Raw genomic sequence first — 56,342 nt, forward strand, 5'->3', positions numbered from 1 at the left:
GGGGTCGTCCACGTACGCCCAGTACGTGGACGACCCTCCGCCTTGCGATGCACCGCACCGGACGCCGCGGGCCCCGCCCTTCGGGCGGACGACGCTCCTTTCGGAACACGCCCTAGAACGCGGCCTCGTCCAGCTCCATCAGCGAGTTGTCGACGGACTCGGCGAGCGCCCGCTCGGTGGAGACGCCCGGCAGGACGTTCGCGGCGAAGAACTTCGCGGCGGCGATCTTGCCCTGGTAGAAGGCGACGTCCTTCGCGGAGGCGGTCGCCAGCTTCTGGGACGCGACGCGCGCGCCCTTGAGCAGCAGGTAGCCGACGACGACGTCGCCGGAGGCCATCAGCAGGCGGGTGGTGTTCAGGCCCACCTTGTAGATGTTCTTGACGTCCTCGCCGGTCGCGGTGAGGTCCTTGACCATCGTGCTGACGATCGCCTGCAGGTCCACGGTCGCCTTGGCGAGCGCGTCCAGCGCGCCGGACAGCTCCTCGTCGCCCTGGGCGTCGGTGAGGAACTGCTTGATCTCCTCGGACAGCGCGTTCAGCGAGGCGCCCTGGTCACGGACGATCTTCCGGAAGAAGAAGTCCTGGCCCTGGATCGCCGTCGTGCCCTCGTACAGCGTGTCGATCTTGGAGTCACGGATGTACTGCTCGATCGGGTACTCCTGGAGGTACCCGGAGCCGCCGAACGTCTGGAGCGACTGCGCCAGCTGCTCGTAGGACTTCTCGGAGCCGTAGCCCTTCACGATCGGGAGCAGCAGGTCGTTCAGGCCGTTCAGCGCCTTGGTGTCCTCGCCCGAGGCCTCCTTCTCCTGGATCGCGTCCTGGACGGACGCGGTGTACAGGACGAGGGAGCGCATGCCCTCCGCGTACGCCTTCTGCGTCATGAGGGAGCGGCGCACGTCGGGGTGGTGCGTGATGGTGACCTTGGGTGCGGCCTTGTCCATGAACTGCGACAGGTCGCTGCCCTGGACGCGCTCCTTGGCGTACTCCAGCGCGTTCAGGTAACCGGTCGACAGGGTCGCGATGGCCTTCGTGCCGACCATCATGCGGGCGAACTCGATGATGCGGAACATCTGGCGGATGCCGTCGTGCTTGTCGCCGATCAGCCAGCCCTTGGCGGGGTGCTTGTCGCCGAACGTCATCTCGCAGGTGTTGGACGCCTTGAGGCCCATCTTGTGCTCGACGTTCGTCGCGTACGCGCCGTTGCGCTCGCCCAGCTCGCCGGTCTCCCAGTCGAAGTGGAACTTGGGGACGAGGAAGAGCGAGAGACCCTTGGTGCCGGGGCCGGCGCCCTCGGGGCGGGCCAGCACGTAGTGGAGGATGTTCTCGGACATGTCGTGCTCGCCCGAGGTGATGAACCGCTTCACGCCCTCGATGTGCCAGGAGCCGTCCTCCTGCTCGACCGCCTTCGTGCGGCCCGCGCCGACGTCCGAACCGGCGTCCGGCTCGGTCAGCACCATCGTCGAGCCCCACTGCTTCTCGACGGCGATCTGCGCGACCTTCTTCTGCGCCTCGTTGCCCTCGTCGAAGAGGATGCCGGCGAACGCCGGGCCGGAGCAGTACATCCAGATGGCCGGGTTCGCGCCCAGCAGCAGCTCCGCGTACGCCCAGACCAGGGAGCGCGGCGAGGTGGTGCCGCCGATCTCCTCGGGCAGGCCCAGGCGCCAGTACTCGGAGTCCATGAAGGCCTGGTACGACTTCTTGAACGTGTCCGGGACCGGCGCGGTGTTGGTCTCCGGGTCGAAGACCGGCGGGTTGCGGTCGGCGTCGGCGAAGGAGTCGGCCAGCTCGTTCTCCGCGAGGCGGGTGATCTCGTCGAGGATGCTCTTCGCCGTCTCGACGTCCATCTCGGCGAACGGTCCGGTGCCGTACGTCCTGTCGCGACCGAGCACCTCGAAGAGGTTGAACTCGATGTCGCGGAGATTCGACTTGTAGTGCCCCATGGAAGGCTCTCCGTAATCAATAGCAGTGGCACGCGACGCCCCGGGCGCGGCGTGCGGGCCGGGTGGGCGACGAGCTGGCGGTACGCATATCAGCTGACCCCTCCGATGATGCTACCCGTCAGTAATAAGACGCAACCCCTCAAGGGGCGATGTGTCCGATTACTCTTTGCCGCATGTACGGCTACGACCAGAACCCGGGCGCGCAGCAGCAGATGGGCGGCGGCTACGGCGAGCAGCCGCTGTATCCCGAGCCCTCGCCGCCGTCCCTCCGGGACGCGGTACGCGCCTTCACGACCGGCTCGCTGTCCGCGGAGGACTTCCAGCAGATCTTCGCCACGTCGAAGGTCTACTGCCCGCGCGGCGACAACCCGGGATTCCTCGCGCTGCACAACACGCAGCATCCGGTGATCCCGATGTTCACCACGCTCAAGGAGCTGCGGCGGTATGCGGGCAAGGAGTCCAAGTACTTCGTGATCACCGGCGCCGAGGTGATCGACCTGCTGCCGACCGGCTACGGCTTCGTCCTCGACATGGAGGGCGAGCACCGCATGGTCTTCGATGCCAAGGCCGTGGAGCAGATGGTCGACTTCGCGATGCGCCGCATGTACGGCTGACGTCCTCGCTCCTCCCCGTCCTCCTCAGGGGCCCGTACCGCGTTCGGACACCGCCGGTGATCAACCGGCGGCATCCGGGCGCGGTGCGGGCCTCTCGTCGTTCCGGTGCGGGGGGCGCCGCCGCCGGGGCTTCCCGTGCGGGGATTCCGGCACGGGAATGCCGGGCGCCTTGCGAGATGTTCACCATTCAACTAAATTGGAGGCACGACAAACCGGAGGTGGCTCCCATGCCCGCAGTGACCGTCGAAAACCCGCTGACCCTGCCCAAGGTCGCCGCTTCCGGCGACGCCGTCGCCCGTCCCGTGCTCGCCGTCACGACGGCACCGAGTGGATACGAGGGCGAGGGCTTCCCGGTTCGCCGCGCGTTCGCCGGGATCAACTACAAGCACCTCGATCCGTTCATCATGATGGACCAGATGGGCGAGGTGGAGTATCAGCCTGGGGAGCCGAAGGGAACCCCGTGGCATCCGCACCGCGGCTTCGAGACCGTCACCTACATCATCGACGGCACCTTCATCCACCAGGACTCCAACGGTGGCGGCGGCACCATCCGGAACGGTGACACCCAGTGGATGACCGCCGGTTCGGGCCTCCTGCACATCGAGGCGCCGCCGGAGTCCCTCGTGATGTCGGGCGGCCTCTTCCACGGCCTCCAGCTCTGGGTGAACCTGCCCAGGTCCCACAAGATGATGGACCCCCGCTACCAGGACATCCGCGGCGGCCAGGTCCAGCTCCTCGCCTCCCCGGACGGCGGCGCGCTGCTCCGCGTCATCGCCGGTGAGCTCGACGGGCACGAGGGCCCCGGCGTCACCCACACCCCGATCACGATGGTCCACGCCACCATCCGGCCCGGTGCCGAGGTGACCCTGCCGTGGCGCGAGGACTTCAACGCGATCGCGTACGTGATGGCCGGGCGCGGCAGCGTCGGCGCGGACCGCCGTCCGATCCATCTGGGGCAGACCGCGGTCTTCGGCGCCGGTTCCTCGCTGACCGTCCGCGCGGACGAGAAGCAGGACGGCAACACCCCGGACCTGGAGGTCGTGCTGCTCGGCGGCCGTCCGATCCGTGAGCCGATGGCGCACTACGGACCGTTCGTGATGAACAGCCAGGCCGAACTCAAGCAGGCGTTCGAGGACTTCCAGGCCGGCCGGCTCGGCCGGATCCCGGCCGTCCACGGCATGTGAGCCGTCCTGCTCCGGGTCACCCTCCGGGCCTCCCGCCCTCCGGGGGGTGACCCTTCATCCCGATATCGTGCATGATTCCCTGGACATCGCACATGACCGCCGAGAGGTGGCACGTGGCCGCCAGAACGTGACGGCCCGTCGCCCGTACGGCGGCACGGGCGAGACATTGCATTCACGACATGATCGGGTGGGAGCGTGCAGACCCAGAAGCCCCTTCTGCCCGACGGCGCTCGGCGCACCGCCGCCTGGTGCGGTGTCGTCCTCCTCGTCACCGGGGTCGTGGCGGTCGCCGTGTGGTTGTGCGTCACCTTCAAGCCGGCCGTCACGCCCGTACTGCTCGCCCTGCTCGGCACGGCTCTGCTCGGCCCGGTCCACAGCAGGCTGACGGCGGGCGGCGTCAACCGTTCGGTGGCCGCGGGGCTCACCTGCGCCCTGCTCGTCGCGGTGGTCGGCGGCGCCGGATACATCGTCGTCACCGCGCTCGTGGACACCGGCCCGCAGATCCTCGGTTCGCTCAAACGCACCGGGCAGTGGTTCGTCGACCACCTCGGGATCAGAGGGACGACCGATGTGGACGCCCTCGCCGCCAACGCCCAGAAGATCCTGGAGAAATTCGGTGCGAGCGCCGCGGGCGGGCTCCTGTCCGGGATCAGCCTGATCGGTTCGCTGCTCGCGACGAGCGTCCTGGCCCTGCTGCTGACCTTCTTCTTCCTGCGCGACTCCGACCGGGCCGCGGGCCTCGCCCACGCGGTCGCCCCGCGCGGTACGGGCGACCTGGTCGAGGCCATGGGGCGGCGGGCCTTCGAGGCGGTCCAGGGCTTCATGCGCGGCACCACGTTCATCGCCCTGATCGACGCGGTCTGCATCACCATCGGTCTGCTGATCCTGCGCGTACCCGGTGCGGTGGGGCTGGGGGCGCTGGTCTTCGTCGGCGCGTACATCCCGTATCTCGGGGCGTTCATCTCCGGCGCGGTCGCGATCCTGGTGGCGCTCGCCGACCGGGGGGTGGTGATCGCGCTGTGGGCGCTGGGCGTCGTGCTCGCCGTACAGGTGCTGGAGGGCCACGTCCTGCAACCGATGATCCAGAGCCGTACGGTTCAGATGCACCCGGCCACGATCATGATCGCGATCACCGCGGGTGCCGGGGTCGCGGGACTGCTGGGCATGCTGCTCGCGGTGCCGGCGTGCGCGGCGGCCTTCGGGATCATCGGCGAGCTGCGCGGGGGCCGTCCCGGTCCCGCCGATGCCTCCCCGTCCGGTGCCTCGCCCTCCGGTTCCTCGGGCCCTTCCGAGGCCTGAGAAGGGAAGGGGAGGGGCAGGACGGAACCGCTCAGTGGAGAGGCCGGTTCAGCCGTCCGTCCTGGGGTCCGGGCCGGCATCCGCTCCCGTTCCCGTGTCCGTTCCCACTTCCGTGCCCGTCTCGGCTCCGGTCGCCGTTCACGCGTCCGTTCACGCGTCCCTTGCCGTTTCCGTTCCCGTTGTCGGCCCCGGCCCCGGTCTCGGCTCCGTCTCCGTTTCTGCCGGGGGCCGTGCTTCCGCGCTCGCGCCCGGTTCGTACAGCTCGAACCAGATCAGCTTTCCTACGCCCCGGGGGTCCACGCCCCACGCGTGGGCGAGCATCTCCAGCAGCACGAGCCCGCGTCCGCTGGAGGCCATTTCCCCGGGGTATCGCCTGTGCGGCAGTTCGTCGCTGCCGTCGGCCACCTCGACCCGGAGCCGACGCTCCCCCGGCTCCCCGGTCGCCCGGACGATCAGCAGCGCGTCCCCGTCCGTGTGGACGAGGACGTTGGTGGTCATCTCGGAGACCATCAGCACCGCCGCGTCGACCTGCTCCGGATCGGCCCAGTCGTGCAGCAGCTCCCGCAACTGCTGCCGGGCCGCCGAGATCCGCTCCGGTGCGGCCTGTGCGATGGTCAGCGTGGCCCGGCGCGTCGTCGTCTCCTGCGACGGTTGGCCATCGCGCCGCAGCAGCAGTACGGCGAGGTCGTCCTCGCGGCGGTCCGCCAGCGGGCCCGTCGTGTAGTGGGCGGCCGGCCCGTGCACGGCCTGCACGAGGGCGTCGGCGAGCTTCTCCAGGTCGGCCGTCTGCTGTTCCAGGATCGGCCGCAGCCGGATCCAGCCCGTCGCCATGTCGTGGCCGCCGGTCTCGATCAGCCCGTCCGTACAGAGCATGATCGTCTCGCCGGGCTCCAGCGTGAGCCTGCTCGTCGGGTAGTCCGCGTCCGACTCGATGCCGAGCGGCAGCCCGCCGTCGGTGAAGCGGATCGTCGCGGTCCCGTCGGCCGTCACCACCACGGGGTGGGGGTGGCCGGCCCGCGCGATGTCGAGGGTTCCGGTCTCCGGGTCGGCCTCCGCGTACAGGCAGGTCGCGAAGCGGGGGCCGGGCCCCTCCCCGTCCTCGTAGGCGTCGGTGAGCCCGGAGAGGAAGCGGGACGCACGCGAGAGCACCGCGTCCGGCCGGTGCCCCTCGGCGGCGTACGCGCGCAGCGCGATGCGCAACTGCCCCATCAGCCCGGCGGCGCGCACGTCGTGGCCCTGGACGTCACCGATGACGAGGGCGATGCGGCCGTTGGGGAGCGGGATCATGTCGTACCAGTCGCCACCGACCTGGAGCCCGCCGCCGGTCGGGACGTAGCGGGCGGCGACCGTCATCCCGGGGACCCCGGGGCCGAGGGACGGCATCATCGAGCGTTGCAGTCCCAGCGACAGTTCGCGCTCGGTCTCGGCGACCCCGGCGCGGGCCAGCGCCTGGGCCAGCATCCGGGCCACCGTCGTCAGCACCGACCGTTCGTCCGTCGTGAACGCGACCGGCTGGCGGAACGCCGCCAGCCAGGCGCCCATGGTCCGCCCCGCCACCGTCAGCGGCAGAAAGGCCCAGGACCGGCGGCCGAAGGCGCTGGCGAGCGGCCAGGTGCCCGGGTAGCGGCGCCGGTACTCCTCGGCCGAGGGCAGATAGATCGCCCGCCCCGTCCGTATGACCTCGGCGGCCGGGTAGTCGGCGTCCAGCGGCATGCCGTTGAAGGGATGCTCGTCGCCCGTCTTGTGCCCGTAATGCCCGGTGATCGTCAGCCGGTCGCCCGCGACGCCGAAGACGGCCAGGCCGTCCGGCGAGAACCCGGGCATGGAGAGCGAGGCGGCGACCCGCAACACCTCCTCGGTGGACCGGGCCTCGGCCAGCGCGCGGCCCGCGTCCAGCAGGAACGCCTCGCGGGAACGGTGCCAGTCCCCGGTGCCGGTCCCGGTCCCGGTGGTGCCGGGCTGCCGCTCGGCGACCTCCTGGAGGGTGCCCACCAGGACAAAGGAGGCGCCGCCCGGCTTCTTGGGCGGCACCGACTCTTTCGTGGGATTTCCGACGTTCGCGGGGCTCTCGGCGTCCGTGGTGATCGCGGGGCCTGTGAGGCCCGTGAGGTCTGTGAGGCCCGTGAGGTCTGTGAGGCCTGAGTGGTCCGTGAGGCCTGAGTGGTCCATGGGGCCTGAGTGGTCCATGGGGCCTGAGGGGCTCATGCGGCCCACGGGATTCGTGCGGTCCACGGGATCCGTGCGGTCCACGGGATCCGTGAGGTTCGCGGGTGGCTCTCCAGGCGGCACCGACTCGTTCACGGGCGGCAGCGGCTCGTTCCCGAGCGTCAGCGGCTTGGACCGGCTGCGCACCGTGCGCAGCACCCGTCCCTGCGGATCCACGATCCGCAGCCGGGCCTCGGCGAGGGTCCCCTCGGCGAGCGCGAGGCCCACCACTCCGTGTATCTCGTTCCAGTCGACCGGATGGAAATGGGAACGCACTGCCGACTCGCGGAAGACACCGGCCGTCGCGGGCAGCCCGAGCAGCCGGGCCGCCTCCGCGTCGAGCGTCACGGTCCGGGCTGCGCTGTCCCAGCGCCACAGACCGGTCGCGGTCGCGGCCAGGACATCCTCGGTGTGCATTGCCCCACTTTAAGAAGATCTGCTCAATAAACGCCACTGTGGGCGGCCATAGCGGCCACGCGGACCGCTGCTCGGGGCGGGCGCACCCGGAGAAGCCGTGTACGAGGGCCGGGGCGTGGCCCCGCCGGGGCGGTCCGAGGTGCGCCCTCGCCGAATGGTCCGGGGGCGGCTCGCCCGGGGCCCACGCCACTGCCGGGCGATCTTGAAATGTCAATGTCAATGAATCGGTGCGGGCGCGGGCGGTAGCCTGGGGTGGTTGAATCCACCCCGAATCGCGAAGACTGGATGAACGACGATGCATCGGTACAGGTCCCACACCTGCGGCGAGCTCCGCGCCTCTGACGTCGGCACCGACGTCCGGCTCAGCGGCTGGCTGCACAATCGCCGAGACCTGGGCGGCATCCTCTTCATCGATCTGCGCGACCACTACGGTCTGGTGCAGCTCGTCGCCCGCCCCGGCACCCCCGCCAACGAGGCGCTGGCGAAGCTCACCAAGGAAACCGTCGTACGCATCGACGGCAAGGTCTCCGCGCGCGGCGCCGAGAACGTCAACCCGGAGCTCCCGACCGGCGAGATCGAGGTCGAGGTCACCGAGGTCGAGGTGCTGGGCGAGGCCGCCCCGCTGCCGTTCACGATCAACACCGAGGACGGGGTCAACGAGGAGCGGCGCCTGGAGTACCGCTTCCTCGACCTGCGCCGCGAGCGCATGCACCGCAACATCATGCTGCGCTCGGCCGTCATCGCCTCCATCCGCTCCAAGATGGTGGCCCTCGGCTTCAACGAGATGGCGACCCCGATCCTCACCGCGACGTCCCCCGAGGGCGCCCGCGACTTCGTCGTCCCGTCCCGCCTGAACCCGGGCAAGTTCTACGCCCTGCCGCAGGCCCCGCAGCAGTTCAAGCAGCTGCTGATGATCTCGGGCTTCGACCGCTACTTCCAGATCGCGCCGTGCTTCCGTGACGAGGACGCCCGCGCCGACCGTTCGCCCGGCGAGTTCTACCAGCTCGACGTCGAGATGTCGTTCGTCGAGCAGGAGGACGTCTTCCAGCCGATCGAGAAGCTGATGACCGAGCTCTTCGAGGAGTTCGGCAACGGCCGCCACGTCACCTCGCCGTTCCCGCGCATCCCGTTCCGCGAGTCGATGCTGAAGTACGGCAACGACAAGCCGGACCTGCGCGCCAAGCTGGAACTGGTCGACATCTCCGACATCTTCGCCGACTCGGAGTTCAAGGCGTTCGCGGGCAAGCACGTCCGCGCCCTCCCGGTCCCGGACACCGCGGGCCAGTCCCGGAAGTTCTTCGACGGCCTCGGCGACTACGCCGTCCAGCACGGCGCCAAGGGCCTGGCCTGGGTCCGCGTCGGCGAGGACGGCGCCCTCGCCGGCCCGATCGCCAAGTTCCTCACCGAGAACGACGTCAAAACGCTCACCGAGCGTCTGTCCCTCGTTCCCGGCCACGCCGTCTTCTTCGGCGCGGGCGAGTTCGACGAGGTATCCAAGATCATGTCCGTCGTCCGCGTCGAGGCCGCCAAGCGCGCCGGCCACTTCGAGGAGGACGTCTTCCGGTTCTGCTGGATCGTCGACTTCCCGATGTACGAGAAGGACGAGGACACCGGCAAGATCGACTTCTCGCACAACCCCTTCTCGATGCCCCAGGGCGGCATGAAGGACCTGGAGGAGAAGGACCCGCTCGACATCCTGGCCTGGCAGTACGACATCGTCTGCAACGGCATCGAGCTGTCCTCCGGCGCCATCCGCAACCACGAGCCCGACGTCATGCTCAAGGCGTTCGAGATCGCCGGTTACGACCGCGAGACCGTCGAGCACGAGTTCGCGGGCATGCTCCGCGCCTTCCGCCTCGGCGCCCCGCCGCACGGCGGCATCGCCCCGGGCGTCGACCGCATCGTGATGCTCCTCGCGGACGAGCCCAACATCCGCGAGACCATCGCCTTCCCGCTCAACGGCAATGCCCAGGACTTGATGATGGGCGCCCCGACGGAGCTGGACGAGTCCCGCCTGCGCGAGCTGAACATCCAGCTCCGCAAGCCGGTCGCGTCGGCGAAGGACAAGGACTGACGTTTTGAGGGGGAGGGGAGGGAAGCGGCCACCAGGTCGTTTCTCTCCCCTCCCCCTTTTTTGAAACCCGGTTCCTCCTGGATGCTTCTCCGGCCTTTCGGGCCCTTCCCCGGAAGCACCGCCCTCGACCGGCCCCGCGTGCGGCGCTTCGTTTCCGGTCGGCTGCTGGCGTACGTGATGATCGTCCTCCTGCACCGGGGCCCGGGGCCTTCCCTGTCAACGCGCCGGCCGACCGCGCGGCCCGGGCGGCACATGCGCCTGCTCGATCAGCTCGTCGCTTCCTCACTCGGCTCGACTGCGACGTGCCGAATCACACGAGCAGACGCAGATCACCCGAGGGCGGCTGCGGTTTCGGCATGTTCGTTTGCGCGTAATCGCTCCCGGCTTCACGGAAGGCGCAATCCGCCGCAATCTCGGCCCGCACGAGCGCCGTCTCGCTCACTCTTGATCCATAAACCTCGGACATGGAGGGCGATATGACGCTCAGGTTCATCGGCACGACCAGCGACGACGGTGACTGCCCCACCCTGTACTCCATCCCGGAGACGGATGAGGTCCTGGTCCAGGGCGAACGCGAGACCGATCCCGAGCACCTCGTGCAACTGCGGGACGTCAAGCCGTCCGAGACCTTCGTCCGTGTCCCGCGCAGCCTGCTGACCCGCTACGCCCCCAGGGACGACGCACCCACGCTTCAGCCGTTCGCGTCGATCTCCCATCTGTTCCGCGAGTTCCGGCACACCGCCTGGCGGCTGGAGACCCGTCGCGGCTACGCCTCGGACCGGCGCAGCCCGAAGTGGGCGCGCTGGCAGGCCGGCGAGGACATCGCGAACGATCCGGCGAACGCATGGCGGGAGAACGTCGCCGAACAGACGGCCGCCGGCAAGCGGTTCGAGCGGGTGCGCCTGGTCGACGACCCGTCCACGGCTGGCCAGCGGTTCCTCCTCGCGAGCGCCCCCAGCAACATCGCCGCAGGTGAGGACATTCGCATGCTGACCCGGTCGCAGGCCGCTCCCCTGCGCCTGCCGGACTGCGACTTCTGGCTGTTCGACTCGAAGATCCTCGCCCGCTTCGCCTTCGACGACGAGGACACCACCCTCGGTGTGTACGTCACCGAGGACCCTGCCGAGGTCCTCACCGCGTGCCAGGCCCGGGACGCCGCCTGGCACCACGCGGTCCCCGCCGCCGAGTTCGCCGAGCGGGTAGCGTCCACCGTGTGACGACCGACTTCCAGACTGCCCGCAAAGCCCTCGGCGCGCGCCTGCGTGAACTGCGCGTCGAGGTCGGTCTGGAAGGCAAGGACATCGCCGCCCGGACCGGCTGGCAACCCTCCAAGGTCTCCCGACTCTAGACTGGCAAGCAGACCCCGACCCGCGCGGATCTCACCGGATGGGCGACCGCCATCGGCCGCCCTGATGTCGAGACCGAGTTGCACGGGCTGCTTCCCGCCCTGGAGATGAAGCAGCGGCACCGGTCCTGGAGACGCCAGCTGGCCGCCGGGCACCGTGGCCGCCAAGAGATCGCAGTGCGGCAGACCGAGGCCACGAAGGAGATCCGGGGACTTGAGGTGTCGCGCATCCCCGGGCTGTTCCAGACACCGGAGTACGCTCGGGGCATCTTCGACACCAACGCCGACTTCCGTGGCATCCCGCCCACCACCGAGGCCGCCGTAGCCACACGCATGCGCCGCCAAGAGGCCCTGTACGACCCGGAGAAGAGTTTTCACTTCCTCATCTGCGAGGCCGCTCTCTACCACCGCGCATGCCCCGCAGACATCATGGCCGAGCAACTCGACCGCTTGTTCAACCTCGTTGGGCAACGCAGCATCGAGCTGGGCATCCTGTTCCTTCGGTGCGCAGCTGCGCCGCACCGCTCCGCATGCGTTCTGGATCTATGACTGCCGGTTGGTCATCGTCGAGACGATCAGCGAAGAGCTGTGGCTCACCGGCGACGAGGACATACAGCTGTATGAGCGGGCGTGGGAGTGGCTGGCCGAGTCCGCCGTATACGGGGCACCGGCACGGCGTCTGATCGGCCGTGCACGCATGTCCCTGGGCCTCGGGTAAGCAATCTTCGCACTCGGCCGGGCCGCCATCGCAATCTGGCGCAATCGGCCGACAAGTCGGCGATCGCCATCTCTACTGTCCTGGTCAGGGCTTCACGGACACGCAACCCGGGCTCGGAATGGCCAACTTCCCGCGCTCCGGTCCTTGCACAGGTGGAACGTAGCTGGGCTGCCGGGAAACCCGCCCAGCGCTGACGCCTGGCGACTTCACCAAGGGCTGCTGGCTGGGCTCGATGCCGACCAGGACGCGTTCTTCGTGCGGGTGCGGCTGCGTACCGCGCGCCTTCGAGCGCTGGAACCTGCGTGGCACTGATCACCAGGCCGTTCCGCGCGCTCCCAGCGGCCGGGGCCGGGAACGGCTGGACGACAACGGTGAAACAACGAGAGGGAGTGCGGCCACCATGACCGAGCCGGACAGCCGGACAGCCGGACAGCCGGACAGCCGGACAGGCGGACAGGCTGAAGGTCGACGAGTGGCCGCGCATCCCGCCGTATCTGGAGATCGAGGTTGACGACGAGGCACAGGTATGGAAGGTGGCCGATGCGCTGGGGATCAGCTGGGAGTGGCTGATTGCGCTCAACACCACGAAGATCTACGGGCTCTACGGCATCGACCTGGACTCCATCACCTACCTGCGTTTCGAGTAGGCCTGCGCCCATCGTTCCCGTCCGGGGCAGCCCACCCGGGACGGCCCGGCCAGCTCCACCGAAGACGAGCTGGTCCCCGCATGCGCAGGGACCACCCGATCCCGGACTTGGCGGTGGCCTTGATCGCGGGATCACCCCCGCACGCGCGGGGACCATCTCGGCGTCACCCGGGACCTTTCCGACGCGGAGGGACCACCCCCGCACGCGCGGGGACCACTCGGCCACGACGCGCGCCACCTGGCCGCCGGTGGGACCACCCCCGCACGCGCGGGGACCACCGCGTGAGGTCTGGAAGGCGATCCCCTCGGCCGGGACCACCCCCGCACGCGCGGGGACCACCGGCGGGGGAGGCGGACGTCGCCGGACATGCTGGGACCACCCCCGCACGCGCGGGGACCACTACCAGGACCCCCGCCACCGCACGAAATCACCCGGACCACCCCCGCACGCGCGGGGACCACCGCCTCCACCGCCGCAAGGTGGCTGGGGAGAGCGGACCACCCCCGCACGCGCGGGGACCACATGCCGTCCGCGCGGGCCGCGGCGGCGACCAGCGGACCACCCCCGCACGCGCGGGGACCACCACAGCGCTGTAAGTCGACCGTTGGGTGGCTTCGGACCACCCCCGCACGCGCGGGGACCACGGCGACCTGGTCCTGTTCCGCGACGTCGAACGGGGACCACCCCCGCACGCGCGGGGACCACCAGAGGCTGATCGCGAGGAGTCGGTCGGCCGCCGGACCACCCCCGCACGCGCGGGGACCACTCGGTGGGGTCAGCGGCGACGGCGTCGGCCCACGGACCACCCCCGCACGCGCGGGGACCACGGTGAAGTCGACCTCGTGATCGAGAAGAACCGGGGACCACCCCCGCACGCGCGGGGACCACAACCCGGGCGGGGGTGGCCCGGTGAGCAAGGAGGGACCACCCCCGCACGCGCGGGGACCACCTGAGCGGCGAGGAGATCGTTCGGGAAGGGGCTGGGACCACCCCCGCACGCGCGGGGACCACACCCTCGCGGAGCTCCTCGGGGTCCAGGCCGAGGGACCACCCCCGCACGCGCGGGGACCACCAGGCTCGCCGGTCGAATTCGGGGAGCATCGCGGGACCACCCCCGCACGCGCGGGGACCACGGCCTACTGGCCTACCACCCCTAGAAACACCCAGGACCACCCCCGCACGCGCGGGGACCACTTGGTGCATGCTGCGGTTCTCCAACAGGTCGCGGGACCACCCCCGCACGCGCGGGGACCACGGGCGGGGAGTGGTCACGGCCGCCGCCGGGACCGGACCACCCCCGCACGCGCGGGGACCACGCACCGCATCATCCCCAGGACGACCGACGCCCCGGACCACCCCCGCACGCGCGGGGACCACACTTCCTGACCTGCGGGTTTATTCGGCGAGGGAGCTGTTTTTACTTACTTCTTTGGATTGCGACATTGGGGATAAAAGGTGCTTTCTTGTTCGCTGGGGATGCGCCTGTTTCCAGGTTGCCGAATCACGTGAGTGTTTGACCTCGAAGGTGAGGGAGTGTGTAAGAGAGGCTACCGGCAGCTGCAGAAAGCAAGCTCTCCCTGCCCAAGTCGGTTGGAAAATGCGAGTGCATTGGATGGCGGGCAGGCGTACAGCGGCCGTGCAGTGCGCATGCGGCGGAGGGGGCGAGGATGGCGAGCGCCCTGTGTATCGCGCGCGGCTGCTCCTCTCGCAGGCAAGTGGCCTGGTGGGGAGGTCGAGCGACGACGCCACGGCATACGGCGGTCGGAGCGGAAGGTTCTGGGGTCTGTGGTGCACGGTTTGATGAGCGTGTGTCGAAACATGCGATCAGCGTCGGGCTCTGGCTCTCTATGCGGCCAGAAGCTCGCACCAGACGTATTTTCCGAAACGTCCGCCCGAGTCGAGCGGGTGCCAGCCCCAGCCGTCGGTGCAGTTGCGGACGATGTCGAGTCCGCGCCCCGTTTCGAACATGTGGGTATCGCTGGGGGGTTGGAGCGGCGGTGCGGGAGGGGTCGGGTCGGCGTCCCATACGCCGATGCGCAGTGCGTGGTCGGCCCAGTGCAGGCGAAGGGCGGCCGGGCCCTTGGTGTGGCGTACGGCGTTGCCGACGAGTTCGGTCGCGACGAGTTCGGCGGTCTCGGAGAGCGGGGTCAACTCGTGCATGGCGAGGATCAGGCGCAGGGTCCGGCGCGAGACCGTGACCGCGCGCGGATCGTGCGGGATGTGAAGCGTGTATTCCCATGGGGTTTCGGCGCTCGTAGGCGAGTTCGACATACAGGAACTCCGAGGGGTGCGTGAGTGGCTGTGGGGTGCGGCGGTCATCGGACGGTGGCCTGTCGCACCCGCCGTGGCATGGCGGGGCGGTGCACTTCCGAAGCGTCAGTGCCGCTTGGTAGGTGGCGCATCACAGAACGTAAGGCATTAATTTATGCCCATGCAAGGTGGTCGCGTAACCTGACACCCGATCGGATGGGTTCAATACGGCGTGCTGATAAGCATGTTGAGACGAGGAGTGGTCCATGCCGCCGAGGAGTCGGCCAACCGCACGGCAGGTGCGGGTAGGCGCTGAACTGCGCAGAATGCGCGAAGCGGCAGGGTTGACAGCCAAGGAAGCAGCGTGTGCTTTGGGTTCGACCTCGGCGCAGATGAGCCAGATGGAAGCTGGGATCGCTGGTGTCAGCGAAGCGCGACTGCGACGGCTGGCGACGGAGTACGGATGCGCGGATGCCGGGCTGATCGATGCTCTGGTTGGGATGGTGACCGAGCGCGTGCGTGGTTGGTGGGAGAAGTACCGCGACGTACTGCCAGCGTCATTCCTCGACTTGTCGGAACTGGAGCACTACGCGGTATACCGGCGTGACATCGCGGTCATCCATGTGCCGGGGTTGCTTCAGACGGAGGCGTATGCGAGGGCCGTCTTCGCCTACATGATTCCCGAGCTGTCAGAAGACGAGCTTGCTGCCAGGGTGGATCACCGGATGGCTCGACGGATCATTTTCGAACGGGATGCGCCTGCGCCCTACTCGGCGGTGATCCACGAAACAGCGTTGCGGATCAGGGTCGGTGATCGGTCTGCGGCCCGCGAGCAGCTTCAGTGGATCACGGAGTTGTCCGAGTCCGGGTCGGTGTCTGTGCGGGTTGTTCCGTTCGACGTGGACGGTTTCGCAGGCGCAGGAAGCGCAATGGTTTACGCGGGTGGGCCGGTACCTCGGCTGGATACGGTGGTACGGGATGCCCCGCATGGGACCGCTTTTGTTGATGAGGAATCGCAACTCGACAGATTTCGAACGATTTTGCGTAAGGTGGAGAGGTCCGCGCTGAACCCAGAGCAATCGCGGGACTTCATTCACCGACTTTCGAAGGAAGTGTGAGGCGCGGCATGGCTAAGCGGATGCGCTGGCAGAAGTCCTCTTTCTCCGGCGGCGGTGACGGCAATGACTGTGTCGAACTTGCCATCGACGGGGACCAGATGCGTCTACGGGAAAGCGACGACCCCCGCACGGAGCTGGTGGTCACGTCTCTGGAGCTCGCCCAACTGCTTCGGGGGGTGAAGGGCGGGCGACTCGGCGCAGTCTGAGGCCACACTCACACGGCAGCGCGGAGTAGCTCATGCCCTGAATTTTGATTGGCGCGCAGTGGCTCAGCCCCGCACGCGCGGGAAGCATGACGACTACGTCCTCTACCGCGACCCCGAGCGCGGACCACCCCCGCACGCGCGGGGAGCACGAGGACCCGGCGAGGTTCGCGGAGCCGATCGGGGGACCATCCCCGCACGCGCGGGGAGCACTGGCGGCCACCAGGGCCCATGCCATGCGCCGAGGGACCACCCCCGCACGCGCGGGGAGCACTCGTCCAGTCGGGACTGGAAACTGCTCGCGCCGGGACCACCCCCGCACGCGCGGGGGAGCACTCCTGCGGCGACGCCTGCCCACCGATCAGCACGGGACCACCCCCGCACGCGCGGGGAGCACGTCTGCACGTCTCGGACAAGCCGGTCGAGCGCGGGACCACCCCCGCACGCGCGGGGAGCACGGGATGCAGACCCGGTGGCCGACGCAGAGACCGGGACCACCCCCGCACGCGCGGGGAGCACACCACAGGCACACCACGCATACCCACAGCCTCGGGACCACCCCCGCACGCGCGGGGAGCACAGAACGAGGAACTGCGCGCGGCCGGCCGGCCTGGGACCACCCCCGCACGCGCGGGGAGCACGATGGGATCATCAGCTACGTACAGAGGTTCAGGGGACCACCCCCGCACGCGCGGGGAGCACGGGACATCGGTGACGATGAAGCTCAGCCCCGAGGGACCACCCCCGCACGCGCGGGGAGCACAGTTCCTGACCCGCGGGTTTATTCGGCGGGAGGGCTGTTTTTACTCACTTCTTCAGATTGCGACATTGGGGGCATACTGCTCGCTCTCGTGTGGGCCGGAGCTTGCGCCTCGGGCTGGTGATCGCTGTGCATTGGTGACGAAGTTACGGGAAAACAAGGTCACTTGGCGGGTGTTTGTCCGCATGGCGCGGTGGATGGGTGGAGGGGCACGGTGGACTGGTGTGGCGGACTGGAGTGGCGGGCGAGGGAGGGGGCGGCCGGACATCGGGCATGCCTGGCATCGGGCGGAACCTCGTAGGCTCGCCCGGGTGAAGACGATCGTGTTCGACATCGGTGAAACCCTCGTACGCGACGACCGCTACTGGGCGTCCTGGGCCGACTGGCTTTCCGTGCCCAGGCACACCCTGTCCGCCCTCGTCGGCGCCGTCACCGCCCAGGGCCTCGACAACGCGGAAGCCCTCCGTCTCCTGCGCCCCGGCGTCGATATCCCCGCCGAGTACGCGGCCCGCGAGGCCGCAGGGCGCGGCGAACACCTTGACGAGACCGACTTGTACGAGGATGTGCGTCCCGCGCTCGCCGCACTGAGGGAGCTCGGCATCCGGGTTGTTATCGCGGGCAACCAGACGATCCGCGCCGGGGAACTGCTCCGCGATCTGGATCTGCCGACCGACTTCATCGCCACCTCCGGGGAATGGGGCTGTGCCAAGCCATCGGGGAACTTTTTCGCACGCGTTCTCGATGTCTCCCAGGCCGAGGCCCGGGACACCGTATACGTCGGCGACCACCCCATGAACGATGTCTTCCCTGCCCACGCGGCCGGACTTCGCACGGCACATCTTCGCCGTGGCCCCTGGGGGCACCTGTGGGCGGACGATGAGCAGGTACGGGCGACTGCGGACTGGGTGATCGATTCGCTCATGGACCTGACCGCGATCACCGACGAGTAGTCGGCGCAGCTGAAACCGCACTCACACAGTGACGGTACGGGTACGGTCAGATCATGTCCGCCGACTCCCCGTGCGAGGTCGGTGAGCGGATCGCCGCACGTCGCCGCGCACGTCGCCTCACCCAGACCGGACTCGCCGAAGTTTCTCACGTCTCCTACGCCACCATCCGGTCCGTCGAGCGGGGCGCACGACGACCGAGCGACGGGGTGCTCGAAGCGATCGCGGCTGCCCTTGAAGTGGACGCCACGCAACTGCGCACGGGGTACGTCGGTACCGAGCGGCGCGTTCACCGAGCCTTGCCGGAACTGTCGTCGGTGATCGCCGGGTACGACATTCCGCAGGGGCCTCCCGTCCGCACCCCGGACGAGCTGACGGACGCGATCAGTACAGCGGTGAGCTGGAGGCTGGGCGCTCAGTACGGGCGGATCGCGACAGGCATCCCCGACCTGCTGCGTGACGCCATTCGGTATGCCCACACCGCACGTGGCCCCGAGCATCGGAAAGCCGCCCGGATGCTGGCCGCCGCTGCCCGGACGGCGGACGCGATCGCCTTCAAGTACGGTGAGCGCGACCTGTCCGCCCGGCTGATCGATGTGATGCGCTGGGCTGCTGACCGGGTCGGAGACCCTCTGGTCCAGGCTGCCACGGCCTATGTACGGACCGAGGTCTTCTTCGCGGCTCGGGCCCACACGGTCGGCCTCGCTGCACTGGAGCAGGCGATCGAGGCCGCCCCCGCGCCGTCGTCCCGTTCGGAAGCCGCGGCCCGCGGCACCCTCCACATGCGAGCTGCCGTGATCGCCGGCCGCGACGGGAATGCCGACCGCGCCGACACCCACCTGAAGCACGCCCGGCAACTCGGCGACCGAGTAGCGGTCGAGGGAATTTACATGGGCACGGCGTTCGGCCCGGACTCGGTCCGGATCCATGAGGTGTCCGTCGCCGTCAGCCTCGGCCGTGACCACGTCGACCGCGCCCTGCGGGTAGCCACGGAATGGAAGCCGCCCGTCGGGCTGCCGGCCGAACGTCGTAGCGGCTTCTACATCGAGTTGGCCCGCGCCCAGGAATGGGCCGGGCTTCAGGCAGATGCGTTCGAGAGCCTCAAGGCGGCCCGCGCGGCGGCTCCGCAGCATACTCGCGAGCACCCGTGGGCACGTCAAGTCATTGGCAACCTGCGACGGTTCCACCGCTCCGATGCAGAATCCCTTTCATACTTCGCTCACTGGATCGGCGTCGCCTGACGGGCTGCTACACGCTGTAGCAGTTGTGCAGCGCCCCGGACCCCAGGCTTTACCTGTCCGTATCACACAGGTATGAGGAGAGGTCCATGAGTACGCCTGTGCTCGTGCCAGGGCGCGCGAGCATCACTCGCCTTCATGACGAAGCCTGCCAGCACCGCGGTGCCGTGACTCGGCGTCTGGCGCCCGCCGGGGAGGTCGTCCTGTCGGGTCCCGGGCGGATCCGGCTGATCGTCTCGTGCGGATGCACGGACCGGCGGTCGGCATGTCGATGACGATCAAGGTGTACGAGGTGGACCGGTACGGGCGGACGCGTGTCGTCCGGCCGAAGGCCGAGGTGGTTCCGGCCGGGACGGTGGAGCTGTCGGCCGAGTTCCCGGTCTGTCGGTGCGACCGGTGCGACCGGTGCGAGGGGGCGGAGTGACGGCGCAATCGCGTCCACAACCGATCCCGGTGGCCGCGAACCCCGGATCCGGCTGGTGTCACTGGCATAAGGGCCCGTCCGGGACCGCCGTCCTGATCGAGATCGTCGACCAGGGCTCGGGCCCCGGGGCCGCCCTCTACGCGTGTGCTCCGTGCCGGGAGCAGCGCCGGCTTTGCCCCTACGGCGAGCAGTCGTGACCAGGCGCGATCCGGTCCGGGCGGGGCTCGCGCCCGCGTGTCGGATCGGTGAGCACGAGGAGTGTCCGGGACCGGGTATCACGCGGCGGCCGGGGGCTCCGGAGTGGGAGGTGCCGATCGAGGTCCGGCGGTGTGCCTGCCCCTGCCACCGGCCCGCATGACACCGCCGCCGAGAGAACGGGAGGTCGTATGCAGTGTCCTCGATGCGGCAAGCAGATGAGCCGGAACGTCGGTGGCTGGTGGACGTGTTGGAGCTGCGGAAACGCCATGCCGGGACACATGTACGGGGAGCCTGGTGAACTGCCCCTCATGCGGTGGACGACTGTGCCCGTCCCGAGGGGACGTGTACCGGTGCACGGGGTGCTCGTACGAGATCAGCGCTGACGCCTGGCGACTTCACCAAGGGCTGCTGGCCGGGCTCGACGCCGACCAGGACGCGTTCTTCGTGCGGGTGCAGCTGCGTACCGCGCGCCTTCGAGCGCTGGAACCTGCGTGGCACTGATCGCCAGACCCCTCCGCGCGCTCCCAGCAGCCGGGGCCGGGAACGGCTGGACGACAACGGTGAAACAACGAGAGGGAGTGCGGCCACCATGACCGAGCCGGACAGCCGGACAGCCAGACAGCCGGCCAGGCTGGAGGTCGACGAGTGGCCGCGCATCCCGCCGTATCTGGAGATCGAGGCTGACGACGAGGCACAGGTATGGAAGGTGGCCGATGCGCTGGGGATCAGCCGGGAGCGGCTGATTGTGCTCAACACCACGAAGATCTACGGGCTCTATGGCATCGACCTGGACTCCATCACCTACCTGCGTTTCGAGTAGGCCGACGCCCATCGTTTCCGTTCGGGGCAGCCCACCGAGGACGGCCCGGACGGCACCACCGAAGACGAGCTGGTCCCCGCACGCGCGGGGACCACCAGCCGAGGATCTCGGCGTAGACCGCAGCGACGGGACCACCCCCGCACGCGCGGGGACCACATGACGCTCCCGGAGGAGGTCGCGGCGGCCGTCGGACCACCCCCGCACGCGCGGGGACCACCCCAGGCCCTGGTGGGAATCACGGGCGGGCATGGGACCACCCCCGCACGCGCGGGGACCACCAGGGCGCCGACCGCCCCGAGTACCGCACGGAAGGACCACCCCCGCACGCGCGGGGACCACGCGACCACCCCCGACACCGTCCCCTCGGGATGCGGACCACCCCCGCACGCGCGGGGACCACTGCATGGTGGTGCCGATCCTGGCGGCCAGGGGCGGACCACCCCCGCACGCGCGGGGACCACATCCTGGGCCGCGAGGGCTGGGCGCGCTACAACGGACCACCCCCGCACGCGCGGGGACCACTGGTGCGTGACCCCGCCCGTCCAGGCGCACGCGGGACCACCCCCGCACGCGCGGGGACCACCTGGCCGCCGGGGAGATGAGCCCGCCCGTCACCGGACCACCCCCGCACGCGCGGGGACCACCACCTGATGTAGGAGGCCATGAGCAGCGCGCAGGGACCACCCCCGCACGCGCGGGGACCACACTTCCTGACCTGCGGGTTTATTCGGCGAGGGAGCTGTTTTTACTTACTTCTTTGGATCGCGACATTGGGGATAAAAGGCGCCTTCTTGTTCGCTGGGGATGCGCCTGTTTCCAGGTTGCCGAATCACGTGAGTGTTTGACCTCGAAGGTGAGGGAGTGTGTAAGAGAGGCTACCGGCAGCTGCAGAAAGCAAGTTTTCCCTGCCCAAGTCGGTTGGAAAATGCGAGTGCATTGGATGGCGGGGAGGCGTACAGCGGCCGTGAAGGTGGAGTCAGCCCACCATGTTTTCGGGCCGTGGTTGGCCAGGGTGCGCTCGTTGGTCATGTGTGAAGCCGCCGTGCAGTGCGCATGCGGCGGAGGGGGCGAGGATGGCGAGCGCCCTGTGTATCGCGCGCGGCTGCTCCTCTCGCAGGCAAGTGGCCTGGTGGGGAGGTCGAGCGACGACGCCACGGCATACGGCGGTCGGAGCGGAAGGTTCTGGGGTCTGTGGTGCACGGTTTGATGAGCGTGTGTCGAAACATGCGATCAGCGTCGGGCTCTGGCTCTCTACGCGGCCAGAAGCTCGCACCAGACGTACTTTCCCGCGCTGATCGATGCGCTGGCGGGCATGGCTGTCGAGCGGGTACGCGGATGGTGGGAGGAATACCGGGAACAGGTGCCCTCCGGGTATCTGGACCTGGCTGAGCTTGAGCACCACGCCGCCTGGGTGAAGAACTTCGAGACCGTGCATGTGCCGGGGCTGTTGCAGACGGAACAGCAGGTCCGGGCCATTTTCTCCGCGACGGTACCGGCGCTGTCCGAGGAGGAACTGGCGGTGCGGGTGCGGTTCCGGCTGAGGCGGCAGGAGGCTCTTGCCGAGGGGCGGATGGGTCATTACGAAGCGGTGATCCACGAGGCAGCTCTGCGGATCAGGGTCGCTGGCATCGAGGTTGCGCGAGGCCAGCTTCTGCACGTCCTGGACCGGTCCGAGTTGCCGCATGTGACGGTGCGGGTCATTCCTTTCGACCTGGACGGGTTCGCGGGAATGGGGGATCCCTTGGTGTATGCGGGTGGGCCGGTGCCGTCGCTCGATACCGTTCTCATGGACACCCCACACGGTGGTGCATTTCTGGACGCGCAGGCACAGCTCTGCCGGTATCGCGAGGTCGTGCGCAAGCTGGAGGCGGTCTCGTTGGGCGTCATAGAGTCGAGAGACTTCATTCATCGCCTCGTGCGGAGCATGTGAAAGGTCCCGGCATGACAAAGGGCATCGTGTGGCAGAAGTCCTCGTTCTCGGGCGGGGGTGATTCCTCCAACTGCGTCGAACTGGCCGCCGCCGACGGCCTGATACGGCTCCGTGAGAGTGACGACCCCGGTACGGAGCTGGCGATCAGCCCGGCTCAGCTGGACCGGCTCCTGGGCGGCGTGAAGGGCGACCAGTTCGGCGAGAAGCGACTTCCGTCCGAACGGTAGAGGCTCCGCGTTCCGGTCGCCGAGCCTGCGGATGGCTGATGCTTGGTGTGATGGCCCACCTCGGACGTGCTGAGGTGAGCCATCAGTTGGAGAACCGCCGTCCACGCCCCTCGTGGGTGCTGGGGTCAGCCGGATACCGACTTCGACGGGCCGGTGCCGTCGGACGTCTTACCCGTCTCGGCCGGCGTCTTGCCGCTCTGGTCCTGCTTCGGCGCCGGCAGAATGGTGAGGTGCCACTTTCCGCCGTCGCGGGTGATGGTGAGATTCTCGCTGTAGTCGGCGCCCTTGCTGTCCTTGGCGGTGATTCTCGCGGACCCGACATAGGGGCCGAGATCGTAGTTGATCTGGATGTCGTCGACCTTGAGGCCGCGGCCGCCCTTTTCCTCGATGACCTTCTCGGCGTCCCGCTCAGCGGCCGCACCGGTTGCCCCGTCCAGCTTCAACAGGGCCCTCGTGTCACGCTCGTTGAGCGCGGTGATGTACGCCTCGACCGTCTCGCGGTCACCGCTCGCCTTCGACTCGGAGTCGCCGCTGTCGCACCCGGCCAGGGCGAGCAGCGCGGCGAGGGTGACGCCGACGAAGTAGCGCCTGTTCATGTGTCCCTCACAGGTGGTTCAGCCTGGATGCCAGTGAACCGTCCCGGGGCAGGATGTCTGGGCATGAGGAAACGTTCACTGGGCAAAACGGTCCTGTCCCAAATCGATGCTGACGTTGACCGATAAGGGTTGCTGGAGATCCGGTGGTATCACGGCGGCCTGCCGCCACGGGACCCCGCCGTCCGGGCGGGCGCCCAGTGCTCCGCCGTGCCGCGGCTCCACCGGCCGAGCAGGTACGGAAGGGAAGCTCCGCCATGCCCACCACGGCTGCCGTCGCGGGGTATCCGGTCACGGCCTACGCGCTGATCAACGATCCTGGCGAGCGGCTGCTGACAGTGCGCCGCGGACGAGCCGGAGGATCCGGACGCGGTGTGCGTACCGCCGTATGGCCCTCGTGCGGATTCGCGTTCCCGTGACTCGGCGTTGACTGGGGTCGGCGGGGCCGAGCGTGACGGCGAGTCCCGTCGAGCCGCATGCCCGTGACCGACCCGACCCGCCCTACCCGGCCCGCGTCGCACCGCGCCGCCGCACGTCCGCTGAGGAGAGAGAGCCCGTGTCCGTGTCCCGTACGTCGGCCGCCCGGCGCCGTCGTTCCCCGTACGCTGTCCGGGCCGGTGCCTGCGTTGTCGCGATTCTGGCGCTCGCCGCCTGCGGCGATACGGCCGTCAACGACACCGCCTCCCGCGCCACTCCTGCGCCGTCCGCCTCCTCCACCGGGACCGCCGGGGTGCAGGCCGGGGACGGGCGGGGTGGTGGGAAGCCGTCCGAGGGCTCGCAGGCGGACGGGCCGCCGGGACGGGCCGCCGCGCCTGTGCCCCGGGCCCCGGGTGTCCGCCCCGCCCTGATCCCCGGGCTGGGGCTGCGGACCAGGGGCAGGGTGCCGGTCGACGCCCGGCAGGCCCTCGTCGTCACCGGTGACTCGTACGACTCCAGCCTGTCCACCGCCGTTCTGTACGCCCGTGACGACCCCGCCCAGGGCTGGCGGGCGGTCACCTCCCGGTGGCCGGCTCACAACGGCTTCAACGGATGGGCCGACCAGCACAGGGAGGGCGACTTCCGGACCCCGGTCGGGGTCTACGGGCTGACGGCGGCGGGCGGTCGGTTCGCGGCGCCGAACACCGTGTTCCCGTACGAACAGGACCCCGCCTACACCGCGAGCGGTGAAGGGTTCGACGGTGAACCTCTCGAAGGTTCTTTCGATTATGTCGTCGCGATCGACTACAACCGGACCCCCGGTGTCTCTCCCCTGGACCGCGAACGCCCGCTCGGCCAGGAGCGGGGCGGTGGCATCTGGCTCCACGTGGATCACGGCGGCCCGACGCAGGGCTGTGTCTCGCTGCCCGTGGAGCGCATGAAGGAACTGCTGAGGCTGCTGGACCCGCGGAAGAAACCGGTGGTGGTGATGGGGGACGCCGAGTGGCTGGAGCGGTGAAGCTAGCCTCAGCCGGGGCGTGTGTCCGTACGCTGGACGCAGTCCGGTTTCCAGCAGGAGGCAGTGATGACCGTGGTTGAGGAGAGCGTGCTGACCCAGGAGGTCTTCGAGGACCTCGCCCGTCACGCCATACGCGCCGAAGAAGCGCTGCGTCTGGAGTTCGTGAACGGGAAACTGGGGGTCAAGGCTGTGCCGGACGGGGATCACGGGCGGATCATCGCCTGGCTGACGCGGATCTGTATGCAGTCGGACCCGGGCAACTGGCTCTTCGCTGAGCAGGGGCTGCGGATCGGGACGTATCGCAAGGGCAATGCACGTCCGGACGGTTCACTCGCCTCGCTCGACACTTTTGTCGGTCAGGGGGAGTGGGCCAGTCCCGACGGCGTGCTCATGGTCGTCGAGGTGACCTCATACGACGAGGACACCGACCGCCGGGACCGGGTCGAGAAGCCGCGTGCCTACGCCGAGACCGGGATTCCCGTCTACCTGCTGATCGACCGCGACACTTGTGAGGTCAAGGTGCACTCGGAGCCCGACGGCGTGCGGTACGAGCGCGTGGTGACGGTGCCGTACGGGAAGACCGTCGAGTTGCCCGATCCGGTCGGCATCGAGCTGGACACCGAACCGCTGAAGGACTGGGTTCGCTGAATCGAGCGCACGAGAGTGCACCGGTGGTGTGCGTACACGGTTGAGGGCCGGGACCGCCGTGAAGCGGGTCCCGGCCCTCGGCTGTACGGAGTGGGGCGGAAGCGCGGTTACGCCGGCTTCTCCTCCAGGCGGGGGAACAGCACCGCGCCCTTCGTGACCGTGGTGCCCGCCGGGAGCCGGCCCCAGTCGCCCGCTTCCTGGACGCGCTGGTCGGACAGCGCACCCAGGGATGCCTCGGCGCCCAGTGAGTCCCACAGCTTCTGCGAGGTCTCCGGCATCACGGCGTTCAGCAGCACCGCGACGCCGCGCAGCGACTCGGCGGCCGTGTACAGGATCGTCGCGAGGCGGGCCCGGGCCTCGGGAGAGCCCGCCGCGTCAGCAGCATCGGAGAACGCAGCCTTGGCGACCTTCCAGGGCTCCTGCTCCGTGATGTAGCCGTTGACCTGCTTCACGAAGTCGAAGATCGCCAGGATGCCGGCCTGGAAGTCCAGCTCCTCGCCGATCTTCTGGTCGGCCGTGGCGACGGCCTTCGCCAGCCCCTCCTGGACGGCCTTCTCGGCGTCACCCGCGGCGGTGGCCTCCGGGAGCACCCCGTCGAAGTACTTGCCGACCATCGCGGCGACGCGCGAGGCGAGGTTGCCGTAGTCGTTGGCCAGCTCGGAGGTGTACCGGGCGGAGAAGTCCTCCCACGAGAACGAGCCGTCGCTGCCGAACGCGATGGCACGCAGGAAGTACCAGCGGTACGCGTCCACGCCGAAGTGAGAGGTCAGGTCCTGCGGCTTGATGCCGGTCAGGTTCGACTTCGACATCTTCTCGCCGCCGACCATCAGCCAGCCGTTGGCCGCGACCCTGCCCGGCAGCGGCAGGCCCTGCGCCATCAGCATCGCGGGCCAGATCACCGCGTGGAAACGGAGGATGTCCTTGCCCACCAGGTGCACGTCGGCCGGGAACGTCCCGTCGAACTTCTCCTGGTTGGCGCCGTAGCCGACCGCCGTGGCGTAGTTCAGCAGCGCGTCGACCCACACGTAGATGACGTGCTTCTCGTCCCACGGCACCGGGACGCCCCAGTCGAAGGTGGAGCGCGAGATGGACAGGTCCTGGAGACCCTGCCGGACGAAGTTCACGACCTCGTTGCGGGCGGACTCGGGCTGCACGAAGCCGGGGTTGTTCGCGTAGAACTCCAGCAGCTTCGGGCCGTACGCGCTCAGCTTGAAGAAGTAGTTCTCCTCCTTGAGGATCTCCACCGGCTTCTTGTGGATCGGGCACAGCTTGACGCCGTCCTCGTCCTCGATCAGGTCGCCGGGGAGCTTGTACTCCTCGCAGCCCACGCAGTACGGGCCCTCGTAGCCGCCCTTGTAGATCTCACCCTTGTCGTACAGGTCCTGCACGAACTCCTGCACCCGGTCGGTGTGCCGCTTCTCCGTCGTACGGATGAAGTCGTCGTTCGCGATGTTCAGGTGCTCCCAGAGGGGCTTCCACGCCTCCTCCACGAGCTTGTCGCACCACTCCTGCGGGGTGACATTGTTCGCCTCGGCAGTGCGCATGATCTTCTGACCGTGCTCGTCCGTGCCGGTGAGGTACCACACCTTCTCGCCGCGCTGGCGATGCCAGCGCGTGAGCACGTCGCCTGCGACGGTCGTGTAGGCGTGGCCCAGGTGAGGAGCGTCGTTGACGTAGTAGATGGGGGTCGAGACGTAGTACGCCGTCGCCCCCTGCTTCTCGGATCCAGTGGCCGCCATGGGCAAAATCCTAACGGCCTGCCGAAGACCGACTCACACCGATTACGGCCGGTGGCGGTCGGGGCCGGGAGCGTTCCGGGCCGTGCCGGGCCGTGCGGAGACCTCTGCGAAACATGCCTTCCCTTAACAAAGACGCATCCTGGGAGGGAGTGGACATGCATGCACGGGGCACACGAAGCAGAGGACAGCACGATGCGGGTACTGGTCGCCGAGGACGAGGAGATGCTGGCGGAGCTGGTCGCCACCGGGCTGCGACGGGCCGGATTCGCCGTCGACACCGTGTACAGCGGTGACGCCGCCCTCGCCTACCTGGGGCTCCACGACTACGACGTCGTCGTCCTCGACCGCGATCTGCCACGGGTGCACGGCGACGACGTGGCGCGCAAACTGGTCGCCACCGGCTCCCGGACCAGGATCCTGATGCTCACCGCCGCCAGTTCCACGGAGGACCGGGTCGCCGGGCTCGATCTCGGTGCCGACGACTACCTGGGCAAGCCCTTCGAGTTCCCGGAGCTGGTGTCGCGGGTACGCGCGCTGCGGCGGCGCAGCGCCCGCCCCGTACCGCCGCAGCTGGAGCGGCACGGCATCCGGCTCGACACCGTGCGGCGCACCGCCTCCCGGGAGGGCCGGGAACTCGACCTCTCGCCGAAGGAGTTCTCGGTGCTCCAGCTGCTGCTGGAGGCCGACGGTGCGACCGTCAGCGCGGAGGAGTTGCTGGAGCGGGCCTGGGACGCCAACGCCGACCCCTTCACCGGTGCCGTCCGGGTCTGCATGAGCAAGCTGCGGGGAAAGCTCGGGGAACCCGCGCTGATCCGTACGGTGCAGGGTGTGGGATACGCCCTGTGAACAGCGATTCCTCTCCGCCGTCGGATGCTTCGGGCTCGTCGCCCTCGTCGCCCTCGTCGCCCTCGTCACGCCCGTCCGGCTCGTCGGACGGGACGCGCAGGGTGCGTGGGGTGCGTGGGGTGCGTGTGGACCGTGATGCCGCGCGCGTGCCGCGCCAGGGCGGGCGCGTGCCGCGAGCGCCTCGTGTTCCCGGTGCCGCCTTTCGTGCACCGCGCGTCCTCCGCGTCCCGCGCCTGCGCTGTCCGCCGTTCATCCGGCATTCCACGATCCGGACCCGGATCGCGCTCGTGTACGGCGGGGCCTTCCTGGTGCTGGGTGCGGCACTGCTCGCCACCGTCAACCTCGCCTCGCGCGCGGGCACGGACTCCCAGGCGCGGGACATCGCACGCACGGCCGCGGTCGTCCAGCCCGGTTACGCCGTCAACGGTCCCCTCGTCACCCGGCGCACGCTCGGGCCGCCGACCGTCTACGACCTCACCGACCACGTCAGCGACGCGGCCGGTCATCAGCTGCTCATCTGGTCCGTCGCCTCGCTGCTCGTCATGACGGCGTGCGCGGTCGGGGTGGGCTGGTGGACCGCGGGGCGGGTCCTGCGTCCCGTCCACACCATGACCGCCAAGGCGCGCCGGCTCTCCGAGCACACCCTCCACGAGCGCATCGCGGCCCGTGGCCCCGACGACGAGCTGAAGGAACTCGGAGACACCCTCGACGCCCTGCTGGCCCGGCTGGAGAAGGCGTTCGACAGCCAGCGGCGGTTCATCGCCAACGCCTCGCACGAACTGCGGACCCCGCTCGCCACCCAGCGGGCCGCGATCCAGATCGGCCTGGACGACCCGTCCCAGGAGGATCTCCTACGGACCCGGCAGATGCTGCTGGACAACAACCGGCGCAGCGAACGGCTCATCGAGGGGTTGCTGGTCCTGGCCCGCAGCGAACGCGGGCTCGCGGCGGGCGAGCGGGAGGAGGTGGACTTCACGCGGGTCGTGTCGGAGGAGGCGGCCCGGCACCCGGGCGTGCGGGTCGACACCGGGCCCTGCGTGGTACGGGGGAACCGGATGCTGCTGGCCCAGCTGGTGGCGAACCTGCTGGCCAACGCCGTCACGTACAACGTGCCCGACGGGACCGTGGAGGTGTCGGCGGTGACGGCCGGCGAGAGCGTGCTGCTGGAGGTGCGCAATACCGGGCCGGTGGTGGACGCGAGGGACATCCCCGGGCTGTTCGAGCCGTTCCGGCGCGGTGAGGGCAGGGACCGGATGGGGCGCGGGTCGGGGCTGGGCCTGTCGATCGTGCGCTCCATCGCGGTCGCGCACGACGGTACGGTCACGGCGGTGCCGGGCCCCGGGGGCGGGCTCGCCGTGACCGTACGCCTGCCGGCGGATCAGGCCTCGGTGGCCGCCGCTCGGGCCGCGATCCAGGCGGGGAGGGCGGCGAGGATTTCGCGGTAGAAGGTGGCGTCCGGGACCTCGCGGGGGGCGGGGCCCGCGTGGAAGAACCCGGCGTTCGGGGCGTCCAGCTTCCGCAGGAAGTCGAAGCCCTTCGCGTCCTCTTCGCCGAACGCGACGAACTGGAAGAACAGCGGCAGCCGCGCCGCGTCGGCGAGCGCCTGCTTCGCGGCCTGCTTGGCGTCCGGCGGGCCGTCCGTCTGGAAGACCACCAGGGCGGGACCGGTCGCCTCCGACTTCTCGTAGTGCGTGACGATCTCCTCGACGGCGCGGTGGTAGTTCGTACGGCCGAGGCGGCCCAGACCCGCGTTCATCTCGTCGATGCGGCCCTCGTGACCGGCGAGGTCGACCGTGCCGGTGCCGTCGATGTCGGTCGAGAAGAACACGACCTGAACGGTGGCGGTCTCGTCCAGGTGCGCGGCGAGGGCCGCGGTGCGGTCGCCGAGGTGCTGGGCGCTGCCGTCCTTGTAGAACGGGCGCATGGAGCCGGAGCGGTCGAGGACGAGGTAGACGGTGGCGCGCAGGCCGGTCAGCCCGTGCGCCTTGAGCCCGGCCTGGGCGGCCTTGTACGCGCCGACGAGGCCGGGCGCGCGGGTCTTGACGCGGGCGAGCGAGAGGGCCGGCTTGGGGGCCGGTGCCGCGGCGATGGGGGGCGAGGCGGCGGGGGCCGGTGCCGCAGCGATGGGGGCCGTGGCGGCGGGGGCCGGGTCCTGTGCGGGTTCGGTCGCGGCTTCGGGCTCGGTCGCGGCTTCGGGTTCGGTCGCCGGTTCGGGGTGGGTCGCCGGTTCGGCGGCGTGGGCGGGTTCTGGGGCCTCGGTTGCGTCGGCCTGGGTGGTGGACGCGGCCTGAGCGGGTTCCGGTTCCGGTTCCGGTTCCGGGGTGGTGACCGCGAGGGCCGGCTCCGAGGCGGGTTCCGGGGCGGGCTCGGAGGTCGTGGGGGCTGTGTCGGTGGCGGCGGTGGTAACCGGACGTTCTTCGGAGGTGGCAGCCGGCGTGGGTTCGGGGGCTGTCTCGGGGGCCGCTTCCGGAGTGGGGGTCGGGTCCTGCGCGGGCTCGGTCGCAGCTTCGGGCTCGGTCGCCGGTTCGGGGGTCTCGGTGGTGGGCTCGGCCTCGGTGGAGGCCACGGGCTCGGGCTCGACGCCGGACTCGGGCTTGGGCTCGGGCTCGACGCCGGACTCGGGCTTGGGCTCGGAGGGAATCTCGGCCTCGACAGCCTTCGGTCCGGAAAGCTCCGGCTCCGTGGCCTTCATCTCCAAGGTCTCCGGCTCCGTGGCCTTCGGCTCGGAAAGCTCCGTCCCCGTGGCCTTCGGCTCGGAAAGCTCCGTCCCCGTGGCCTTCGTCTCCGAGGTCTGCGGCTCCTCCGCCTCCGAATCGGCCTTCGGCGCGTCCGACTTCGGTTCCACGATCTCCGGTTCGTCCGGCTTGGACGCCGCCTTCGTCTCCGACTCCGCCTTCGGCTCGACCGATTCCGGATCCGATACCGATTCCGTGCCCGACGCGGACTCCGCCTTCGGGTCGGGCTCCGGTTCCGGCTCCGCCGTCGGCTTCGGGGCCGCCCCCTGCGACGGGACCGTGGGGAAGGACGCCTTGTCGAAGGCGGCAGCCACCAGATCCGCGGCCAGGCCGCTGCTGCTCTCGACGGACCGGGGAGAGGCGGGGGCCGGGATCGAAGCCTTGGGGGCCGAGTCCGTTTCGAGCTCCGGGGCCTTCTCCGTGGTCAGCTCGTCCGCCGGTGCCGCGACCGGCTCCGACTCCGCGGGCGTGGTGCGTTCGGTCTGGGGCGGGACCGTGGCCGTCGGTGCGTCCTGCTCCGCGCGGTCACGGCCGAACACCTTGCGCAGCAAGCTCCGAATGCCCATGGGCGAGGCCTTTCGCGTGAGTTGGGGGAGATAAATGTCCGACCTGCGGGAATTGATCCCTGGCCAGGGCGGATACGTAAGGTTAGCGGCCGGATCGGGCCCTTCGGCGGCACGGCCCGCCCGTGCGAAAAGCCATCCCGCGAATGATCCGCAACCGGTCTCTCGCCGAATCCTCGCAGCATCCTCGGGCCGTGCCGCATGTATGCCGCGCGGGTCTGATGTGTGTCGTTCAAGCGTGCTCATGCGTATCGGAATTGTCCCGGGGCGTGAGCGACGGATCGTCTGACGCAGTATCAGGTGAGTACTTGTCCGTTATTCGGTGGCATTATCCGAGAAGGGCCGCCCGCCGACCGCACGGGAAAACCGTCACGTGGAACACGCATCGCGGCTCGGCTCGTGCCGGCCATGGCGAATCCGGCCGAAGGCTGAGGGCGAAGACAGCAGGCGAAGACAGAGGACCGAGGGCGAAGACAGAGGGCCGAGGGCCAAGGGCCGAGCCGTGGTCGGCGGCTTCGTGGCCTGACCCGACGCCCGCGCCGCACTACAGTCGGACACATGGTTTCCGGTGAGGCGCCGCAGGCGGAGGGCAGTGCCCGGGTCGACGTCTGGATCTGGTCGGTCCGGTTGACGAAGACCCGTTCGCAGGCCGCTGCCGCCTGCCGTGCGGGGCATGTGAAGGTCGCCGGCGAGCGTGCCAAGCCCGCTCAGACGGTGCGCGTCGGCGACGAGGTACGGCTTCGGCACGCGGGCCGGGACCGGATCGTGGTCGTGTCGAAGATCGTGAAGAAACGGGTCGGCCCACCTGCGGCGGCCGAGTGCTTCATCGACAACAGTCCGCCCCCGCCGCCGCGCGAGGCGGCGATCCAGGTTCCGGTACGCGACCGGGGCGCGGGGCGGCCGACGAAGCGGGACCGGCGGGAGATGGAGCGGCTGCGGGGCGGCGGTTCCACGAGGTGAGCGGCGGCCCCGGCTCCTGACCGCGCTGTCCTGACCGTGCTGTCCCGACCGCGCTGTCCCGACCGCGCTGTCCTGACCGCGCTGTCCTGACCGTGCCGTCCCGACCGTGCTGTCCTGACCGTGCGGCCACGGTCCTGACCGTTCGTACGACCGCGGCTGTGTCCGCGGCAGGGGCCACGACCGCGGCTACGGCTGGGGGGACGCGATGGCCCGTGCCGCCGCCACCTCCCGGCGCAGGGGGGCCAGCACCCCCTTCTCGTCGCCCGGCAGTTCGGCACGCACCTCCACCAGGATCTCGCTCGACCGTATCCCGTCGGCGAGTTCCGTCAACTGCCGCCGGATCTCCGCCACTTCCTCCGCCGGTGGTTCCGGTGCTCCGTGATTGACCCGGACCCGGGCCGCCGTCGTCGCGTCCACGATGCGCTCGACGGCGACGACCAGCGGCCACCAGGCGGCGGCCCGGGCGCCGACCGGGGGCGGTTCGGTCAGCGCGCGCTGGAACTCGGACCGTACGACCGACAGATCGCGGTAGATGCGGCGCCGGGCCCGCAGGCGCTCCGCCCGGTCGCCCGCACCGCCGCTCCCGGGGCCCTGGGCGCTCCCGCCTCCCCCGCCGTACGCGCCCGGCTCGAACGCGCAGGCCACGTAGTCGGCGACGTCCGTCACCACGTCCGCGAGCCGGTGCCCGACGCGGGCGTGCCAGCTCTCCGGCCACAGGAGGTAGCCCGCCACGAGCACGATGGCGCAGCCGATCAGGCTGTCCAGGAAGCGCGGCCAGACCAGGTCGAAGCCCTCGTGGTTCAGCAGGTCGGACAGGAGCAGGATGACCGGGGTGATGGCCGCGGTCTGGAAGGCGTAACCCTTCGCCGTGAACGCCGGGATCAGCGCCGCGAGCAGCACCATCACCGGCACGTCCCACCAGCCGATCGGCACCGCGGCGAGCACCGGCGCAGCGACCACGAGCCCGGCCGCCGTGCCCACCGAGCGCAGCACGGCCCGCGAGAACACCGAACCGAAGTCCGGCTTGAGGACGAACGTGACGGTCAGCGCGACCCAGTAGGAGCGCGGCACCGGGATCAGCGAGGTCAGCGCCTGGGCCAGTCCGACGCACAGGGCGAGCCGCAGCCCGTACCGCCACGAGGCCCCGGTGAACAACACGCTGCGGGCGGTCCGCCGCACGCGTACCCCGAGCGCCGCGGGGCGTCCGAGCCGGTCGTCGACGTTGTACGGGTCGGGATCGGCCTTGTGCACGATGGTCGCGGCGTGCCGCAGCGCGCTGTCCACGGCCCGGGTCGCGGGCGAGTCCGGGGCGGGCAGGCCGAGTTCGGGGCGGCCCGTACGGCTCTCCTCGACGGTGGCGGCCAGTTCGCGTACCGCCTCGGGGATCGCTTCCGGCAGCCGGATCCCGCGCACATGGACCGCGGGCGCCGCCTCGACGAGCGGGATCACGACGTTGAGCTGGGCGAGCAGCCGCACCATGGCGTTGCTGCGGCCGTGATAGCGGGCCCGGCGCGCCAGGATCAGGTCGTACGAGGTGTTGAGGGACTGCGTGACGGCCTGGCGCCGTTCGTCGTACGCGTCGCCGCCCGCGGCGGCCAGCAGGTCGGCGACCGCGAGATAGGTGCCCGCGACCGCGACCCGCTCCGGCAGTTTCCGCCGCAGCGGCCAGGCCAGCAGGGTCAGGGCGAGGACGAACAGACCGCCGACCGTGAGCAGCAGCGGGGCCACCCACCAGGGCTCCGGCATCGGCAGACCGGCGCCGACCACCGCGTTGAGCAGGAGCAGCAGCCCGGACACGGAGGCGACCGCGCCGATCGTCGACATCATCCCGGAGACCAGGCCGACCACCGTCAGCGCGGCGACCGCCCCCCATCCCGTCCCGTACACCAGCGTGCCGAGCATGATGCCGAGCGCGCCGAAGAGCTGCGGTACGGCGATGTTGATTATGCGCATGCGGTACGCGTCGGCGGTGTCGCCGATGACGCCGGACAGCGCGCCCATGGAGACGAGCGCGCCGTACGCCGGCCGGCCGAGCGCGAAGCCGACGGCGAGCGGTGCGGCCAGGGCGATGGAGGCGCGGACGACCGCGGCCCAGGGCACCGGGGCGGACGACTGGGGGCGGAGCCCGCTCAGCAGCCAGGTGGGTGGCGTCGTGCGCCTGCGGCCGTTCCCGGTCTCCGTCTGGGTCAACGATTCCCTCTGTCTTGTGTTCGGCTCCAGTGTGCTCGGCTCCAGTGAGTTCAGCTCTGGTAGCCCTCGACCTCGTCGGCCGACCGGATCCTCGCGGTGGAGGGGTCCTCGCCCGCTTCCCGGAGTGCGCGGCGCTGCCTGAGCAGATCCCAGCACTGACCGAGCCGGATCTCGACCGCGTGCAGCCGCGACCTCTCGTCCGGGGCGAGGCCCGTCTCCCGCGAGGAGCGGTCGCGAAGGGTCCGTTCCTCGGCGACGAGGGCGCCGATGTCATCAATGATGTCGCGCTCCTCATTGTTCCTGTTGTACTGGTCGCCCTTGTTGCCCTTTTTGGTCTCGTTGTTGGTCTCGTTGTTCATGGTGCCTCCTGCGGCGGCGTTCACGGTGCCTCCTGCGGCGGCCGGGCTCAGAGCGCGATGACGGTCTTGCCGCGTGCGCCGCCCGCCCGCTTCCGGTCGAGGGCCTGCGGGGCCTTCTCCAGTGGGAGTTCGGCGTCGATGGGAACGCGCAGTACGCCTTCGGCGGCGCCCGCCGCCAGGATGTCGAGCAGGACCGGAGTGGGTTCGAGCCGGAAGTCGATGCCTGTCACGCCGACGGGGAGCGCAGCCTTCGCGGCGGCGTCGCGGGTGCTGAGGGCGATGCCCCCGGCGCGTACCGGCGCGGCATGCGCGGCGAAGGCGTCCGGCGTGGCGCAGACCAGGTCGACGAGCGCGTCGACGCCGTCCGGGCAGACCTCCCGTGCCGCCTCTCCGAGGGGACGGGCCAGGGTGTCGACGGTGGTGGTGGCGCCCAGGGCGGCCATGCGCCTGCGTTCGTCGCCGCGTACGGCCGCGATCACACGGATGTCCCGGGCCGCCGCGAGCTGGGTGAGGTAGCTGCCGACACCGCCCGCCGCCCCGACGACCAGCAGGCTCTCGTGGCCGCGGAGTGCCACGGTCTCCAGGATCTGGGCGGCGGCCATCCCGGCGGACGGCAGCGCCGCCGCGACCTTGAGGGGGAGGCCGGGCGGGACGAGCGTGACGGCGGACTCCTGCGGCACGGTCAGGTAGTCGCAGCAGGTGCCGCTGACGGCGGGGCCGGCGGTACGGCCGAAGACCTGGTCGCCGACCCGGAAGCGGTTCGGGCCGCTGCCGATCTTCTCCACCCGCCCGGCGAAGTCCACGCCGACGACCCGGGGGAGGGCAGGGGTGGTGGTAGGTGCGTCAGGGGCGGCGGTGCCGGGGGAGGCGGGTGCGTCGAGGGAGGAACCGGGGGTGATGGGAGAGTCAGGTGCCTTGGTTGAGCCGGGTGTTTCGGTGGAGCCGGGCACGGTCTGCCAGTCGCAGGGGTTGAGCGCGGCGTACTCGACCCTGACCCGGATCTCCCCGGCCCCCGGTTCCGGCTTGGGCAGCTCGACCAGTTCGGGCGTGGCCCGGAACGCGCTGACGGCTATTGCTCGCATGTGGATGACCTCTCAGTCGTCCCCGATACGGCAGTCACGGGAACCACTGTGTCCCGGCCCGTCCTCCGACGCACGTCGAGCCCGCCACGCCCCGGCCGGGACGCCGCCCCGCCGGGCGAGCATCGCGCACAGGGCCACCGCGAGCCCCGCACCGAGCACCGTCCATGCCGTCGTGCGCAGCGAGCCCGTCAGCGCGTCGTACACCGCCGCCGCACCGCCCGTCTGACCGGTCGGCACCCCGGCCAGCACCCGGTTGCGGGCGATCGCGACCACCACGCGCAGCACCAGCGCCCCCAGTGCGAACCCGAGCCCGACCAGCGCCGTGGCCGCGAGCGCTGCCTCCGTGCCCGCCGCGCCCCGTGCACTCGTCCTCCCCGCCGCGCCGGCCGTGCCCGTCACGCTCGTCCGGTCCCTCGTGTTCCCGGTGCCCGCCGCGCCGTGTTCGCCTCCCGGCCGCCCGGCGCGCGTCCGGGCCGCGATCCCGGCCACGACCACGGTCAGGACGGCGAACACCACTGTGCCGACGGCGGGCAGTACGCTTCCGGCGCGCAGCAGGCGGAAGGTCTGGCGCAGCTGGTCGGCGCGCTCGGCGGAGATGAGCGTGATCTCCGTGTGCTGGACCGGGATCCGGTCGGCGAACGGGATCCCGTTCGCCTTCAGGTCTTCCTTGACCCGCTCGGTGACGGGCGCCAGATCGATGGTGACGGCCTCGCCCGCGTTGCCGTTCAGCGCGGCGGTGACGGCCTCGTGGGCGGTGCGGTTGGCGGCGTTCCACGCGTCCTGGAAGGCGTCGGTGGTCGTGAAGGACAGCACCGCCCGGTGCAGGAAGTTCCGTACGACGTCCTGGAGCGGCCCGGCGTCGATCTGCTGCATCGTCGCGTCGGTGATCTGGTCGGCGACGGTGGTGCGCACCTCCGGGTCGGAGGCGAGCGGGGCCACCGCGGCGACGTACCGGTCCGTGTCGTCGATCTCCAGGTCCACCCAGGCGGACAGCGCGCTCAGCGGGACGAGCACGGCGAGCAGCACCGGCACCACCATCGACAGCGTCTTCGAGAGATACGTCCGCACCCCTCCAGGAAATCCCGTACGGCGGCCCCGTGTCCCAGGCTCTGGGCCATCCGAGTTGCCGGGCGGGGCGGCCGGGTGTGCTCTGGAGGGAAAAGAGGATGGTGCGCCCCGGGGGGAAAGAGGGGCGTCGTGTCCTGGAGGGACGGCGACGGAAGGAGCTCTCCGCCATGGCCACTCACGCAGCGAGTCCGACACGCGGCCGGCCCCGGGGCCGGGCACACGCGCGTCGGCGCAGCACGCTCGCCTGGGCGATACCCGTCGTACTGGGTGCGGCGTACGGCCTGTACGCGTCGTTCATTCTCCGCAACAACGGCGCGAGCGGCGGCCGCCAGTTCTGGTACGGCCTGATCACGGCCGTGGTCCTCGGGGCACTCTGCTTCGTGCTGGGACGATTCCAGCGCGACATGATTCCCCTGATGCGGGCGGTGGCCTACGGGGCGCTGACCTGGGCGGCGATCGGGCTGCTGGTGGGGCTGACCGGGTCGAGCGTGTTGCGGTCATCGGCGCTGGGGCTGTCGGTCGGCCTCGGGATGTTCGTCACGGCGTTCTACCTCTTCTACACGCACGAGAGAGCGTGACCTCCGCCGCCGGGGCCCCGGTGCCACCATGGGTGCCACCGGGTACGACCGGCATGACCGGCATGACGACGGGCCCGCACGGAAAAGTGTGCGGGCCCGTCGACGTCATGACTCGTCACGATTCATCATGACGTCGTCGCAGTGACGTCGTGGTGATTCGTGGGCGGCGTACGAGGTACGTCGCGGTGGCGTCAGTCGCGTACGACCGTCACCGGGCACGGCGCGTGCTGCGTGACGTGGAGGCTGACCGAGCCGAGCAGCGTCGCCTTGAAACCGCTGTACCCGCGTGCGCCCACGACCAGCAGGTTCGCGCCCTTGGCCCGCTCCAGCAGGGACTGGGCCGGGTTGCCGATCACGATGACCTTGGTCACCTTGGCCGCGCCCTCGGCACCCAGGGCCTCCTCCAGCGCCTCGGTGAGCGACACGGTCGCCAGGGCCTGCGGGTCGAAGTCCTCCGGCATGCCGGGCATCATGGACGCCCAGCTGGTCGCCGGGTACTCCCAGCTGTTGACGGCTTCCACCGTGTCGCCGGTCAGCTCCGCCTGGCGTACGGCCCAGTGCAGCGCCTTGATCGACGACTCGGAGCCGTCGACGCCCACCACGATCCTGCCCATCTCTGCCTCCAGCTCGGTTCGGCTCAGTGCGCAGAGGCGGCACGCGAGGAAACCTCGTATCACCCGGTACGGGCTGCTTTCGCATGACGCATCTTTCGCGCCAATGTAATCAAACAGGACAGATGTGGTGGTGGCGCGGGCCTGTCAGTCCCGGCTGTCCGGCCGTTCGGCCCGCACCGTCCGGACCGATGGGGCCGATGGTCCCGGGCTGATGGTCCCGGGCCGGTCGTCCCGGGCCGCCTGCCGCGGGCCGGCTGCCCAGGGGCCCTGGGATCGGGCGACGGAACGGGCCGGTGGAACGGATCAGTCCAGCCGCAGGTCGGCGAGCTGCTGCTCGAACGGTATGACCTCGTCGTCGAGCCCGAGCGTCCTCGGTGCCCCGGAGGCCGCCCGGCCGCCCGTGAGCACGGCGGCGAGTTCGCCGCCCGCCCGCCGGATGCGGGACGGCAGGCCCTCGGTGTACTCGTCGCCGGACGAGCCCCAGTCCTCCGACGCCGCGTACACGGAGGTCGGCAGGACACTGGCCCGCAGGTAGGCGAAGAGCGGGCGCATCGCGTGCTCCAGGACCAGTGAGTGGCGGGCGGTGCCGCCCGTCGCCGCGACGACGACGGGCTTGCCGGTGAGCGCGGTGTTGTCGATCAGGTCGAAGAACGACTTGAACAGTCCGCTGTACGACGCGGTGAAGACGGGCGAGACGGCGATCAGGCCGTCGGCCTCCGTCACCTCCTTGATCGCCTTGTCCAGGGCGGCCGGCGGGAAGCCGGTCACCAGGTGGTTGGCGATGTCGACGGCCAGGTCGCGCAGCTCGATCAGCCGGACCTCGACCGTGCGGTCCTGCTCGGCCAGCAGCCGTTCGCGGGCCGCGCCGGCCAGCCGTTCGGCCAGCAGTCGGGTCGACGAGGGGCTGCTCAGTCCCGCCGACACGGCGACGATCCGAAGCGGCTCGGTGGAGGGCAGGGTGGGCGTGCCGGACGTGCCGGGCGTGGTGGACACGGTGATCAGACCTCCTTCGCGGCGGTGGCGGCCGTGGCAGCGGTGACGGTGGTGGCGGTCGTGGTGCCGTCGGCACCGGGGGCGTCGGCCGCGACGCCACGGGCGGCGGCGACGGCCGGGTGGAGGGGCGCGGCGTCCGGGACCCCGGCCGGCCGCAGGGCGGCGAACTCCTTGCGCAGCACCGGGACGACCTCCTCACCGAGAATGTCGAGCTGCTCCAGGACCGTCTTCAGCGGCAGTCCCGCGTGGTCCATCAGGAACAGCTGGCGCTGGTAGTCGCCGACGGCCTCCCGGAAGGTCAGGGTGCGCTCGATGACCTGCTGCGGGGAACCGACGGTCAGCGGGGTTTCCCGGGTGAAGTCCTCCAGCGAGGGCCCGTGCCCGTAGACCGGCGCGTTGTCGAAGTACGGGCGGAACTCCCGTACCGCGTCCTGCGAGTTCTTCCGCATGAACACCTGGCCGCCGAGGCCGACGACGGCCTGCTCGGCGGTGCCGTGCCCGTAGTGCGCGTACCGGCGGCGGTAGAGGTTCACCATCTTCTTGGTGTGCTCCATGGGCCAGAAGATGTTGTTGTGGAAGAAGCCGTCACCGTAGTACGCGGCCTGCTCGGCGATCTCCGGGGAACGGATCGAGCCGTGCCAGACGAACGGCGGGACGCCGTCCAGCGGGCGCGGGGTCGCGGTGAACGACTGCAGCGGCGTACGGAACTTGCCCTCCCAGTCGACGACGTCCTCGCGCCACAGCTTGTGCAGCAAGGCGTAGTTCTCGATGGCGAGCGGGATGCCCTGGCGGATGTCCTTGCCGAACCAGGGATAGACCGGGCCCGTGTTGCCGCGGCCCATCATCAGGTCGACGCGGCCGTCCGCGAGGTGCTGGAGCGTCGCGTAGTCCTCGGCGATCTTCACCGGGTCGTTGGTGGTGATCAGCGTGGTGGACGTGGACAGGATGATGCGCTCGGTGCGGGCGGCGATGTAGCCGAGCGTGGTCGTCGGCGAGGACGGGACGAACGGCGGGTTGTGGTGCTCGCCGGTCGCGAACACGTCCAGCCCGACCTCCTCCGCCTTCTGCGCGATCGCGAGCGTCGCCTTGATCCGCTCGTTCTCGGTCGGTGTCCTGCCGGTGGTCGGGTCCGTGGTGACGTCCCCGACGGTGAAGATCCCGAACTCCATGGCCCGCCTCCGGTTTGTTGAACATTGAACTACGTGGGCACACCCTACAACGGGACGGGCTCCTGGGCTATTCCGAGGGGGTGCGTCGCTGTTCCGGCTGTTCCGCAGGCCGCTGTTCCGCGTGCCGCTGCTCCACGGGTCTCCGTTGTTCCGCAGGTCTGCGTTCCGCAGGGGCCTGCCGGGGCGCGGGCCGGGGCATGTGGGCCTTTCCCGTACCGCCGGGCGTACCGGCGCGTTACCATCGGCCCATGACCTACGCACCGTGCCGGAACTGGTGGCGCTCCTTCTAGGAGCGGCCACTCCACGCGCACGGAATCAGGGCCGTTCGAATCGGACGGCCCTTCTCTCTGCCTCGTACGGGTGCGGATGCCGGTGGATTCCGGCGGGCCGTCCTCCACCCAGCCAGTACCGCAGCATCAGCGAGGAGAGACAGCCCCATGAACGCAGCCACCGCGCCCGCCACCGCCGACGCGCCCGCCGCCGCGCCCGTCGTCGAAGCCGTGCCCGCCGACGCCTCCGCCACCGACACCGCCGCCCTGCGACGCACCGCCGAGCTGGAGGAGCTGATCCGGCGGGCCCCGGAACGGTTCCGGGTGATGACCGGGGACCGGCCCACCGGATCGCTGCACCTCGGGCACTATTTCGGCACCCTCCACAACCGGGTCCGGCTCCAGGACCTCGGGGTGGACGTCTTCGTGATCATCGCCGACTACCAGGTGCTCACCGACCGGGACGTCGCCGACCGGCTCACCGAGCACATGGAGGCCATGGTCCTGGACTACCTGGCCATCGGCGTCGACCCCGAGCGTTCGACGATCTTCAACCACAGTGCCGTGCCCGCGCTCAACCAGCTGATGCTGCCCTTCCTCAGCCTGATCTCCGTGGCCGAGCTGAACCGCAACCCCACCGTCAAGGACGAGATCGCGCACTCCCGGCAGTCGACGGTGAGCGGGCTGATGTTCACGTATCCGGTGCACCAGGCCGCCGACATCCTGTTCTGCAAGGGCAATCTGGTGCCGGTCGGGCGGGACCAGCTGCCGCACCTCGAAGTGACCCGGACCGTCGCCCGCCGCTTCAACGAGCGGTACGGGCAGGTCTTCCCGGAGCCGGACGCGCTGCTCTCCGCCGCGCCGCTGCTCCTCGGCACCGACGGCACCAAGATGAGCAAGAGCCGGGGCAACTCCATCGCGCTCGGCGCCACCGCCGACGAGACGGCGCGGCTGATCAAGGGCGCCAAGACGGACGCCGACCGCCACATCACGTACGAGCCGGAGAACCGGCCCGGGGTGTCCTCGCTCGTCCTGCTGGCCGCGCTCTGCCTGGACCGCGACCCGCGCGAGTTGGCGGAGGAGATCGGAGGCGGAGGGGCCGCCGCGCTCAAGCGGGCCGTGACCGAGGGGGTCAACGACCGGATGGCGCCGATCCGGGCGCGGCGGGCCGAGTACGCGCGGGACATGGGCTACGTGCGGTCCGTGCTGCGGGCCGGAAACGTGCGCGCCAACGAGATCGCCGGGGCCACGCTGGACGAGGTGCGGGGGGTGATGGGCGCCGTGCTCTAGTGCCGCTCCCGGCAAGGTCTTCGCCGACGCGGTCGCCGCCGCCCTGGACTCGGTCGGCGCTCTGGAGAAGCCCGGCGGGAAGCGGTGACGCGAGCGGCGGTCGGAGCACAGCAGGGCTGGAACGATCAGCTGCCGCCCACGAAGGCGTACAAGGCGCGTCCCGGTCTGTCTCGTGACAAGCGGAGCGCCGAGCAGGACCAGGCGGCCGGAGGCCGACACCGCCGCGCCGTGCCACTCAGCGACGGTTCCTACGCGCGCGGGTCGATCCAGCTCCGGCTGTACCGGAGCACCCGTCGCATCCGTGCCTACCTACGCTGGTCGGACAACGGGGAGACGAGGGAAAGGTACGTCTGCGAGGTCTACGAAGCGACCCGTAAGGCGAACCTCGCTCTCGCGTGGACGAAGGCACGGGAAGCAAGCAAGGTGGTCGATGAGCCGCTCCCCCCGAATTCGAGGGCGTCGTCGGTCTCCGTTCGCGCGGTCATGACCGCGAACAAGGGCAAGGACACCAAACCGGAGCTGATGCTGCGCGCTGCCCTGCACCGCAGGGGGCTGCGCTACCGGGTAGGCATCCGCCCACTCCCCGAGCTGCGACGCACGGCGGACGTCGTCTTCCCCAGAGCCAAGGTGGCGGTCTTCGTCGACGGCTGTTTCTGGCACGGCTGTCCGGACCACTACCGGCTGGCGAAGAAGAGCGGCGAGAAGTGGAGCCAGAAGATCAAGGACAACCGGGACCGCGACGCGTCCACCACGCTCGCTCTCAGGGACCAGGGGTGGGCGGTGCTCCGGTTCTGGGAGCACGAGGATCTGGAACTAGCCGCCGAGGAAGTCAGGGCGGTAGTCGAAGAGCGAAGGTCCGGAACCTGACGACCCTCTGGTGCTTTCCTCCGGCAGGCTGGCAGTCTGCCTCGGCACGTGATCGTGAACGATCCAAGTGGTTCCCCTGGGCCAGGCGAGACCGCACCCGAGATCGAAGGCGCTGAGCAGAAACCGCGCCCCTCCCGGTGGAACCACTGCCGGACTACGCCCCGTTACCCCCCAGCCGTCCAATCTGGTCCGCGCCTGGTCCGCACGCACCGCCCAAACCCGGGATACCGGCGATGCGAGGTGGGACACCTCACCAAAACGAGAAGGGTGCCCCATGCCGGGGCACCCCATCTGACCTGCCCCAACGCGCACTTGGCGGAGGCTGTGGGATTCGAACCCACGGTGACGTTGCCGCCACTACGGTTTCAAGGGAATGCTGTGGGAAGCGCCTTCACCGTGGCTGACCTGCTCGTTCCCCATCCCCGGGGCTCCTCACCGCCGTTGGCGGTCCGCACCTGGTCCGCTGGGCCCGAAACGCAGGTTCTACCGCTGTGGCCCTTGGCAGACGAGTATGCCGCCCAGGCAGGTGACACGGAAAGCGCCCTCTGCCTGAATGGTCTCGTTGACCCGCTCCCGGGCGCGCTCGATCGTCTCCCGGAACGGAACGCCCATCTTGTCCGCCCACGCCTCGTACGAGGCCAAGTGCGCGACGACCGGTTCGGCGTCGGTCACCTCGATCACCCCGGGGAGGGGGATCGTGCGGATCTCGCCGAAGACCGTACCGAGGATCGCCGGCGCGTCCTCCAGGGTGAAGCGGGCAGACAGCTGCACTCGGGCCGGACCCTCCTGGACGCCCAGCACATCGCCTGCGGCCTGGCGCCAAAGGTGCTCCAGTTCGCGCTTGTCGGTCTGACTGTTCGTGGAGACGATCGCGATGCCGCCGGGTGCCAGTACGCGCCCCAGCTCCCGTATGGCCTGGACCTGGTCCTCGACGTGGTACAGCATGTGCAGCGCAAGAACCGCGCCGAGGGCTCCATCCGCGATGGGCAACTGTTGGACGTCCGCGACGACGGCTCCGGGGATGGCGCCGAGGATGCCGTGAGAGACGTCCATGGGCAGCACGTTCAGGTCGGGACGGTCCTCCCGCACCCGGGCGACGAACTTCCCGTTACCGCAACCCACGTCCGCGACCGCACCGCGTACGCCGACCAGTTCGTTCACGACGATGCCCGGAAGGTCGTGTCTCGGGGTCTGCCATTGGTAGAGGGACTGACGGGCAGCCAGGTGCTGACCCGTGCCGTACGCCTTGGTGGAAAGAAGGCTGCGGTCGGTGACCAAATGATCATGCATGGGCTGGACGGTCATCGGGGCTCCGTGGGGTTGCTGTCGAGAGCGGGCCGGACGGTCACCTCGTGAATGTGCGCGCGGAGATCGACTGCCGACTGTGCGCCACGGTACGGCTCGCTTCCGAGGAGCACGGCCAGGTTGCGGAGCCTGATGGTGATGCTCGCCGTGTATCCCTCGGCGGTGAACACCTCCGAGAGCTTCGCACCGGCTCCCTCGACCTCACCGCTGGCAAGGTAGGCCGTGGCCAGGTCCAGATGGGCGGCCTGTAGATCGCCGGCGGAGCGGTCGCCTTCCGGCCCGGTCTGGTACAGCTCCACGGCGCGATTGGACGCGCTTATGGCGTGCCGGATCTGCTCGTCGCCCCCGACGGCCAACAGCGTGGTCCCTGCGTAGGCCCACTGCTTGGCCTCGGGAAACGAGAAGACCCCGGGCAACTCATCGGGTCCCGCAGCACCCCGTGCCTCATGGGCCAGTGCAAGTATCCGCAGCGCGCTGTGGTTGTCCCCTTCAGCTGCGCGGGCCCGTGCCTCCAAGCTCAGCAGCCGGGCCTTGATCGTTCCCATGCCGGGGCCTCGGCCCTCGCTCTGCCCGGCCTGCGCAAGGTCTCCTGCCCGCCGGTAGTCCCCCGCCCAGTAAGCGGCCAGTGACTGGAACGACCGTGCCCATGCGCGCAACGGTGAGTGCTTCGAGATCTCCGCGCACTGCACCACGGTGCGGGCATGCGTAGCTGCGGCGGAGCGATCCCCCAGGTCGAGCGACACATGCGCCGCGAGACCGGACAGCCACCCCGCGACCACGTACAGGTGACGGGTCTGACCGGGGTGTTGTCGGCCCTCCAGTAACCGGAACACCTCGGCCCGAGCCGTGCGGATCTCCGGGACCAGGAGAGACAGAGGTCGGCTGACGAAGTCCCGGGCGAGTCGTTCAACGTCAGCGTCGAACTGTTCCAGTACGAGGGCGTTGACGTTGGTCTCCGCCGCATGCCGAGCCAGCCGGGCGGACAGCTCCGTATCGGCGGCCAGGGATCGGACATCATCAGGCGGAGCCTCTGCGGCTGGCGTTCCTTCTGGTGCGGCGGCCCCCTTCGGGTAGAGGCCCAGTTCCGCCTCGCTGGTGACCTGGAACACCGCGCATAGGGCGGCTCTGTAGTCGCCGGAAGGCCACGTGATGGCTCCTCGCTCAAGGCGGGAAACCCAGTTCGCATCGAGCTCCGGATCGCGCCCGGTGGCTGCCTGGACCTGAGCGCACACGCGCTCCGCGACCTGGGTCTGAGTCCATCGCTGGGCGTTTCTGCGTCTGCGAAGAGCTTCGTTCGCCATCATCCCGCCGTCCGCTGGTCGAGTCGGGCGCCGAAAGCGTAGCCGGAATCTGCCTTCTGAGTGCCTACAACGTGCCTAGCGGAATGCCCTGTTGGGTGTCTGGCCAGCGGAGTTGACTGATCTCAGCCGCCCGGAGAGGCGGCCTCCCCCTCGCAGCGGGCCGTAGGGCCGTCCGTACGTCACACCTGCGGCCCGCTGTGTCCCCGGAGTGCAGTGCCCGACCAAGACCGAGGAGAGGCGCAGTGTCCACCAAGAGCCGTATTCATCAGCGTCAGACCGTGCCCGGCTGGGTCAGCGAAGGCACCCTCATCCGCGACCCGCTGAAAGGCCGTACCGGCGTCGTGCAGTTCATCGGCGAGTTCGAGGACCCGAAGACCCGCGTCGTCATGCAGAACGCCGTCTTCGCCCGGCCGGAGGGCGGTGGAGTGGCGTGGGTGGTCGAGGACCCTGCCAGCCTGGAACGCGGCTAACCACACGCGCCCCCTGGGGCTGGCGTCAACAGCTCGCTGTCCTCCTGTACGTCGTCGCCGTCAGCGTCCTGGTGGTCACCCTGGCCGTAGCCGGAGACCCCGGGAGCTGACCCACAGATTTCCCGCCGGGACCCGGCGGGCCCCATCGAGATCAGGAAGGAGTACGGGATGAACGAGAACGCTCCCACCGAGCAGGCCAGCGGCCTGCTGATCGGTGTCCGCCGCATCGCTGCTGCCCGCTCGCGTGCCGAGGAAGCCTCGGACAACACGGGCGGCCGGTCGGACATGAACGACAGCTGATCGACCGAGGAGACCCACGGTGATTGATTCCGCATCGTGGGCCGAGCGTCTGGGCGGGGACACGTTCCTCGCCCAGACGTGCTTCCGGGCCCACAAAGTGATCCGCTCCACTGAAGATGCCCGCCCCTCGCTGCTGGCCTGGGACGACCTGAACGAGATCGTGGCCGCTCACCGGCTCGAACCCCCTCGGATGCGGCTCTCCCGCGCCGGGGAAGCCCTGCCCGCCACCGCGTACTCGATCCTTCGGACGAACCGTCGCGGGCTGTCCTGGTACCAGCCGCAGCCTGCCGACTTCCACGCCCGGCTCGCCGAGGGTGCGTCCCTCGTCATCGACGCGATCGACCAGATCCACCCGCCCATCCGGGAAGCCTCGGCCGGCCTCGAACGGTTCTTCCGCACCCCCGTGCAGGTCAACGCGTACGCCTCGTGGACCGCCGAGGAAGGCTTCGGCACCCACTGGGACGACCACGACGTGGTGGTGCTCCAGCTCGAAGGCTCCAAGCGGTGGAAGATCTACGGCCCCACCCGGCAGGCCCCCGCCTGGCGCGACGTGGAAGCCCCTGAGGCCCCGACGGGCGACCCGATCGCGGACATCGTCCTGACGCCCGGCGACCTGCTCTATCTGCCGCGCGGCTGGTGGCACGCCGTGAGCGCCGACCAGGGCACAGCCTCGCTGCACCTGACCTTCGGACTCGCCACTCAAACCGGCGCCGAGTTCCTGGGCTGGCTGTGCGACGGCCTCCGGGCGAACGTGACCGTCCGGGCCGACGTACCGCGTTTCGGCACCCCGGAGGAGCGGGCGGACTACCTGGCTGCCGTACGGAAGGAGGTACTGGCCGCCCTGGACGACTCTGCGGTTCTGGACCGCTGGGAAACGTCACTGGACGCGACGCACCCCGGGCGCCCGCGCCTGTCGCTGCCCCACCTCACCGCCGTTCCCGCCGAACCGGGCATCACCGTGCAGGCCACGGTGCCCCGTGCCCGGATCGACCAGGACGACCAGGCCGTCACCTTCGCCGGGGCAGGGAACGAGTGGGCCTTCGCCCTCCCCGTCGCCCCGGTCCTCCGCCTCCTCGCCGATGGACCGCCGGCCACCCTCGCGGACCTGGCCGCCGAGTCCGATCTCACCGTCGTCCAGGTGGCGGAAGTCGTCTCCGCACTGGTTGCCGGTCAGGCCGTCGCAGTGGTCGGGGGCTCCTCGTGACCGCTTCCCTGGGACTGGGAACGTACCGGGTGCGCGCCGTCGAACAGGCGGCCCGCACCGCGTGCGCCGACGGGCTCGTGTGGATCGACACCGCCCCCAACTACGGCAGTGCCCACCAAGCGCTCGGCCCCGTCATCGCCGACCACCCGCGCGCCATGGTGGCGACGAAGACAGGATTCTTCGCCCCGGATGAGGGCGCGGCTGCTCTCCGAGCCGGGCTCCTCACCGCCGCTCAGGTCCGGGCCGGACACAGCCTTCTCCCCGGCTTCGTCCGCTGGCAGACGGAAAGGTCTCTGGCCGCTCTCAGCCGGATCGACCTCGTGTTCGTCCACAACCCGGAGCGCGCCGGCCTCCGTCCCGCGGAGCTTCATCCGGCGCTTCGCGAGGTGTTCGCAGTCCTGGAAGAGTTCGCCTGCGCGGGCAGGATCGGCGGGTACGGCGTGGCCACCTGGTCGGGCTTCCAGCACGACGCCTTCTCGGTATCCGAACTCCTGGGCCTGGCCATCGAGGCCGCTGGTTCGAGTGAACATCACCTCCGGGCCGTCCAACAGCCGGTCAGCCTCGTCATGGCAAGGCCGATCGCCCTCGCCCTCGACGGCCGGGGCCCTCTCGTCCTGGCCCGCGCGGCGGGCCTGATCACCTTCGGCTCCTCACCCCTGCACGGCGGCGAACTGCCCGGCCTCGTCACTCCCGAACTCGCCGAGTTCATCCGTCCGGGGGCCTCGCCGGGCACCACCTGTCTCCTCGCTGCGGCCTCCTGCCCGAGCCTGGACGTGGTACTGCTGTCTGCTGGCTCCGCCCACCATTGGGCCGCCGCAAAGGCCACCACTGCCGCCCCGCTCGATCCGGGCCACCTCAGGAAGGTCACCGATGTACTCGCCCAAGGATGAGACCACCAGGGCACGCATGGAGGACGCCCTGGCCCACGCCGCGTCTCGCCTGTCCACCACGACGATGGGGGCGCCGGCCTGGGGATGGCTCGGCCGCACCATCGGCAGTCGCACCGCAGGCGGTCACTGGCTCCGCGTCCACTGCGGAGAGGCAGCCAAGACCCCCGTCACCCGGAACGAGGGGATCGCCCTCGCCGAGGAACGGGTGTCCGACAAGGTGTCCCGCCCTCACCTCCACGACCTGTACCGCTGGGACGGCGGCGAGTACGTCTTCGAGGCGGAGATGATCGACTACATCGCCCAGCCCGTCATCTCTCCGGAAACGCCCGACCTCACTGCGGATCCGGGCCTGCCGGACTCCTGGTGGACGACCCTGCGGGAGAGCCTGGACGCTCTCAGCACCGCCGAACCGCCCCGCGAGACCATCCGCCAGTCCTGGGCCGACCGGGTCTTCCCCGAGTTCCTGGGGATCCCCGCCCCGGCCATCACCGAACGCGTCACCGGGCACGCCGACCTCCAGTGGGCCAACCTGACCCACGACCCCCTCGTCATCCTGGACTGGGAGCGCTGGGGCGCCGTCCCCGTCGGCTACGACCCCGCGATGCTCTACGTGAACAGCCTCCGCGTCCCCGCCGTCGCCGACCGCATCCGTGCCGAGTTCGCCCACGTCCTCGACACCCCCGCCGGCCGGATCAGCGAACAGATCGCCCTCGCCGAAATGCTCCAGGCCGTGGGCCGTGGCTGGTACGTCGAGCTGGCTCCCCTCCTGCGCCGACGTGCAAAGGACCTGACGGGGGTCCGTCCTCCAGCCCCGTCCCCCGCGCATCCGACTGCCTGATCGGCGCCTCCCGTACGAGCCCCAGCGCACCCCTCCGCGCTGGGGCTCGTGTGCATCAACCTCCACCCCGTCTCTGGCATTTGATAACGGTTGCCGCACCTGAGCATCGCGGTCGGCCGGAGCGGCTTTGGCCGGTGTCCTGTTCGGGTTGGGGTCGGGCGTGTTCAGGGGGCCGTACGCTGGCTGGCAACTCGGGCAGGCTTTGGGCCTGACCGCAATTAGGCCCTGTCCTGAGTCGTGATCAAGGTGTGGGGCGGAGGCTGCGTATCCAGATCACCGCCCCGCGCAGGTGGAGGCCGGCGAGGTAGCTCTCGGGTTTCTTGTCGTAGCGGGTCGCGAGGCCGCGCCACGCCTTGATCTTGTTGATGCGGCGTTCAACGCTGTTGCGGTCTTTGTAGAGCTCGGCGTCGTGGGAGAGGGGCCGTCCGCCTCGGCTTCCCTTCTTCTTCCGGTTCGCGGCCTGGTCGGCCTTCTCCGGGATGACCGCCTTGATGTTCCGTTTGCGCAGATGGGCGCGGTTGGCGCGGGAGGAGTATGCCTTGTCACCGGCGACCGCGTCGGGACGGGTGCGCGGGCGGCCGTCCGGGCCACGGATCTTGATCTTGTCCAGGACCGGGACGAACCCGGGGGCTGTCGGCGGCCTGCCCCTCGGTCAGGATGAAGGCGAGCGGGCGGCAGTGGGGGTCGGAGGCGAGATGAACCTTACTGGTCAGGCCGCCGCGCGAGCGCCCGAGCAGGGCGGCCTTCAGCCGGGCCCGGTGCCGCTGCCGGACGCGCCGTCGTTCCTCCCGGTCCGGGGCGGGCTCGCCCTGTTCGCCCGCGAACTGCGGCTTTCGTTCCTTCCCGCGGCCCCCTTTGACGCCTCGGCGGCCTCTTCCAGAGACCTCAGGACCTCCTCGCCGACCCGCATGCCCGCAGCGTCCTGATGGGCGCGGGCGACCGTGGAGTCCACGCTGACCAAGGACAAGTCCGTCTGCCCGCGCCGGGCCGCCCCCGCGATCATCCCGTCCATCAGAGCCTCGAAAACACCGGCGTCGCGCCACTGGAGGAAGCGGTTGTAGACGGTCTGCCAGACCCCGAACTCCGACGGCATCTCCCGCCACTGGCTGCCCGAGCGGAACTTCCAGATCACGCCCTCAAACTGCTCCCGCAGATGCTCCGGATACGGTCCGGACCTGCCTATCGGCAGGAACGGGCCGATCAACTCCCACTCATCGTCCGTGAGTTCAGTACGCGCCATGCCAGATCCCTACCCGCCATGAACGATCAACGGAAGAGGCATCTCACGCCTTGATCACGACTCAGGACAGGCCCTAGCGGCGGGCGGTCAGGTGGTGGCTTCCGGCCAGGCGCCCCGTGCCGCCACCTCCAGGACCAGGGCCGCGATGTTCCAGGCGTCGTCGGCGCCGCTGTGGTGCCGCCCCTCCAGGGGAAGACCCGCGATCCGCAGGGCCTGGGCCATGCCGGGGCGCTTGCGCAGGCCGTAGCTTTCGGTGAAGGGGAGCTTGGCGTTGGTGTGGCGGTGGCCGAACGGGTAACGGGTGCCGGTGGCCCGGCACTGGCGGGTGAACTGGTTGCGGTCGTAGTCGCCCCAGCTGGCCCAGGGGCGTGCCCCGGCCCGGTGCTCGGTCGCCAGCAGTCGGCAGGCGTCGGCGAAGGGGAGACCCGTGTCCACCTCGGCCTGGGTCAGGCCGGTCAGTTCCGTGCAGAACGCGCTGACGGTCGACCGGGCCGGGCGGACCAGGATCCGGTGGCGCGCCACCCTCTCCGCCGACCGCAGGTCGACGACCGTCAGCCCGATCTCGATGATCTCGCTGACCGCCCCGGGCGGCGGTTGTCCGTCCCAGCAGGTCGCCTCGATGTCGATGACGTTCAGGAGTTCCGGTTCCGGTCCTGTTTCCATGGGGGTGAGGGTAGATATCGGGGATGCGGTCCGGCACCCGGATTCCGCGGGCCACACGGCCACCCGTGGCTCACCGAAAAGTGAACGAGCCGCGCTTGCCCAGCAGTTCGTCCAGGCGCCGGCGGGTTGCGGCGATCACCAGGCGGTCCTCGGGGCGCAGTACGTACCCGGGGTGCAGGTCCCGGCGGGGCACTGCACGGGCGCGCCTTGAGGCGGACCTCGCGGCGGACGGTCACTGATCCATAAAAGCCATGGATTCCTCAACAGCAGGAAATGCCCGGGTGTCGACGCCGGTCGGGATGCTGGGTTTCTTTTCGGTTCTGAATCAGCCGTCGGGGTTGCGGTTGGGGGCGGGGCGGCGTGCGGTGTCGCTGATGCGGATCAGGATGCCGACGAGGGCCCAGTTGGCGATGACGGAGGAACCGCCGTACGCCAGGAACGGCATCGTCATGCCGGTCAGCGGAATAAGGGCCATCACACCGCCGGCGACGACGAAGACCTGCAGCGCGAACGCGCCCGACAGGCCGATGGCGAGCAGCTTGCCGAACGGGTCGCGGGCCGCGAGGGCGGTGCGTACGCCGCGCTCCACGATCAGGCCGTAGATCAGCAGGATCGCCATGACGCCCGTCAGGCCCAGTTCCTCGCCGAAGGTGGCGAGGATGAAGTCGGAGTTGGCGGCGAACCGGATGAGGTCGGAGTGGCCCTGGCCGAGGCCGGTGCCGAGGGTGCCGCCGGAGCCGAACGCCCACAGCGCCTGCATCGACTGCTCGGAGTGACCGGCCACGCCCTGGCGGCTGAGCATGTATTCGCGCATGGGGTCGAGCCAGGCCCGGACACGTTGCTGAACGTGCGGCTCGAAGGAGGCGACGCCGACGGCGCCGGCAGCGGACATCAGCAGACCGAAGACGATCCAGCTGGTCCGCTCGGTGGCGACATACAGCATGATGACGAACAGTCCGAAGAACAGCAGCGACGTGCCGAGGTCCGTCTCGAAAACCAGGATCAGGATCGAGAGGAACCAGATGACCAGGATCGGGCCGAGGTCGCGGCCGCGCGGCAGGTACAGGCCCATGAAGCGGCGGCTGGCCAGGGCCAGCGCGTCGCGCTTGACCATCAGATAGCCAGCGAAGAAGACCGTGAGCACAATCTTCGCGAACTCACCGGGCTGAATGGTGAAGTTGCCGATGTGGATCCAGATCTTGGCGCCGTATATGTTGGCGCCCAGGCCCGGGACCAGCGGAAGCAGCAGCAGGAACAGCGCGCCCACCATGGATATGTAGGTGTAGCGCTGCAGGACGCGGTGGTCCTTGAGGAACATCAGCACCACGATGAACAACGCGACGCCCATCGCCGTGTACATCAGCTGCCGTGGCGCGGCTGTTCCCGCCTGCTTGATCGACTGCAGCAGCTCGGACTGGTCCAGCCGCCAGATGACGACCAGGCCGAGCCCATTCAGCAGCGTGGCCAGCGGCAGCAGCAGCGGGTCCGCGTACGGCGCGGCCTTCCGTACGACGAGATGGGCGACGCCCGCCAGCAGGCCGAGGCCCAGGCCGTAGCTCAGTAGTCCGGACGGCACATGGTCGTTGATGGCCAGGCCCACGTTGGCGTAGGCCAACACCGGGATGACGACGGCGAACACCAGCAGCGCGAGCTCGGTATTGCGGCGGCTCGGCACGCCGACCGTGGACGTGTGGTGCGCCGACGTGTTTGTAGCACTGCTCATCGTGTGACAGAGCCCCTCACGGCTTGCCTACTGTGTACCGGACAGAGAGACGACCTTCTGCTCTTTCTCCGAGAGACCTGGGCTGGGGGTGGGCGCGGCGGTGAACCTGGACGGGGACGGCGACATCGAAGCCGGCGAGTCGGCGGTGCTGTGGCCTTGGATGTCGTTTTAGACGTGAAGGAAGCGTCTGCGGTTCCTGTGGAATCGCTGGTGACCAGCAACCTGTCTCTCACTCCCGAAATCGCACGGAGCCGTAGCTTCTGTTCTCGGTGCGCCAGATCGCTGGGGTACGGGTGCAGTGCAGGCCCGGGAAGGTGGCGTGGGCGGAGTCGGCCATCCGGTCGGTGAGCCGTTGGGGGATATCGGCCGTGACCGCGCCGCCGGGGCGCGGTCGACAGCGAGCTTGTGTGCCCGGTGGGCTTCGACGGGCGGATATCACGCAGCACCAGGCAACCTTCCGAGCATGCGCTCCCTCTCCTGCTCCGACAAGGTCACCGGGTGAACGGCCATACCGGTTCGGGCGGTTGTCGCCTCACCCCGCTGAAAACGAGGAAAAGCATGAGAGTGAGAACTGGCGTGACCGGGCTGATGGCCGCTGCCTGCGCGGGCATCCTCCTGGCACCGTCCCCGGCCGGCGCGGCCCCGGCCCCCGAAGCCTCCCGGGCCAAGGCCGGTTCCTACTGCGTCGTCAAGGTCAGTACAGGGAAAACCACCTGCTATGACACCTTCCGCGAGTACATGGCCGCGATGACCGGCGGCCGGATCACCGACGCCCCGGCCCCGGAGAAGGCTGCCACGGACAAGAAGTTCCAGGCTCGGCTGAACGCGCTTGCCACCGCCCCTGGCGCGATGGGCGAAGCGGCCGGCGCCTCGCTCTACGAAAACGGCCACTTCGGTGGCCGTGCTATCGGATTCGCACTTGACGAACCGTGCAAGAACGACGGCCGGTGGGATGCCCAGGTCAGCGACCTCGCCGCCCGGAACTTCGACAACATCACCAGCTCCGTGATGGCGTGGGGCAACTGTTATGTCGAGCTGTACGCGGACACCAATTTCAGAGGGATACACAACACCTACGACAAAGCGGACTGGGTCGGCGAAGCGATGAACGACCAGGCCAGCTCTTACAGGCTGAAGGCCCGAGGGGAGGCCGTCAACTGAAGTTGTTCCGCGAGGTCCGCGAGCCGCGCAGCGCACTGCGGCGCCGGACCCGGCGGATGGCCCGCTTCGTGTACGAGGGCGGAGCGGGCCGCTGCCGGATCGGCTGAGTGGTCTTCGCGCTCGTCGGCGGGGTAGTGCCGCGGCAGGCAGTGTGGAGGGGGTGGGCCGGCCGGGGTGCGAACCCGGTCGGGGGATGCGGGACGGCACCCGGATTCCGCGGGCCCGCCCGGCCGCGGTCCGCCCGCTCAGGCCCTCGCCTGTCGATGGTGGGCGCAACCGGGCCTCCGGCCGCGCCCACCTGCGTTCGGGCGGGATGTCCGCGCGGTGAGGTCAGCGGCGAGGGTGGAAGACGAACTGCCGCCCCTGCCCCTTGCTTTCCGCGAGCTTCAGCGAGAACCCTCCGACGTCCGCCAGCAGCAGGGACGGGATCTCGGTGCCCTGGGGCAGCGCCTTGACCTGTCCGGTGGCGAGCGTGGCGGTGACCGGCCTTCCGGATTCCCCGGACGCCCGGGAGTAACCGTATGCGGTGCCGTCGGCTATGGACGTCAGACGGACGTAATCCGCGTCGCCGCCCTCGTAGAAGCAGTACGCCTTGCCCTGTTCGAGGTCGAAAGCAACGCTGTCCGAAACGGCGTAGCGACCGTCGGGCGACAGGGTGGGCTTGCGGGATTCGCCGTCCGAATCCGATGCGCACAGCGTGGACGCCACCAGTTTCCCGGACTTCAGGTCATGCACGGCCGTCACCGATTGGTTTCCGTACCCATTCTCGGGGAACCAGGCGGACAGGATGTGCCCGCCGAGGACTTCCATTATTCGGCCGACGCTGTACTTGTTGGGATGTGTCTTGCTGCCCGGGGGAACGGCGTCGCCGGCGTGCCAGGCGCCGGGGACACCGAAGCCGCCGAAGGCACCGAGCTGCACGACCGGACCGTCCGGGGAGAGCGCTTCCACCGGGCCCGAGCAGAACTCCCAGGGGCCGTCCTCATCGCAACGCAGTTTCAACTCCTCGTATGTCGTGACGCGGCCCTTCGACAAGTCGATCGCCGTAGTGCGGTCATCGTTTGGTCTGCTGTCCTCCCAGAGGACCAGGATCCCCTTCCCGCCGTCGACGACCCTCGGCCTGTCATGGGAAGGCATCGGTATCGAGAAGGTGCGGGCCGGAGAGATCTCCTTCCCGGAGGAGTCTGCCGGGTAGAGGAGGAGGGAGAACGTGTCATCTTCCGTGAAGGAGGGCGCCCACGCCCAGACGGCGATGTACTCGCGGTCGTCCTGGTTCACGACGAGGAGCTGCGGGAGGTGCGACGAGTCCGTGGCCACGTTCTTGCCCGGGGCCGGAGGCTGCCAGGGCTGACTGCTCCAGCGCAGTGCGCCGGTGGCGGCCTCGCGGGCCTCGACGACGTATTTCTCGCCCTTCTTCTGGAGGAAGGCGACGACGCCCGCCTCGGGCGCGGCTCCCACCGGCAGTTCCGTTTTGTCGTCGTCCGGCCAACTGACGGTCTGCTGCCAGCCCTTGGACGTGTCGAACTCCTTCGGTGCCCTTACCGCCGGCTTGGGGGACTTCTCGGCGCTCGGCGTGGAGCCGTTCCCCGCGCTGTCACCGCTGCCTCCACCGCAGGCTGCCAGCATCCCGGCCGCCACCACGGTGACGATGGCCTTCGTCACAGACTTCATCCGCGCCCCTCGGGTATGGGGGTGCCCGTGATCCGGCCCCCACAAGATCAACAAAACGTCGTTATAACACCCCCTGCGCAGCGGTTTCGCAGGAGGGGATGTGGACCGCGCCGAGCCCGCTTCGACAGGGCGGCCCTGGCCGCGGCGGCGAGCACCGCGACCGGGCAGACGTGCGGCAGCGCCCGGCCGACGCCGGTCGTCATGTGCTCGATCCCCACCTCGACCAGCGGCGGCACCACGGTTGCCGGGCGGAGCACGCGCGGGTCATGGGGTGCGTACGGCCGGGCCGACCCGTTCGCGCGTCACGGGGCCGGCGACCGCCGGACCCGCTCCGGGCGGCCGGCGCCGACGCCCCGCATCGCATCGGCCGGGCCGGTGCGCACACCCCGGCTACGACCGCGGTGCCACGGGGCGTCGCCTGCGCAGGAGGTCGGCCAGGCCGCGCCGGGTCGCGGCGATCACCACGCGGTCCTGCGGGCGCAGCACGTACCCCGGATGCAGGTCCCACACCAGCCCGGACGGATGGTCCGGGCCCCCGTCGACGGGGGCGGCCAGGTCCGGGCGGCGGTCCTCCGGCGGTGTGGCGTCCAGGGCCAGCACCCGCCACGCGCCCGCCTGGAACGCCTGCCGCACCGTGCGGCCCTCCAGCTGCGGATGTCCCGCCACCTCGACCGCCGCGAACAGCATCACCTTGCGCTCCACCGGTATGGCGCCCAGGATCTGACGTCCCATCATGGCGACCGCGAAGGACGGGGCGGCCAGGTGCGAGACGGAGCGGGAACGGGTCACGGCCTGGGGGTGCGCGGTGCGCAGGGTGCGGTAGACCGCGGTGGCGAACTCGTCGTCGAACAGCCGCAGCGCCACCCGCAGGTCCGGCTTGACCGAACGGGCGTAGAGCGCCGCCTCCAGGTTCGTGGTGTCGATGCTGGTCAGCGCCAGCAGGGCGCGGGATCGGTGGATCTTCGCCGCTTCCAGCACGCCCTCCTGCGTGACGTCTCCGACGACCACCGGCACGTGCAGC

General features: G+C 69.9%; 49 protein-coding genes, 3 pseudogenes and 3 CRISPR repeat arrays (1 of these 55 cut by a window edge). Of the genes and pseudogenes, 30 read left to right on the top strand and 22 right to left on the bottom strand.

Annotated elements, in window-relative coordinates; all coding sequences use genetic code 11:
- Window positions 1–112: 112 nt before the first annotated feature.
- Window positions 113–1,939: an acyl-CoA dehydrogenase gene (locus ACFYXM_RS06885; protein ID WP_389287547.1), complete on the bottom strand. Its 1,827-nt coding sequence runs from the start codon at window positions 1,937–1,939 to the stop codon at window positions 113–115.
- Window positions 1,940–2,112: 173 nt separating this feature from the next.
- Between ACFYXM_RS06885 and ACFYXM_RS06890 the strand changes: the two genes are divergently transcribed.
- The 3 genes from ACFYXM_RS06890 (at window position 2,113) to ACFYXM_RS06900 (ending at window position 5,036) form a co-directional block, all read left to right on the top strand.
- Window positions 2,113–2,553: an SseB family protein gene (locus tag ACFYXM_RS06890; protein WP_073790626.1), complete on the top strand. Its 441-nt coding sequence runs from the start codon at window positions 2,113–2,115 to the stop codon at window positions 2,551–2,553.
- Window positions 2,554–2,780: 227 nt separating this feature from the next.
- Window positions 2,781–3,737 (top strand): pirin family protein, encoded by a 957-nt coding sequence (locus ACFYXM_RS06895; protein WP_389287550.1) that lies wholly within the window; start codon window positions 2,781–2,783, stop codon window positions 3,735–3,737.
- 195 nt (window positions 3,738–3,932) lie between these two features.
- Entirely contained in the window at window positions 3,933–5,036 is a 1,104-nt protein-coding gene (locus tag ACFYXM_RS06900; protein WP_389287552.1) for an AI-2E family transporter, read from the top strand.
- 150 nt (window positions 5,037–5,186) lie between these two features.
- Here ACFYXM_RS06900 and ACFYXM_RS06905 read toward each other — a convergent pair whose 3' ends face one another.
- Window positions 5,187–7,658, bottom strand: a complete 2,472-nt coding sequence (locus ACFYXM_RS06905; RefSeq protein WP_389287554.1) for a SpoIIE family protein phosphatase — start codon at window positions 7,656–7,658, stop codon at window positions 5,187–5,189.
- A gap of 295 nt (window positions 7,659–7,953) precedes the next feature.
- Here ACFYXM_RS06905 and aspS point away from each other — a divergent pair, with 295 nt between their 5' ends.
- Window positions 7,954–9,732: an aspartate--tRNA ligase gene (gene aspS, locus ACFYXM_RS06910; protein ID WP_389287556.1), complete on the top strand. Its 1,779-nt coding sequence runs from the start codon at window positions 7,954–7,956 to the stop codon at window positions 9,730–9,732.
- A 310-nt stretch (window positions 9,733–10,042) separates the two neighbouring features.
- Here aspS and ACFYXM_RS06915 read toward each other — a convergent pair whose 3' ends face one another.
- Complete coding sequence (locus tag ACFYXM_RS06915) at window positions 10,043–10,174, bottom strand: hypothetical protein (protein WP_389287557.1); 132 nt, start codon at window positions 10,172–10,174, stop codon at window positions 10,043–10,045.
- 34 nt (window positions 10,175–10,208) lie between these two features.
- Between ACFYXM_RS06915 and ACFYXM_RS06920 the strand changes: the two genes are divergently transcribed.
- Entirely contained in the window at window positions 10,209–10,949 is a 741-nt protein-coding gene (locus ACFYXM_RS06920; protein ID WP_389287559.1) for a DUF6879 family protein, read from the top strand.
- Window positions 10,946–11,795: pseudogene (locus ACFYXM_RS06925) on the top strand (helix-turn-helix domain-containing protein). The gene ACFYXM_RS06920 and the pseudogene ACFYXM_RS06925 overlap by 4 nt, the downstream one beginning before the upstream one ends.
- A 714-nt stretch (window positions 11,796–12,509) precedes the next feature.
- Window positions 12,510–13,819: a CRISPR direct-repeat array (repeat unit 28 nt; unit sequence GGACCACCCCCGCACGCGCGGGGACCAC).
- A 468-nt stretch (window positions 13,820–14,287) separates the two neighbouring features.
- Here the strand turns inward: ACFYXM_RS06925 and ACFYXM_RS06930 are convergent.
- Window positions 14,288–14,713, bottom strand: a complete 426-nt coding sequence (locus ACFYXM_RS06930; protein WP_389287560.1) for an ATP-binding protein — start codon at window positions 14,711–14,713, stop codon at window positions 14,288–14,290.
- Window positions 14,714–14,958: 245 nt separating this feature from the next.
- On the opposite strand from ACFYXM_RS06930, the gene ACFYXM_RS06935 reads away from it, so the two are divergent.
- From ACFYXM_RS06935 to ACFYXM_RS06975, 9 genes and pseudogenes are all read left to right on the top strand, one after another.
- Window positions 14,959–15,810 (top strand): helix-turn-helix domain-containing protein, encoded by an 852-nt coding sequence (locus tag ACFYXM_RS06935; protein ID WP_389287562.1) that lies wholly within the window; start codon window positions 14,959–14,961, stop codon window positions 15,808–15,810.
- 8 nt (window positions 15,811–15,818) lie between these two features.
- On the top strand, window positions 15,819–16,016 hold the full coding sequence (locus ACFYXM_RS06940) for a DUF397 domain-containing protein (protein ID WP_389287563.1): 198 nt from the start codon (window positions 15,819–15,821) through the stop codon (window positions 16,014–16,016).
- A 59-nt stretch (window positions 16,017–16,075) separates the two neighbouring features.
- Window positions 16,076–16,776: a CRISPR direct-repeat array (repeat unit 29 nt; unit sequence GGGACCACCCCCGCACGCGCGGGGAGCAC).
- Window positions 16,777–17,084: 308 nt separating this feature from the next.
- Complete coding sequence (locus ACFYXM_RS06945; protein ID WP_389287565.1) at window positions 17,085–17,723, top strand: HAD family hydrolase; 639 nt, start codon at window positions 17,085–17,087, stop codon at window positions 17,721–17,723.
- 53 nt (window positions 17,724–17,776) lie between these two features.
- On the top strand, window positions 17,777–18,961 hold the full coding sequence (locus tag ACFYXM_RS06950) for a helix-turn-helix domain-containing protein (RefSeq protein ID WP_389287567.1): 1,185 nt from the start codon (window positions 17,777–17,779) through the stop codon (window positions 18,959–18,961).
- A gap of 262 nt (window positions 18,962–19,223) precedes the next feature.
- The gene (locus ACFYXM_RS06955) at window positions 19,224–19,382 is read left to right on the top strand and encodes a hypothetical protein (protein ID WP_389287569.1); all 159 of its coding nucleotides are present in this window, start codon (window positions 19,224–19,226) and stop codon (window positions 19,380–19,382) included.
- Window positions 19,383–19,922: 540 nt separating this feature from the next.
- Entirely contained in the window at window positions 19,923–20,081 is a 159-nt protein-coding gene (locus ACFYXM_RS06960; RefSeq protein WP_389287571.1) for a hypothetical protein, read from the top strand.
- Window positions 20,082–20,205: 124 nt separating this feature from the next.
- Window positions 20,206–20,400: pseudogene (locus ACFYXM_RS06965) on the top strand (adenylate cyclase); the annotation flags it as partial.
- A gap of 67 nt (window positions 20,401–20,467) precedes the next feature.
- Window positions 20,468–21,105: direct repeats of the CRISPR family, unit length 28 nt; unit sequence GGACCACCCCCGCACGCGCGGGGACCAC.
- 607 nt (window positions 21,106–21,712) lie between these two features.
- Entirely contained in the window at window positions 21,713–22,330 is a 618-nt protein-coding gene (locus ACFYXM_RS06970; RefSeq protein ID WP_389287573.1) for a DUF5753 domain-containing protein, read from the top strand.
- A gap of 11 nt (window positions 22,331–22,341) precedes the next feature.
- Window positions 22,342–22,557, top strand: coding sequence for a DUF397 domain-containing protein (locus ACFYXM_RS06975; protein WP_389287575.1), 216 nt, complete (start codon window positions 22,342–22,344; stop codon window positions 22,555–22,557).
- A 125-nt stretch (window positions 22,558–22,682) separates the two neighbouring features.
- Here the strand turns inward: ACFYXM_RS06975 and ACFYXM_RS06980 are convergent, their stop codons facing one another.
- Window positions 22,683–23,153, bottom strand: a complete 471-nt coding sequence (locus ACFYXM_RS06980) for a hypothetical protein (RefSeq protein ID WP_389287577.1) — start codon at window positions 23,151–23,153, stop codon at window positions 22,683–22,685.
- A 254-nt stretch (window positions 23,154–23,407) separates the two neighbouring features.
- Between ACFYXM_RS06980 and ACFYXM_RS06985 the strand changes: the two genes are divergently transcribed.
- From ACFYXM_RS06985 to ACFYXM_RS06995, 3 genes are all read left to right on the top strand, one after another.
- On the top strand, window positions 23,408–23,569 hold the full coding sequence (locus ACFYXM_RS06985) for a hypothetical protein (RefSeq protein WP_389287579.1): 162 nt from the start codon (window positions 23,408–23,410) through the stop codon (window positions 23,567–23,569).
- Window positions 23,570–23,712: 143 nt separating this feature from the next.
- Window positions 23,713–24,585, top strand: coding sequence for a L,D-transpeptidase family protein (locus ACFYXM_RS06990; protein WP_389287720.1), 873 nt, complete (start codon window positions 23,713–23,715; stop codon window positions 24,583–24,585).
- Between the two features lie 66 nt (window positions 24,586–24,651).
- Window positions 24,652–25,233 carry a Uma2 family endonuclease gene (locus tag ACFYXM_RS06995; RefSeq protein ID WP_389287580.1) on the top strand — a complete coding sequence of 194 codons (582 nt, stop codon included), beginning with the start codon at window positions 24,652–24,654 and terminating at the stop codon, window positions 25,231–25,233.
- Window positions 25,234–25,340: 107 nt separating this feature from the next.
- Here ACFYXM_RS06995 and metG read toward each other — a convergent pair whose 3' ends face one another.
- Window positions 25,341–26,972 carry a methionine--tRNA ligase gene (gene metG / locus ACFYXM_RS07000; protein WP_389287582.1) on the bottom strand — a complete coding sequence of 544 codons (1,632 nt, stop codon included), beginning with the start codon at window positions 26,970–26,972 and terminating at the stop codon, window positions 25,341–25,343.
- A gap of 192 nt (window positions 26,973–27,164) precedes the next feature.
- Here metG and ACFYXM_RS07005 point away from each other — a divergent pair, with 192 nt between their 5' ends.
- Both ACFYXM_RS07005 and ACFYXM_RS07010 read left to right on the top strand, forming a co-directional pair.
- Entirely contained in the window at window positions 27,165–27,818 is a 654-nt protein-coding gene (locus ACFYXM_RS07005) for a response regulator transcription factor (protein WP_389287722.1), read from the top strand.
- A 233-nt stretch (window positions 27,819–28,051) separates the two neighbouring features.
- Window positions 28,052–29,263, top strand: coding sequence for a sensor histidine kinase (locus ACFYXM_RS07010; RefSeq protein WP_389287724.1), 1,212 nt, complete (start codon window positions 28,052–28,054; stop codon window positions 29,261–29,263).
- On the opposite strand, the gene ACFYXM_RS07015 is transcribed toward ACFYXM_RS07010, so the two are convergent.
- Entirely contained in the window at window positions 29,197–31,119 is a 1,923-nt protein-coding gene (locus ACFYXM_RS07015) for a VWA domain-containing protein (protein ID WP_389287584.1), read from the bottom strand. The genes ACFYXM_RS07010 and ACFYXM_RS07015 overlap by 67 nt on opposite strands.
- Before the next feature lie 555 nt (window positions 31,120–31,674).
- Between ACFYXM_RS07015 and ACFYXM_RS07020 the strand changes: the two genes are divergently transcribed.
- A complete protein-coding gene (locus tag ACFYXM_RS07020; RefSeq protein ID WP_389287586.1) occupies window positions 31,675–32,076 on the top strand; it encodes an RNA-binding S4 domain-containing protein in 402 nt (133 codons plus the stop codon).
- Between the two features lie 186 nt (window positions 32,077–32,262).
- Here ACFYXM_RS07020 and ACFYXM_RS07025 read toward each other — a convergent pair whose 3' ends face one another.
- From ACFYXM_RS07025 to ACFYXM_RS07040, 4 genes are read right to left on the bottom strand one after another with little or no spacing between them, the layout of a single operon-like run.
- Window positions 32,263–34,266, bottom strand: coding sequence for an FUSC family protein (locus tag ACFYXM_RS07025; RefSeq protein WP_389287588.1), 2,004 nt, complete (start codon window positions 34,264–34,266; stop codon window positions 32,263–32,265).
- Between the two features lie 50 nt (window positions 34,267–34,316).
- A complete protein-coding gene (locus ACFYXM_RS07030; protein ID WP_389287589.1) occupies window positions 34,317–34,625 on the bottom strand; it encodes a DUF2630 family protein in 309 nt (102 codons plus the stop codon).
- Between the two features lie 47 nt (window positions 34,626–34,672).
- Window positions 34,673–35,707 carry an NADP-dependent oxidoreductase gene (locus ACFYXM_RS07035; RefSeq protein ID WP_389287591.1) on the bottom strand — a complete coding sequence of 345 codons (1,035 nt, stop codon included), beginning with the start codon at window positions 35,705–35,707 and terminating at the stop codon, window positions 34,673–34,675.
- Window positions 35,708–35,719: 12 nt separating this feature from the next.
- Complete coding sequence (locus ACFYXM_RS07040; protein ID WP_389287593.1) at window positions 35,720–36,775, bottom strand: hypothetical protein; 1,056 nt, start codon at window positions 36,773–36,775, stop codon at window positions 35,720–35,722.
- A gap of 167 nt (window positions 36,776–36,942) precedes the next feature.
- On the opposite strand from ACFYXM_RS07040, the gene ACFYXM_RS07045 reads away from it, so the two are divergent.
- A complete protein-coding gene (locus ACFYXM_RS07045; protein ID WP_389287594.1) occupies window positions 36,943–37,353 on the top strand; it encodes a hypothetical protein in 411 nt (136 codons plus the stop codon).
- Window positions 37,354–37,544: 191 nt separating this feature from the next.
- On the opposite strand, the gene ACFYXM_RS07050 is transcribed toward ACFYXM_RS07045, so the two are convergent.
- The 3 genes from ACFYXM_RS07050 to ACFYXM_RS07060 form a co-directional block, all read right to left on the bottom strand.
- Window positions 37,545–37,967 carry a universal stress protein gene (locus tag ACFYXM_RS07050; RefSeq protein WP_351517632.1) on the bottom strand — a complete coding sequence of 141 codons (423 nt, stop codon included), beginning with the start codon at window positions 37,965–37,967 and terminating at the stop codon, window positions 37,545–37,547.
- Between the two features lie 303 nt (window positions 37,968–38,270).
- A complete protein-coding gene (locus ACFYXM_RS07055; protein ID WP_389287597.1) occupies window positions 38,271–38,960 on the bottom strand; it encodes an FMN reductase in 690 nt (229 codons plus the stop codon).
- 5 nt (window positions 38,961–38,965) lie between these two features.
- Window positions 38,966–40,129 (bottom strand): LLM class flavin-dependent oxidoreductase, encoded by a 1,164-nt coding sequence (locus tag ACFYXM_RS07060; RefSeq protein WP_389287598.1) that lies wholly within the window; start codon window positions 40,127–40,129, stop codon window positions 38,966–38,968.
- A gap of 437 nt (window positions 40,130–40,566) precedes the next feature.
- On the opposite strand from ACFYXM_RS07060, the gene trpS reads away from it, so the two are divergent.
- Window positions 40,567–41,688, top strand: coding sequence for a tryptophan--tRNA ligase (trpS, locus tag ACFYXM_RS07065; protein WP_389287599.1), 1,122 nt, complete (start codon window positions 40,567–40,569; stop codon window positions 41,686–41,688).
- 84 nt (window positions 41,689–41,772) lie between these two features.
- The gene (locus ACFYXM_RS07070) at window positions 41,773–42,555 is read left to right on the top strand and encodes a very short patch repair endonuclease (RefSeq protein ID WP_389287601.1); all 783 of its coding nucleotides are present in this window, start codon (window positions 41,773–41,775) and stop codon (window positions 42,553–42,555) included.
- Window positions 42,556–43,038: 483 nt separating this feature from the next.
- Here ACFYXM_RS07070 and ACFYXM_RS07075 read toward each other — a convergent pair whose 3' ends face one another.
- Entirely contained in the window at window positions 43,039–43,860 is an 822-nt protein-coding gene (locus ACFYXM_RS07075; RefSeq protein ID WP_389287603.1) for a class I SAM-dependent methyltransferase, read from the bottom strand.
- Window positions 43,857–45,164, bottom strand: coding sequence for a helix-turn-helix domain-containing protein (locus ACFYXM_RS07080; protein WP_389287605.1), 1,308 nt, complete (start codon window positions 45,162–45,164; stop codon window positions 43,857–43,859). Before ACFYXM_RS07080 ends, ACFYXM_RS07075 begins: the two co-directional genes overlap by 4 nt.
- 239 nt (window positions 45,165–45,403) lie before the next feature.
- Between ACFYXM_RS07080 and ACFYXM_RS07085 the strand changes: the two genes are divergently transcribed.
- The 5 genes from ACFYXM_RS07085 to ACFYXM_RS07105 all read left to right on the top strand — a co-directional run bounded on the left by ACFYXM_RS07085 (window position 45,404) and on the right by ACFYXM_RS07105 (window position 48,863).
- Window positions 45,404–45,631, top strand: coding sequence for a hypothetical protein (locus ACFYXM_RS07085; RefSeq protein ID WP_389287607.1), 228 nt, complete (start codon window positions 45,404–45,406; stop codon window positions 45,629–45,631).
- A 168-nt stretch (window positions 45,632–45,799) separates the two neighbouring features.
- Window positions 45,800–45,931, top strand: coding sequence for a hypothetical protein (locus ACFYXM_RS07090; protein WP_389287608.1), 132 nt, complete (start codon window positions 45,800–45,802; stop codon window positions 45,929–45,931).
- 19 nt (window positions 45,932–45,950) lie between these two features.
- The gene (locus ACFYXM_RS07095) at window positions 45,951–47,135 is read left to right on the top strand and encodes a JmjC domain-containing protein (protein ID WP_389287610.1); all 1,185 of its coding nucleotides are present in this window, start codon (window positions 45,951–45,953) and stop codon (window positions 47,133–47,135) included.
- Entirely contained in the window at window positions 47,132–48,025 is an 894-nt protein-coding gene (locus ACFYXM_RS07100; RefSeq protein WP_389287612.1) for an aldo/keto reductase, read from the top strand. Before ACFYXM_RS07095 ends, ACFYXM_RS07100 begins: the two co-directional genes overlap by 4 nt.
- Window positions 48,006–48,863, top strand: a complete 858-nt coding sequence (locus ACFYXM_RS07105; RefSeq protein ID WP_389287614.1) for a hypothetical protein — start codon at window positions 48,006–48,008, stop codon at window positions 48,861–48,863. The genes ACFYXM_RS07100 and ACFYXM_RS07105 overlap by 20 nt, the downstream gene beginning before the upstream one ends.
- A 241-nt stretch (window positions 48,864–49,104) precedes the next feature.
- Here ACFYXM_RS07105 and ACFYXM_RS07110 read toward each other — a convergent pair.
- From ACFYXM_RS07110 to ACFYXM_RS07125, 4 genes and pseudogenes are all read right to left on the bottom strand, one after another.
- Window positions 49,105–50,103, bottom strand: a pseudogene (locus ACFYXM_RS07110) (IS5 family transposase).
- Window positions 50,104–50,190: 87 nt separating this feature from the next.
- Entirely contained in the window at window positions 50,191–50,766 is a 576-nt protein-coding gene (locus ACFYXM_RS07115; protein WP_389287616.1) for an exonuclease domain-containing protein, read from the bottom strand.
- Window positions 50,767–50,836: 70 nt separating this feature from the next.
- The gene (locus ACFYXM_RS07120; RefSeq protein ID WP_389287732.1) at window positions 50,837–50,959 is read right to left on the bottom strand and encodes a hypothetical protein; all 123 of its coding nucleotides are present in this window, start codon (window positions 50,957–50,959) and stop codon (window positions 50,837–50,839) included.
- A 132-nt stretch (window positions 50,960–51,091) separates the two neighbouring features.
- On the bottom strand, window positions 51,092–52,489 hold the full coding sequence (locus ACFYXM_RS07125; RefSeq protein ID WP_389287618.1) for an FtsW/RodA/SpoVE family cell cycle protein: 1,398 nt from the start codon (window positions 52,487–52,489) through the stop codon (window positions 51,092–51,094).
- Between the two features lie 558 nt (window positions 52,490–53,047).
- Here ACFYXM_RS07125 and ACFYXM_RS07130 point away from each other — a divergent pair.
- Entirely contained in the window at window positions 53,048–53,650 is a 603-nt protein-coding gene (locus tag ACFYXM_RS07130) for a hypothetical protein (RefSeq protein ID WP_389287620.1), read from the top strand.
- A gap of 330 nt (window positions 53,651–53,980) precedes the next feature.
- Here the strand turns inward: ACFYXM_RS07130 and ACFYXM_RS07135 are convergent, their stop codons facing one another.
- Both ACFYXM_RS07135 and ACFYXM_RS07140 read right to left on the bottom strand, forming a co-directional pair.
- The gene (locus tag ACFYXM_RS07135) at window positions 53,981–55,321 is read right to left on the bottom strand and encodes a hypothetical protein (protein WP_389287622.1); all 1,341 of its coding nucleotides are present in this window, start codon (window positions 55,319–55,321) and stop codon (window positions 53,981–53,983) included.
- Window positions 55,322–55,711: 390 nt separating this feature from the next.
- Window positions 55,712–56,342, bottom strand: partial view of an NAD-binding protein gene (locus ACFYXM_RS07140; RefSeq protein ID WP_389287624.1) — the final stretch only. The gene runs 1,436 nt beyond the window's last position; 631 of the gene's 2,067 nt are visible here — the last part of the coding sequence; the start codon falls outside the window, past its right edge; its stop codon occupies window positions 55,712–55,714.

This window comes from Streptomyces sp. NPDC002476 (genome assembly GCF_042889785.1).
Classification (GTDB): domain Bacteria; phylum Actinomycetota; class Actinomycetes; order Streptomycetales; family Streptomycetaceae; genus Streptomyces.

Coding starts and splice junctions, on each gene's coding strand:
- ACFYXM_RS06885 (WP_389287547.1), bottom strand. CDS start 1,939: ATGGGGCACTACAAGTCGAATCTCCGCGACATCGAGTTCAACCTCTTC.
- ACFYXM_RS06890 (WP_073790626.1), top strand. CDS start 2,113: ATGTACGGCTACGACCAGAACCCGGGCGCGCAGCAGCAGATGGGCGGC.
- ACFYXM_RS06895 (WP_389287550.1), top strand. CDS start 2,781: ATGCCCGCAGTGACCGTCGAAAACCCGCTGACCCTGCCCAAGGTCGCC.
- ACFYXM_RS06905 (WP_389287554.1), bottom strand. CDS start 7,658: ATGCACACCGAGGATGTCCTGGCCGCGACCGCGACCGGTCTGTGGCGC.
- aspS (WP_389287556.1), top strand. CDS start 7,954: ATGCATCGGTACAGGTCCCACACCTGCGGCGAGCTCCGCGCCTCTGAC.
- ACFYXM_RS06920 (WP_389287559.1), top strand. CDS start 10,209: ATGACGCTCAGGTTCATCGGCACGACCAGCGACGACGGTGACTGCCCC.
- ACFYXM_RS06930 (WP_389287560.1), bottom strand. CDS start 14,713: ATGTCGAACTCGCCTACGAGCGCCGAAACCCCATGGGAATACACGCTT.
- ACFYXM_RS06935 (WP_389287562.1), top strand. CDS start 14,959: ATGCCGCCGAGGAGTCGGCCAACCGCACGGCAGGTGCGGGTAGGCGCT.
- ACFYXM_RS06940 (WP_389287563.1), top strand. CDS start 15,819: ATGGCTAAGCGGATGCGCTGGCAGAAGTCCTCTTTCTCCGGCGGCGGT.
- ACFYXM_RS06950 (WP_389287567.1), top strand. CDS start 17,777: ATGTCCGCCGACTCCCCGTGCGAGGTCGGTGAGCGGATCGCCGCACGT.
- ACFYXM_RS06955 (WP_389287569.1), top strand. CDS start 19,224: ATGTCGATGACGATCAAGGTGTACGAGGTGGACCGGTACGGGCGGACG.
- ACFYXM_RS06970 (WP_389287573.1), top strand. CDS start 21,713: ATGGCTGTCGAGCGGGTACGCGGATGGTGGGAGGAATACCGGGAACAG.
- ACFYXM_RS06975 (WP_389287575.1), top strand. CDS start 22,342: ATGACAAAGGGCATCGTGTGGCAGAAGTCCTCGTTCTCGGGCGGGGGT.
- ACFYXM_RS06980 (WP_389287577.1), bottom strand. CDS start 23,153: ATGAACAGGCGCTACTTCGTCGGCGTCACCCTCGCCGCGCTGCTCGCC.
- ACFYXM_RS06985 (WP_389287579.1), top strand. CDS start 23,408: ATGCCCACCACGGCTGCCGTCGCGGGGTATCCGGTCACGGCCTACGCG.
- ACFYXM_RS06995 (WP_389287580.1), top strand. CDS start 24,652: ATGACCGTGGTTGAGGAGAGCGTGCTGACCCAGGAGGTCTTCGAGGAC.
- metG (WP_389287582.1), bottom strand. CDS start 26,972: ATGGCGGCCACTGGATCCGAGAAGCAGGGGGCGACGGCGTACTACGTC.
- ACFYXM_RS07005 (WP_389287722.1), top strand. CDS start 27,165: ATGCGGGTACTGGTCGCCGAGGACGAGGAGATGCTGGCGGAGCTGGTC.
- ACFYXM_RS07015 (WP_389287584.1), bottom strand. CDS start 31,119: ATGGGCATTCGGAGCTTGCTGCGCAAGGTGTTCGGCCGTGACCGCGCG.
- ACFYXM_RS07020 (WP_389287586.1), top strand. CDS start 31,675: ATGGTTTCCGGTGAGGCGCCGCAGGCGGAGGGCAGTGCCCGGGTCGAC.
- ACFYXM_RS07030 (WP_389287589.1), bottom strand. CDS start 34,625: ATGAACAACGAGACCAACAACGAGACCAAAAAGGGCAACAAGGGCGAC.
- ACFYXM_RS07035 (WP_389287591.1), bottom strand. CDS start 35,707: ATGCGAGCAATAGCCGTCAGCGCGTTCCGGGCCACGCCCGAACTGGTC.
- ACFYXM_RS07045 (WP_389287594.1), top strand. CDS start 36,943: ATGGCCACTCACGCAGCGAGTCCGACACGCGGCCGGCCCCGGGGCCGG.
- ACFYXM_RS07050 (WP_351517632.1), bottom strand. CDS start 37,967: ATGGGCAGGATCGTGGTGGGCGTCGACGGCTCCGAGTCGTCGATCAAG.
- ACFYXM_RS07060 (WP_389287598.1), bottom strand. CDS start 40,129: ATGGAGTTCGGGATCTTCACCGTCGGGGACGTCACCACGGACCCGACC.
- trpS (WP_389287599.1), top strand. CDS start 40,567: ATGAACGCAGCCACCGCGCCCGCCACCGCCGACGCGCCCGCCGCCGCG.
- ACFYXM_RS07075 (WP_389287603.1), bottom strand. CDS start 43,860: ATGACCGTCCAGCCCATGCATGATCATTTGGTCACCGACCGCAGCCTT.
- ACFYXM_RS07080 (WP_389287605.1), bottom strand. CDS start 45,164: ATGATGGCGAACGAAGCTCTTCGCAGACGCAGAAACGCCCAGCGATGG.
- ACFYXM_RS07090 (WP_389287608.1), top strand. CDS start 45,800: ATGAACGAGAACGCTCCCACCGAGCAGGCCAGCGGCCTGCTGATCGGT.
- ACFYXM_RS07105 (WP_389287614.1), top strand. CDS start 48,006: ATGTACTCGCCCAAGGATGAGACCACCAGGGCACGCATGGAGGACGCC.
- ACFYXM_RS07115 (WP_389287616.1), bottom strand. CDS start 50,766: ATGGAAACAGGACCGGAACCGGAACTCCTGAACGTCATCGACATCGAG.
- ACFYXM_RS07125 (WP_389287618.1), bottom strand. CDS start 52,489: ATGAGCAGTGCTACAAACACGTCGGCGCACCACACGTCCACGGTCGGC.
- ACFYXM_RS07130 (WP_389287620.1), top strand. CDS start 53,048: ATGAGAGTGAGAACTGGCGTGACCGGGCTGATGGCCGCTGCCTGCGCG.
- ACFYXM_RS07135 (WP_389287622.1), bottom strand. CDS start 55,321: ATGAAGTCTGTGACGAAGGCCATCGTCACCGTGGTGGCGGCCGGGATG.